This window comes from Streptomyces durhamensis (genome assembly GCF_000725475.1).
Lineage (GTDB): Bacteria > Actinomycetota > Actinomycetes > Streptomycetales > Streptomycetaceae > Streptomyces > Streptomyces filipinensis.
This window is the reverse complement of sequence record NZ_JNXR01000036.1, coordinates 1-54,216: the sequence shown is the minus strand read 5'-3', so window position 1 is coordinate 54,216 and position 54,216 is coordinate 1. Positions and strand designations below refer to the sequence as shown.

Sequence of the window (54,216 nt, the reverse complement as noted above, 5' to 3'; positions counted from 1 at the left end):
CCTGACCGAAGGCGTCCTCCAGGGAGCGCGCGGCGCGGATCACGGCCGCGTACAGCGACTGCGCGTGCTCGAAGGCGACGTAGTGGCGCAGGTCCTTGTGCAGTCCGGCGACCGCGGCGGGCCGCACCCGGCGTACGGCGCCCTCCCAGGCCCCGGTGACCTCGGGCCACTGGTGGTCGGGGTAGCGCGTCCGCACGAGGTGGACGGCGAGGTCGTGCAAGGGGTCGCCGTAGCCGGCCAGTTCCCAGCCCAGGCAGTGCAGCGGTCGGGCACCGGCGGCCGGCACCACCACACTGCCGCGGTGCAGATCGCCGTGGAGCAGGCCGTACGGCCGCCGGGTCATCGACGGCACCCGCTCGGCGAACCGGGGCAGGGCGTCCTCGGGCACGCCGAGGGCCGTGAACAGGCCGCCGTACCGCCGCCAGTTGGGCCGGCGGACCTGCCGCTCGGCCTGGTGGGCGAGGGTGCGCAGAAAGCCCTGGGAATCGGTGTGGTTGCCCGGCCAGGACGGCGGCAGCGGCGGCAGGGCCGCGACGCGCACCTGCACGATGGCGGCCAGCAGTTCCGCCAGCTCCGTCAGCAGCGGCCCGTCGACCGGTTCGCCGGGGCCGCTCAGCTCGGCCAGCGGGGTGCCCTCGACATGGCTGTGGAGGGCGAAGCCGTCCCCCTCCAGCAGGCACTCCGGCACGTTCGGCAGCACGGCCCGCACCGCCCGCAGGATCTCCGGCTCGCCGGCCCAGGTCCGGATCACCACCGGCGGTACGTCGGGCCTCGGCACCCGCACGGTCACCGGGGTGCCCGGCTCCCGGCCGAGCAACCGGGCCAGCGGCTCGGTCAGCGGCAGCACGTGGTCGTCGTGGTGGAAGCCGGTGCCCCTCGGCCGGGTGGCGAGCGCGCGGGCCACGAAGGCCCGGACGACGTCCGTCCGAACTCTGCCGGCGTGTCCCTGGGCCGCGGCACGGGGAACAGGCGGTGCGCCCACTGGCCGCTCCGGGGTCGATCGCGCGGAGAGGAGGGCTGGCCGTTCCTCCCGCGCGGTTACGCACGCGCCCGAGCGGTGACTCGGACGTGTCGGCATGCTAGCCGACCGGGCGGCTGCTCCGGAGCAATCGCAGCAGAGGCTGGAGCGACCGTACGACCCGCTGGGCGCCCGCGGCGCGCAGCACCGCCTCCTTCGCCTCGTTACGCGCGTAGCCGAGGAACGGAACGCCCGCGGCGCGGGCCGCGGCGAGGTCCGAGGGGGCGTCACCGATCATCAGGGCGGCCGAGGGCGCGGCGCCCATCGCGTTCAGGGCCCGGTTGAGGCACTGCGGGTGCGGTTTGAGGTGGTGCAGCTGATCGGTGCGGCCGTACAGATGCGGGCTGAAGCAGCCGGTGAGGCCGCGGGTCTCCAGGTAGGTGCGGGCCGCGCGGGGCGAGTTGTTGGTGGTGACGGCCAGCCGGGCGCCGACGGCCGTCCAGGTGCGGATCAGCGGGTCGGCGTAGGCGGTGGGCAGCGCGGAGGCGGCGGCCCGCAGCTCCTCCTGGGTGAGCCGCTCCTCCAGCCCGGCGACCAGGTCGCTGCCCGGGCGTCTGCGGCCCACCGCGCGCAGTACGACCTGCGGGTCCAGGGTGTCCCGTTCGGTGTCGGTGAGCAGACCGTGGAGGCCCTGCCGGGCCAGCCACTCCACCAGGTCCGCGGCCACCCGTTCCGCCTTGTGCCCGGCGAAGAGACGGCAGATCGGCCCGTCGAAGTCCCACAGCACGAACCGGGCCGGTGTGATCAGTTCCCGAAGCTTCTCGATCTCATTGGCACCAGAGGTCGCACCAGACGTCGCATCAGAAGTCGCATCAGAAGTCACTAGGAGAGTGTCAGGTCCGTCGTGATGGTTTCCCAGAGGGCGTCGAACCACTTCTGTGATTGCTCCACGAACGCCGCGTCCCGCTGACCGGCCCGCTGTTCGAAGGAGAACAGCAGCGACTCGGAGCCGACGGCGTCGTACATCTTGAGCGTCCCGCTGTCCGTCGGCTCCTCGCGGCGCTCGATCTTGTAGTACGCGAACAGCGCCTCCGCCCCGTTGAGCAGGTACAGCTTGACCGGAGGGGTGAACGGCAGGGCCCGGAAGGTGACGTGGACGTCGATGTCGTGGGTTCCGCGCAGCGCCTGGAGGTTGTACTGGAGCACCTGGCCCTGGGCGTTGCGCATCGCCAGCCAGCGCTGGTGGACGGCCTCGTCCTCCTCGCTCCCGGCGTCGACCGAGACCGGGAAGGCGAGGTTGATGTCGCGGGACGGCAGCAGGACGCGGGCGTCGATCCGCTCGGGGCGCAGCCGGCCCTCGTGGACCAGGCGCAGCGGCTCACCGAGCGCCGGGATCAGGCTCTGCGCGGTCAGGCAGACGGCGTCGATGCGCACGTGCGGTGCGGAGAACGCCTCGGTCAGCCGGGGCGCGAGCGCCACCATCGTCGGCTGGGGCTCCTCCCGTCCGGGCTGCGGCTCGGCGACCCGGGGCGGGCTGCCCTTGGTGACGCCGCTGAGCAGCCCGTCCTCGTGCAGCAGCCGCAGCGCCTGGCGTACGGCACCCCGCTCGACCCCGAACTCCCCGGCCAGCTCGGCCTGGGTCGGCAGCCGCTGGCCAGGGCGCAGCACGCCGGTGCGGATGCGCTCGCGCAGGGTGCCGGCGATCTCCTGAGGCGTGCGTCTTCCGCTGCCGTTCACTGCCACATGCTCCTGGGTCACGACCAAACGCTACAACTCTGATCCATCTACGGGGAGTTGGCTGCCAACGATTGCGAGTTGGCGAAGCCGTGCGGCATACGGGAATCCGGCGCCAGGCCCTAGGGACTGAGCAGCAGGTCCGAACTGATCGTCTCCCACAGCGCCTCGAACCACAGCCGCGACTCCTCCACGAACGCGGCGTCCCGCCGCCCGGCCCGCTGCTCGAACGCGAACAGCATCGAGCGCGTGCCGTCGGCGTCGTACAGCTCCAGGTGCGCCTGCTCGATCTCCCGCTCGCGGCGCTTGAGCGTGTAGTACGCGAACAGCGCCTCCGAGCCGTTGAGCAGGTACAGCTTGACCGGCGGGGTGAACGGCAGGGCCCGGAAGGAGACCCGCACGTCGACGCCGTGCGTGGCGTACAGGGCCAGCAGGTTCTGCCGCAGCACCTGGCCCTGGGCGTTGCGCTGGGCCAGCCAGCGGCGGTGCAGCAGCCCTCCGTCGTCGGCGGACACCGGCGCCGGGAAGGCGAGGTCGATGTCCCGGCTGGGCAGCAGCACCCGGACGTCGATCTTGGCCGGTTTCCGCCGCCCCGCGTGGATCTGCCGGAGCGGCTCGCCGATGGCCAGCGTGAGCGAGACCGCGGTCAGGCACAGCGCGTCGATGCGCACGTGCGGGGCGGCGAAGGCGTCCGCGATGCGGGGGGCGAGGCCGGCCATGGTGGGCTGCGGCGGCGCCGGGCCGACCGGCGAGGACACCGGCCCCGGCACCGCCGCCACCGTGGCCGGGCTGCCCTTGGAAACGTTGGTCAGCAGCCGCTCCGACTGCAGGATGCGCAACGCCTGCCGCACCGCACCCCGTTCGACCCCGAACTCGTCGGCCAGCTCGGCCTGTGTGGGCATGCGCTGCCCCGCCCGCAGCACACCGGACCTGATCCGGGTGCGCAGTTCGTCGGCGATGTCGCGGGACGCGTGAGGCCGGTGTGACCTCGTCCGTCCACTGACGGAGGCGTGCTCCGGGTCCACGGAAAAACACTACAACTTCCCGCCAAGTTACGGCAGTTCAGCGACAGCTGGTTATGAGCCGCCACCCGACGGAGATAAGTACTGTGAGTTGGCTGCCAACTCGCACGACATGGTCAAGCTTCCCAGTGGTTGGCCGACCGGGCTCCCTTCCGGAGGGGAGCCGGGAGCCCGGACAGGGGACGGCCACCGAAGCGCACAGTCACAACTGAACACGACATCGCACAGCCACAACCGAACACCGCGGCACAGCCACAACTGAACAGCTCGCTACGGATGCACAGTCAGCGTCACCGGGTGAGAGGAGCGGTCAGAACATGTCCGGGCACCACGGCCGCCCGGGCGAGCGGAACAGGGCGTCGGCCTTCCGGGCGGCGCCCTCTCGTTCTTCCTGGACCCGGCCGAGCGCGGCGAGCCGCAGCACCGACTCGCCACCGAGCCAGACCGAGGCCAGATCCGCCACGTCCAGCGTGAGATCGGCGCCCTGGGTGCGCGTCGGCACACAGGACACCCCCTCGGGCGAGGCCTCCAGCCGGAAGCGGCCCCCCGCCGTCCCGGCGGCGTCAACGGCCTCCAGCACCACCGTGCCCGCCGCCTCGTACGTCCGCGCCTCCAGGGCCCGTACGACGTCCAGGATCCGCAGCCAGAGCCAGTCCGCGTGCCCGGTGATCCGGGCGGCGCGCGGGTCGGGCAGATGCAGGGGGAGCAGGTCGTCGGGGCCGCGGTAACCGCTCTTGACCTTGGTGATCCAGTCGATCGAGCACAGGAAGTGCCACAGGGCGCGCTCCGCCCGCGAGGTCGTGGCGATGAGCCCCAGCACGCTGGCGGTCTGATCCGGCTGCTTGCCGTGCCAGACCTCATCCGACGTGTACGCCACCAGGCCCTCGACCTCGCCGTGGGCCGCCCGGTAGACGGCGTAGAAGGGCTCGGTCCAGTCGCCGTGGTAGCGCAGCACCCCGGTGTTCATCTGCCACCACAGCGCGTCGCGGCTGACCGCGCCGGGCTGCAGACGGCGGAACCGCTCGAACAGCTCGGGGCCGAGCTTGCGTACGTCCTCGCCGTCCACCAGGTCGATCCGGCCGCCGTCGGCGGGCCCGGACCAGCGCGGGTCGAGGCCGGCCCGGGGCACCTCGACGGTCCACTGGGTCGACCAGGTGACCGGGCCGAAGCCGTAGCGGCCGTAGATCGGGTACTCGGCGGCGATCAGGGTGGCGACGACGTCACCGCGCTCCTTCGCCGCCGCGAGGTCCCGCTCCACCATGCGGCTCAGCAGGCCGCGGCGGCGGTGGGTGGGGCTGACGCTGACGTTGGTGATCGCGTTCGCGGCCACCGGCGCGCCGCCGACCGCGGTCAGTTCCTGGGCGAAGGAGCGGTAGGTGGCCACACAGCGGCCGTCGTCGAAGGCGCCGAGCAGCCGGCCGGGCTCGAACAGCGCCCGCCGGGCCTCGATCTGCTCGGGTGTCAGGACGGGCGGCCGCACGAACCCGACGGCGTGCGCGCGCAGCCAGTCCCTGTGCTCGGCCTCGGTGACGATGCGGACGTCGCTCATGGCCCCACCGTAGGCGGCGGCCCGGAAGCTGTCGCCCACATTTCGCCACCCGCACCGCCCCGCCGCCGGCTCAGAGCAGCAGGTCGTCCACCTGGGCCTCGCCCACCCGGTAGCGGCGGGCGATCTCCGCGCTGCAGTCGTCGGCCGTGTGCTGCAGGTGCTGGCGGCGGCGGGAGACCTCCTGCTCGTAGCGGACCAGGCGGCCCATGGCGGCGGTCAGTTCGAGATCGGTGCGCGCCTGGAGGTCCGACAGCTCGACCTCGGCGAGCATCTCGGCGGCCAGCTGCCGGTACTCCTCGTTGTGCGGAGTGCCGAGCGTGACATGGCGGGCCGAGGAGCGGTGCCGGGCCGGGGCGTCCTTGAGGATCTCCGGGAGCCGGTCGACCATGGAGCCGTCCGCCGGCGCGGGCACCGCCGCCCGGCCGCGCCGGCACTGTTCGGCGCGCAGGATGTCGATCCGGCCCTGCAGCAGCCGCCGCACATAGCTGAGGTCCGCCTCGTCGCGCTGGGCGTCACGGCGCAGGGCGCGCAGCTCGGGCAGGCTCAGCCGGCCCAGATCTGGCTCGGGAGGCTCCGCGGGCAGGGCCGGGCCGGCCGGAGCGTCGGCGCGCTGGGCGGGCGGCCGGCACGTCCCCTGCGTCCCCTGTGTCTCCAGCCGCCCGCTGGTACTCGGTGTGCTCATGTGCTTCTGACCGTCCCCTCGACCGGCGTGTGGAAGCATCGTGCCACCCCAACTGGCCACTATGTGACCGAGTGCCCCCGAAGGGCCCCAGATGGGGGGTAAGGGATCTATATTGGACCCCCTGTGGCCGCGTCCGGGGCACCCGGCATCATGGTCCGCATGCGTGCGGTGGTGCAGAGAGTGGACGGCGCGAGCGTCGTCGTGGACGGCGAGACGGTCGGCGCGATCGAGGGCGAGGGGCTGTGCGTCCTCGTCGGGGTCACCCATGAGGACACCAAGGAGAAGGCGGCGCAGCTGGCCCGCAAGCTCTGGTCGATCCGCATGCTCGGGGACGAGAAGTCGTGCAGCGACATCGCCGCGCCGCTCCTGGTGATCAGCCAGTTCACCCTGTACGGCGACGCCCGCAAGGGCCGCCGGCCCACCTGGAGCGCGGCGGCCCCGGGGGACGTCGCCGAGCCGCTGGTGGACGAGGTGGTGACCCAGCTGCGGGGGCTCGGGGCGACCGTGGCCACCGGCCGGTTCGGCGCGCAGATGCGGGTGTCCCTGACGAACGACGGGCCCTTCACGGTGCTGCTGGAGATCTGAACGCGGTCGGCTGCGGCCGAGCGGCCGAAGGGGCGCGGGGAACCGCGCGGCCGGCCACAGCGTGCCCGCAGCCGCCCGTGGTCCGCGCCCGGACGGCGCTACGGCTCGACGATCACTTCCTGAGCCGCCGCCGTGTCTCCGGCCAGGAGCCGCGCATCGACGGGCACGTTCCGCTTGACCAGCGCCAGCGCCACCGGGCCCAGCTCGTGGTGGCGCACCGACGTCGTCACGAAACCGATCTTCCGGCCGTCGGGGCCCTCGTCCGCGACACGGATCTCCGTGCCCGGCACCGGCAGATGGACGTCGCTGCCGTCCAGGTGCAGGAAGACCAGCCGGCGCGGCGGCTTGCCCAGGTTCTGGACCCGGGCGACCGTCTCCTGGCCGCGGTAGCAGCCCTTCTGCAGGTGCACCGCCGAACCGATCCAGCCCAGCTCGTGCGGGATCGTCCGGTGGTCGGTCTCGAAGCCGAGCCGCGGCCGGTGGTGCTCGACGCGCAGCGCCTCATGGGCGAGCAGGCCGACGGCCGGGCCGTGCGTGGCCGCGAAGGACTCCAGGTCGGCGCGGGGCAGGAACAGATCACGGCCGTACGGCGTCTCCCGTACGACGACGCCCTGCGGGACCTCGCCGATGGAACCGGCGGGCAGGTGCACCACGGCGATGTCACCGGTGCGGTCGGCGACCTCCACCCGGTAGAAGAACTTCATCGACTCCAGATAGGCGATCAGCGCGTCCTGCGTTCCGGGCTCCACGTGCGCCCAGACGGTGCTGCCGTCGTCCACCAGGTACAGCGCGTGCTCGATGTGCCCGTGCGCGGACAGGATCAGCGCCTCGGTCGCCTCGCCCGCGGGCAGGTCACTGACGTGCTGGGTGAGCAGCAGATGCAGCCAGCTCAGCCGGTCCGCACCGGAGACGGTGACGACGCCCCGGTGCGAGAGGTCGACGAATCCGGTGCCGTCGGCGAGGGCACGCTGCTCGCGGAACAGGTCGCCGTAGTGGGCGGCGACACCTTCGTCCACACCCTCGGCGGGGACGGCGCCGGGCAGCGACAGCAGGGGGCTCTTCATATGGCCAGCCTACGCCGTGGTAGTTGAACTCTTCAGCGAACAGTCCTTGCACCGGCCGAAGATCGCGAAGTGCTTCATGTCGGTGTCGAAGCCGAACTGCGCGCGCAGCTTCGCCGTGAACTCCGAGGCGACGTCCACGTCGGCCTCGATCACGTTCTCGCAGTCCCGGCACACCAGGTGCAGATGGTGGTGGCGGTCGGCGAGGTGGTAGGTCGGCGCACCGTGTCCGAGGTGGGCGTGGCTGACCAGGCCCAGCTCCTCCAGCAGCTCCAGGGTCCGGTAGACCGTGGAAATGTTGACCCCCGACGCCGTCTTCCTCACTTCCACGAGGATGTCGTCGGGGGTCGCGTGCTCAAGGGTGTCCACGGCTTCGAGGACAAGCTGCCGCTGCGGCGTCAGCCGGTAGCCGCGCTGCCTGAGATCGCTCTTCCAGTCGGTGCTCACCACACCGCCGAGTCTATGACTACTTGAAGAACGCGATCCCGTCGTCCGGCATGTCGTCGGGCAGGGCCTTGGCCCAGCGCTCGACGTCCTCCGGGGTGACGACCTTCTTCAGGTGGGCCGACATGTAGGGGCGCAGCTCGACCTCGGGGGTCTGCTTCTCGCCGACCCACATCAGGTCGCTCTTGACGTAGCCGTAGAGCCGCTTGCCACCGCTGTACGGCTGCGAGGCGGCCGTCCGGGCGACGGCGTCCGTGACCAGGTCGATCTGCGGCTTCTTGTCGGCCATCTCGCCGTACCAGATCTCGATGACGCCGTCGTCGCGGACCATCGTGATCTCGACCTTGCGGTCGGCGTCGATCCGCCAGAAGCCGGACTCCGACTCCAGCGGGCGGACCTTGTTGCCGTCGTTGTCCAGCACCCAGGTGTGGGAGTGGTACTCCAGGAAGTCCCGGCCGTCGTGGGTGAAGCTGACCTCCTGGCCGAAGTTGCACTTCTCCGAGCCGGGAAAGTCGTGCACGCCCGCACCGGCCCAGTTGCCGAGCAGGAAGGCGAGCGGGACGAGGTCCTTGTGCAGGTCGGACGGGATCTCGATCATGAGGTGCGGTTCCTAGGTGGGGGTCAGCGCTGGCCCTGGTACAGCTTCTTCACGGTCAGACCGGCGAAGGCGAGCACGCCGACGCAGACCAGGACCAGCAGGGTTTCGAAGAATGCTTCCACGGGTGCTCCTTGGGCGAGGGCAGGCATACGACAGAGCCGGAGCCCAGCTTACGCGGCCGGGGTCGGGCTCTCTTTATCAGGTGGGCCGACCAGGTCCCCGGCCCCGTTCAGCCCGCCCGGCTCGCCCCCGGACCGGTCGGCACCGAACCTTGATCCAAAGGTCAAGCGATCGGAGAGAAGAGCATGCTCACTGTGCTGCGAAGAGTGGCGACGGGTACGGCTGCCGGACTGCTGCTGGCGGTCATGCCGGCCACCGCCCAGGCCCAGGACACCGACTCCACGGAACACACCCCCGCTTCCGGCACCGATGACTCCGCGGCCCTGTCGGACGTCACAGGCCTGGTCGGCGCCCCGCTGAACGCGGGAATCTTCGGCTGAGCGTCAGCTCCGCTTGACCCCCTCGACAAAGGCGGACCAGGCGCCCGCGCCGATCAGCAGGGGGGTGCGGGTGGTGTCCTTGCTGTCACGGACGGGGACGAGGGGGAGGGGGAGGTTTTCAGCGACCTCTACGCACTGGCCGCCGTCCGAGTTGCTGTGGCTGCTCTTGCGCCACGTCACGCCGTTCAGGTCGATGGCTCGCACGGCACTTCCTCCAACATCCGCAGGATGAACTTCCGCGACTCGACCGGGGACAGGGCCATGTCGCGCACCGCATCATAAGTGCGCTGAAATCGCTCAACCCTGCTTGGTTCCTCGATCAGTTCACCGTGTACGTCGTTCTCGGCGTAAGCCACGGTACGGCTGTCCAGCAGTCGCAGGAACATCAGGTCCGTACTTGCCAGGCCGTGCGAACCTGCGCTGAACGGCAGCACCTGGAGCGTGACGTTCGGGCGCTCCGACGCCTCCGCCAGGTACTCCAGCTGCTCCCGCCACTCCTGCGCGTTGCGCAACGACGTCCGCAGCACCGCCTCGGAGAGGATGCTTCGGAACGTCGGCGCCTCGCGGCCCTTGAGCAACTCCCGTCGACCGACGCGCGCCTCCACCTGCTGGTCCAGCTCTCGCCCCTCAAGGCCACCCGCCGCAAGTGCTTCGCGCGCGTACCCGTCGGCCTGAAGAAGCCCCGGAGGCCTGCTCACGGCGTAGTGCCAGAGATTCACCGCCTCAGCCTCCAGCACCATGTACCGGCGGTACTGCTCCTTGAACTGCGTAGGGTCCGCCACCGCCAGCTCCCACAGCGTCACCAGCAGCCCAGGCGTCCCGTAGTACTGGTCCAGCGCCTGGACGACCTCCGGGCCGCCCAGCGTCCGCCCACCCTCCATCTTGCTGAACAGGGACGCGTCCCAGCCCACCTCCTTCGCGAGGTCCCGCAGGCTCAGGCCCCGCTCGCTCCTCAGGCGCCGTAACTCCTCGGCGAACCGCCCCCTCGGTTCCTGACTCCGCCCCGTGATCACCAGCCGCTGCGGCATCGCGCTCCTGTTGAATTTGTTGAATTTGGCTGCCCCAGCGTTGAATTTGGGCCGCTCAACAGCCCAAACGCCGTTTCCATGCGCCATGCTCATAAGCAATCCCGAACACGCAGCGTAGCCCTGGCGGTGCGCTGCGCACAGGCGTTCACGGAAAGGTGCGAAGCCCGATGACAACGAAGTCGGAGCCGCTCGAACCCGGATCCCTCCTCTACGACCCCGCCACCCGCCGCGTCGGCGAGTACCAGGACCGCTCGGGGCCGTACGCGATGCTGCGCCCCGTCGGCGGTGGCCGGGAATGGCAGGCCGACCCCGCCGCACTGCGCCCCGCCACGGACCGCGAACGCCTCAGCGCGAGCGTCCACGCGGTGAACGTGCGGACCCGGGCCGTGCCGCCCGACCCCGACGAGCTCAGCCGGCCGCCCCGGCCGGTGCCTGGCTGCACGGCGTGCGGAAAGCTGGCCGGGCTGCGGGACGCGGCGCGGACGGCGCACGACCGGAGCGCGGAGACCGACGCCAACGTGCTGCTCCGCAAGCACCAGCGACAGGAGCACCGGGCATGAGCGGCGTCCAGGGCGGTCTGCCCTACGAGGAGTGCCGGCGGTACCGGGCGGAGCACGGCACACCGTATGAGGGGACCCCGCTCTCGCCGGGCTACGCGATCCCGCCCTTCCACCCCGGCCACGCCGACCGGCACCGGCACCGCCACCGGCGGCGCCCCCGGCTCGACGGCGCCACCGTGAGCGGCGTACTCACCGTCCTCTGTGTCGCCACACTGCTCGTGACGATCGTCGCCGCGACTACGCTTCCCGCATGACCAAGAAGCTCGTGATCAAGGTGACGGCAGGGGCGGACGCCCCCGAGCGCTGCTCGCAGGCGTTCACCGTGGCGGCGGTGGCCGTGGCCAGCGGCGTCGAGGTGTCGCTGTGGCTGACCGGGGAGTCGTCCTGGTTCGCGCTGCCGGGGCGGGCCGCCGAGTTCGAGCTGCCGCACGCGGCACCGCTGCCGGACCTGATCGACTCGATCCTCGCCGCCGGGCGCATCACGCTGTGCACGCAGTGCGCGGCCCGGCGGGAGATCACCGAGAAGGACGTCATCGAAGGCGTGCGCATCGCGGGCGCGCAGGTCTTCGTGCAGGAGGCCCTCGGCGACGACACCCAGGCGCTCGTCTACTGACCCGGCCGGCCTAGGAGCGCGGGCGCTTCTTGCCGTCCAGCTCGTCCCACCACTCGTCGGACTTGGGGTCGCCGGAGGGGTCGTCCCACCAGCGGTCCTCCGGACCCCGCCGGTTGGCGACCATCGCGGCGACCGGCGGGATGACCATGGCCACGATGCACATGCCGACCGCCGCCGGCACCGACCACAGGCGCACGACCCCCCACGCCAGGACGAAAAGGCCGATGCACGTCCCCATCATGGCGAAGTAGAGGTGGCGCCGCCGCGCGTACATGAGTCCAGGGTAGAACCGGCAAGACCTGTCACAAGTGATCGACAATCGCTGCCCGGCCCGGCCCCACGCGGTTACCGTGGCGTAGCCACACATCGTCACCCCGGGGGGAAACATCACATGCGCGCCCTGCGAATCATCCTCATCCTCGTCGTGATCCTGGGCGGGCTGTTCGTGATCGCGGACCGGGTGGCCGTGCACTTCGCCGAGGGGGAGGCCGCCGACAAGCTGAAGGCGACCGAGAACCTGGCCTCGACGCCGGACGTGGACATCAAGGGGTTCCCGTTCCTCACCCAGGTGGCGGGCGGTTCGCTGGACGACGTCGAGGTCGGCATCAAGGACTACGAGGCCGCCACCGGCAAGCCCGGGCAGACCGTCCGGGTCGACGACCTGAAGGCCGACATGAAGGGCGTCTCGTTCTCCGGGGACTACAGCTCCGCCACCGCCTCCAGCGCCACCGGCACCGCGACGATCTCCTACTCCGAGCTGCTGAAGACCGCCGACTCCCGGCCGGCCGAGGTCGCCCCCGGGATCACGGCCCGGATCGTCGGCCTCTCCGACGGCGGCAACGGCAAGATCAAGGTCATGGTGGAGGGCACCGTCTCGGCCCTCGGGATCAAGCAGACCGTGCCCGTGCTCAGCACGGTGACCGTCGAGAACGACAAGGTGCAGGTGCACGCCGACTCGCTGCCCAAGCTCGGCGCCGCCGCGATCGCCGAGAACCGCATCCGCGAGATCACCGACTTCCAGCAGGCCATCGACCGGCTGCCCGGCGGCATCAAGCTGGACAAGGTGCAGGCCGCGAAGGACGGCGTGGAGATCACGGTGAAGGGTTCCGACGTCAAGCTGGCGGGGTAGGAACACGGCCGGCGGAGCCGATCGTCCGACTGGCGAGACGACGTCGTCCGTAACGTAGATACACCGCTCCACACGAGCGCCCGGCAGGCCCCGGACGGCCACCGGGCGCTTTTCTCATCCCGCTATACGGACGATCGCGTCTCGCGATATGACACACCGGTGACATGCCCGCCCGGACATCCCTACGATCGGGCCCATGAAGCGACAGGCGGATCTCACGAAGCGGCGGGCAGTGGACCTGTGCCGCGTTGCCGCCATGCTCTGTCGCCCCTTCTGAGCGAAAGTCCCCGACTTCCGCATCTCTCAGCCGCCCTGCTGGAAGGGCACCCGTGCGTCGCCCGCCCTTGAGCGCGCGCACCCCTCTACTCGCACGCCCCGCCGCAACTGCCCCGGAGGAGAAAGAGCATGAGCCGCACCGACGTCCTGGTCGACGCCGACTGGCTGCAGGAGCACCTGGACGACCCGGCCATCGCCATCGTCGAGGTGGACGAGGACACGTCCGCCTACGAGAAGAACCACATCAAGAACGCCATCCGCATCGACTGGACCAAGGACCTCCAGGACCCGGTGCGCCGTGACTTCATCGACCAGGAGGGCTTCGAGAAGCTCCTGTCGAAGAAGGGCATCGCCAACGACACGCTGGTGATCCTCTACGGCGGCAACAACAACTGGTTCGCGTCCTACGCCTACTGGTACTTCAAGCTCTACGGCCACGAGAACGTGAAGCTCCTCGACGGCGGCCGCAAGAAGTGGGAGCTGGACGCCCGCGAGCTGGTCGCCGGCGACGAGGTCCCCGAGCGCCCGGCCACCGACTACAAGGCCAAGGCGCAGGACACCTCCATCCGCGCCTTCCGTGACGACGTCGTCGCCGCGATCGGCTCGCAGAACCTCGTCGACGTCCGCTCGCCCGACGAGTTCTCCGGCAAGCTGCTCGCCCCGGCGCACCTGCCGCAGGAGCAGTCGCAGCGTCCGGGCCACGTCCCGAGCGCCCGCAACATCCCGTGGTCGAAGAACGCCAACGACGACGGCACCTTCAAGTCGGACGAGGACCTCAAGGCCCTCTACGCCGAGGAGAACGTGGACCTCGCCAAGGACACGATCGCCTACTGCCGCATCGGTGAGCGCTCGGCCCTGACCTGGTTCGTGCTGCACGAGCTGCTCGGCGTCGAGAACGTCAAGAACTACGACGGTTCCTGGACCGAGTACGGCTCCCTCGTCGGCGTGCCGATCGAGCTCGGCGCCGGCAAGTAAGACCCACCCCTTCATCAGGAGAAACAGCATGTGCGGAGCGAAGGCCGGCGGTCCCGACGCCTCTACGATCAAGCCCGGTGAGACCACGATCCAGGGTCAGGTGACCCGCGACGGCGAGCCGGTGACGGGCTACGTCCGTCTGCTCGACTCGACCGGCGAGTTCACCGCGGAGGTGCCCACCTCCGCGACCGGTCAGTTCCGGTTCTACGCGGCCGAGGGCACGTGGACCCTCCGGGCGCTGGTTCCGGGCGGCTCCGCCGACCGCACCGTCGTCGCCCAGCAGGGCGGCCTTGCGGAGGTCGCCATCGCGATCTGAGCGGGTCCCGTGACGGGCCGAAGGGCCGTACCCCTGGGTTGGACGCCGGTGGGGTACGGCCCTTCGGTTTCCCGCGGTGGGGGTGTGGGTCGTCTGCCGGGTGCGGGTCTGCCGTGGCTGATCGCGCCGTTCCCGGCGCCCCTCAGGTAGGTCGCCCGCAGCTCGGTCAGGGGCGCGGGGAACTGCGCGAAAGGGCTCCACGCGCCCGCACCCGGCGACGCGCCCGCAGCCCTGCGACGGCTAGCCCAGGGCGCGCCCCAGCACCCACACCACCGGCGCCGCCGCCGACAGGGGCAGCGCCACGCCCGCGGTGAAGTGCACGAAGCGGGAGGGGTAGTCGTAGCTGGCGACCCGGTGTCCGATCAGCGCGCAGACGCCGGCCGCCGCTCCCAGGGCGGCGCCCTTCGCACCCATCCCGGTCATCCCGCCCACCGCGATCCCCGCGCCGGCGGCGGCCATCAGGGACACCACGACGGAGACGGGGGCCGGCAGGGGCAGGGCCCGGGCCAGGACCGCCACCGCGACCGCCGCCGCGCCCACGGACACCGCGTGCGGATCGGCACCCAGATACCCGGTGGCCAGGATCGACAGCGCCGCCGAGACGACCGTGGCCATCAGGCCGTACATCCGCTCGTCCGGCGAGGCGTGCGAGCGCAGCTGCAGGACCAGGCTCAGCAGGACCCAGACGCCGAGCGGGCCGAGGATCGCGGCGGGCACGTGGTCGCGGCCCGCGGCCAGGACGGCCACGTCCGCGGCGAGCCCGCCCGCGAAGGCGAGCGCGATGCCCTGCCGGGCCGGCCACATGCCGTTCAGCCGGAACCAGCCCGCCGCGGTCACCGCCTGGAGCAGCACCAGCGGGACGACCAGCGCGAACGAGGCGACCGGCGCCGTCGCGGCCAGCAGCAGGCCCAGCACCGCGGTCAGCAGCGCCGGCTGCATCCCGGGCTCGATGATCGGCGAACGGCCCTCCAGGCGCGCCCGCTGGGCATCCGTGATCCGGGCGTTGCCGCCGAGCGTGGCGGGCCCGTAGGCCGGCTCGTCCTCCGGCCCGGCTTCCGGTGCCGCGGCTGCCGGCGCCGGCTCGGACTGCGGCTGCTGCTGCGTGTGCGGCTGCTGCGTATGCGGCTGCTGCTGGGGAGCGGCCGGGTAGGCCGCCGCATACTGCTGCTGCTGGTACTGCCCCTCGAACGGCTGCGGCTGCGGATACCCCGCCTCGGCCTGCGCGGGCATCTGCATCGACGCGTGCGTCTGCGTCTCCCAGGTCTGCCCCTGCCAGTGCTGGGTGAGCTGGGGGTCGTAGCCCGCCTGCTGCCCGTACTGCTGCTGGTCGTACCCGGACCACTGCTGCTGCTGGTACGGGTCGTAGCCCTCGTACGGGCCGCCCTGGTACGGCTGGTCGCTCATCGCCTCATCCTCCTGCGAACGGCGGGAGCACCTCGACCGTGCCGCCCTCGGCCAGCCGTACCGTCTCATGCGCGCGGGTCCCGACGGGGTCACCGTCGACGAGGAAGGAGCATCGCTGCAGCACGCGCGTGAGTTCACCGGGGTGTCGCGCGCGCACGGCGGCCAGCGCGTCGGCGAGCGTGTCCGCGTCGTACGGCTCCTCGGCGACCTGGGCCGCGGCCTTGGCGGCGGCCCAGTAGCGCACCGTGACCTTGGGCATCTCGTTCCTCAATCGGCGGCAGGAAGGGACAAGGACAGAAGACAGATGGTGTCAGGCTAGCCCGCCCGGCCCACAGCCCAGTGCGCGATCCGGGCGAGGAGCGCGTCGTCGGCCGCGTGCTCGGCATGGCCCATGCCCGGCTCCACCCAGAGTTCCCCGTGGTCACCGGCCGCCTCGGCGAGCATCCGGGGGTGGTCGAGGGGGAAGTAGCCGTCCCGGTCGCCGTGCACGATCAGCAGGGGCGTGGGGGCGATCCCGGGGACGGACTCCACCGGGGACAGCGGCACCGGGTCCCAGTCGCGGTGGTGGATGCGGGTGCGCAGGCCGTAGCGGCCGACCAGGCGGCCCGCGGGGCGGGTGACCAGCCAGTGCAGGCGGCGCATGGGGGCCGTGCCCCGGTAGTACCAGCGGGCCGGGGCGCTGACCGAGACCACGGCGTCGGCCGCGCCGGGGTGCAGGGCCGCGTGCCGCAGGACCACCGAGCCGCCCATGGAGAAGCCGAGGGTGACCACGCGCGCGTGCCCGAGACCGCGGGCGTGGTCCACGGCCGCGGCGAGGTCCAGGACCTCCCTGTCGCCGACCGTGGAACGGCCGCCGGAGCGTCCGTGGCCGCGGAAGGAGAAGGTGAGGACCGCGCCGTAACCGCGCAGGACGCCCGCCACCCGTCGCACGTGCGGACGGTCCACGTCCCCGGTGAACCCGTGGGCGACGACGAACACCAGGTCGCGTGCGGGTGTACGGGAGGCATCCGGAGGCGTTTCGTATACGACCGCGCCCGGGTCGTATACGGAATCGACCGGAACGCCATCGGCCGTGCGCAGAAACGTCCGGATAGGCGCCCGTCTGCCTGTCTCGCGATACGGACGAACGGTGGAACGCGCCACATGACCTGCCGGACCGTTGCTCATGTGGGCTATTCTGCTGGGCAGAGGACTCGGGCAGCGCAGCCCCCGGGTCCTTTTGTGCTTTCGGACGCGTTGTATACGAAGCGGGAAACCGCAGGTGTACGGGGCCTTCGGGATCGCAGAGCAGTGCCCGTCCGCACAGTCCTCGCAGGGACCGAGGAGGAACCAGACGTATGAGTTCTCTGCTACTGCTGACCAACGCCCTCCAGCCGTCGACGGAGGTGCTCCCCGCCCTCGGCCTGCTACTGCACAACGTGCGGGTGGCCCCGGCGGAAGGCCCCGCCCTGGTCGACACCCCCGGCGCCGACGTCATCCTCGTCGACGGCCGCCGCGACCTGCCCCAGGTGCGCAGCCTGTGCCAGCTGCTGCGCTCCACCGGCCCCGGCTGTCCGCTCGTCCTCGTCGTCACCGAGGGCGGCCTGGCCGCCGTCACCGCCGACTGGGGCATCGACGACGTACTCCTCGACACCGCCGGCCCCGCGGAGGTGGAGGCCCGGCTGCGGCTGGCCATGGGCCGGCAGCAGATCGTCAGCGACGACTCCCCGATGGAGATCCGCAACGGCGACCTGTCGGTGGACGAGGCGACGTACAGCGCGAAACTCAAGGGCCGGGTCCTCGACCTCACCTTCAAGGAGTTCGAGCTGCTCAAGTACCTCGCCCAGCACCCGGGCCGCGTCTTCACCCGCGCCCAGCTGCTGCAGGAGGTGTGGGGCTACGACTACTTCGGCGGCACCCGCACGGTCGACGTCCACGTACGGCGGCTGCGCGCCAAGCTCGGCCCCGAGCACGAGTCGCTGATCGGCACCGTCCGGAACGTCGGTTATCGATTCGTTACCCCCGAGAAGAACGACCGGTCCGGCGAGGAGGCCAGGGCCAAGGCGGACCGGGCAAAGGCGGAGGATGCGGATGCATCGGCCGCCCGGGACGGCGCCGAGATCCCCGCGGACGCCTAGACGACGGAAAGTTACCGGCGGGTTCCCGCCGGGCCGTTGTCAGGGCCGCCCGTACGGGCATCGCCGACGCACATCCAAGGACTGGTACGCCCTGCCCAGAGCAGGTCAATCCGCGTAGACTCCGCGCGTGGCCAAGGTGACTCGGGATGATGTGGCACGGCTGGCTGGAACCTCCACCGCCGTCGTCAGTTATGTCATCAACAACGGACCCCGGCCGGTCGCCCCGGCCACGCGCGAGCGTGTCCTCGCGGCGATCAAGGAACTGGGGTACCGCCCCGACCGGGTCGCCCAGGCGATGGCGTCCCGGCGCACCGACCTCATAGGCCTGATCATCCCGGACGCCCGCCAGCCCTTCTTCGGGGAGATGGCGCACGCCGTCGAGCAGGCCGCCTCCGAGCGCGGAAAGATGGTCCTGGTCGGCAACACCGACTACATCGGCGAGCGCGAGGTCCACTATCTGCGCGCCTTCCTCGGCATGCGCGTCTCGGGCCTGATCCTCGTCTCCCACGCGCTGAACGACCTCGCCGCCGCCGAGATCGACGCCTGGGACGCCCGGGTGGTGCTGCTGCACGAGCGCCCCGAGGCCATCGACGACGTGGCCGTGGTGACGGACGACCTCGGCGGCGCCCAGCTCGCCGTCCGCCACCTGCTGGAGCACGGCTACGAGTACGTCGCCTGTATGGGCGGTACGGCCGAGACCCCGGCCGTCGGTGACCCGGTCTCCGACCACGTCGAGGGCTGGAAGCGGGCCATGGACGAGGCGGGCCTGCCCACCGAGGGCCGCCTGTTCGAGGCCCCCTACAACCGCTACGACGCCTACCGCGTCGCCCTGGACATCCTCTCCGGTCCCGACCGGCCGCCGGCGATCTTCTGCTCCACCGACGACCAGGCGATCGGCCTGCTGCGGGCCGCGCGCGAGCTGCGCATCGACGTGCCCGGCAAGCTGGCGGTGGCCGGGTTCGACGACATCAAGGAGGCCGCGCTGGCCGACCCGCCGCTGACCACGGTCGCCTCGGACCGCTCGGCGATGGCCCGGGCGGCGGTCGACCTGGTGCTGGACGACGGGCTGCGCGTGGCGGGGTCCCGGCGGGAGCGGCTGAAGACGTTCCCGTCCCGGCTGGTGCTCCGCACGAGCTGCGGCTGCGTGTAACCCCGCTGGTCGGGGTGTTTTCATGAAGCCCGCCTGAGAAGCTTCCCCGGACCACGAGAAGCGGTTTTATATCGGGCAAACAAGGTTCTGCCGGGCTTCTCAGCGGGCACTCAGGAAGCTCTCATGGTCACGGGGGACTCTTCTGGACATGACCGAGAGCCAGGGTGCACACCCCCAGCAGCCGCACAGCTACTCCGCTCCCGTGAACCCCGAGTGGCCGCCCCCGCCGCCGTACGGGCCCCCGACGGCGACGGACGCCCTGCCCGCACCCGAGCCGCGGCGCAGGCGCAACCGCGGCCCCGTCGCCCTCCTCGCGGCCGTCGCGATCGTGGCGGCGGCGGTCGGCGGCGCCACCGCCTACGGCTTCCAGGAGCTGGCCGGCGAGGACACGGTCGCCTCCACCGGTACGGCCACGAACGTGGTGCCCGCCGGCAAGAAGGGCGACGTCGCCACGATCGCCGCCGCGGTCAGCCCGAGCGTCGTCGAGATCAACGCCACCCTCGGCAACGGCTCGTCCACCGGCTCCGGCGTGGTCATCACGTCGAACGGCGAGATCGTCACCAACAACCACGTCATCTCCGGCGCGCAGACCATCAAGGTGCGCACCAGCGACGGCAGGAGCTACACCGCCGACGTCGTCGGCACCGACAGCTCCAAGGACCTCGCACTGATCAAGCTCCGGGGCGCCACCGGGCTGAAGCCGGCCTCGCTCGGCAACTCCTCCGGCGTCCAGGTCGGTGACTCGGTCGTCGCGATCGGCTCCCCCGAGGGTCTGACCGGCACCGTCACCAGCGGCATCGTCTCCGCTCTCGACCGGGACGTGACCGTCTCCACCGACGAGAACCAGGGTCAGGGCCAGGGCGGCGACGGCCAGTGGCCGTTCCAGTTCGGCGGCCGTGAGTTCAACGGCGACACGGGCTCGTCCACGACGACCTACAAGGCGATCCAGACCGACGCCTCGCTGAACCCCGGCAACTCCGGCGGCGCGCTGATCGACGCGAGCGGCAACGTCATCGGCATCAACTCCGCGATGTACTCGTCGAGCCGGCAGTCCTCCTCGTCCTCGGACGCGGGCAGCATCGGCCTCGGCTTCGCGATCCCCGTCAACACCGTTAAGTCCGACCTGGCCAAGCTGCGGGCGGGCAACGGCAACTAGCCCGCACACAGGCAGCACCGCCGGCCCAGGCAGCAAAAGGCAGCACTGTCAGCAGGGAGTACGTCATGATCCAGCATTTCTCGCACAAGATCGCCGGCCTCCGTCCCGCCGACGTCACCCTCGCCCTGTCGATCGTCCGCGATCTGCACGCGCCCGTCCCGACGCCCCGCGTCCCGGGAGTGGCCGCGCCGCCCGTGCCCACCGAGCTGATGGGCCTGCGCACCTCCCCCGCCCGTCTGCACCGCCGCAAGGTGCCGCTGCGCCGCCTCACCGCGGTCCAGGCCTGAACCCGGCGGTGTGCCGCCCGGACCGCCGTCCGTGGCAGGCTGAGAGACGTCCGTTTCATCCCTCAGCCCCGTTCACCCCGTCCACCGCACCCCGAGGAATCGCGAGCGATGAGCCCCGCCGAAGGCGACCGTGAACCCCAGCGCATCCTGATCGTCGACGACGAGCCGGCCGTGCGCGAGGCGCTGCAGCGCAGCCTCGCGTTCGACGGGTACGACACGGAGGTGGCCGTCGACGGCGCGGACGCGCTGGAGAAGGCGACCGCCTACCGGCCCGACCTGGTCGTCCTCGACATCCAGATGCCCCGCATGGACGGCCTCACGGCGGCCCGCCGCATCCGCGGGGCCGGCGACACCACCCCGATCCTGATGCTCACGGCCCGCGACACGGTGGGCGACCGGGTGACCGGGCTGGACGCGGGCGCCGACGACTACCTGGTCAAGCCCTTCGAACTGGACGAGCTGTTCGCCCGTATCCGCGCGCTGCTGCGGCGCAGCTCCTACGCGGCCGCCGTGTCGGCCCGGGCCCAGGAGGACGAGGCCCTCACCTTCGCCGACCTGCGGATGGACCTGGCGACCCGCGAGGTGACCCGGGGCGGGCGCCGGGTCGAGCTGACCCGCACGGAATTCACGCTCCTGGAGATGTTCATGGCCCACCCGCGCCAGGTCCTCACCCGCGAGCAGATCCTGAAGGCCGTCTGGGGCTTCGACTTCGAGCCCTCCTCCAACTCGCTCGACGTCTACGTCATGTACCTGCGGCGCAAGACCGAGGCCGGCGGCGAGCCGCGCCTCGTGCACACGGTGCGGGGCGTCGGATACGTGCTGCGCCAGGGCGGCGCGGAGTGAACAAGCTGGTACGGCGCTGTCGGGCGCTGCCCATCCGGGCCAGGCTGGCGATGCTGGTCGCGGCCGCGGTGGCGTTCGCGGTGGCGGCGGTGTCGATGACCGCGTGGTTCATCGTGCAGCGGAAGATGTACGACCTGGTCGACAGGGACCTGGAGAACACCTCGCAGCACGCCGTGCCGTCCGGGAGGGTGCTCGACCTGCTGACGGCGTGCCCGCAGAAGCCGACGGAGACGGTGTACAACGGCCCGCGCGCCTACTCCCAGCTGGTCAAGACGGACGGCACCGCGTGCGTCTGGCCCGAATCCGCGGGCGTGGTGAGGACCACCCCGGCCGACCGGGTGATCGTCGGACGCGACACCAGCCAGGGGGGCATCCTCCGCAACGGCACGGACACCGAGGGCCACCCCCTGCGGGTGCTCACCATGCCGCTCGTGGTCATGACCGACAACGGGCCCGCGTCCTATCCCGGTGCCGCCTGGATGACCGCCGTCCCGCTGGAGAACACCGAGAAGACCCTCAACGACCTCGCGCTCATCCTCCTTCTGGTCTCCGGCGTGGGGGTCGTCGGGGCCGGCGCCGCGGGTCTCGCCGTCGCCCGTGCGGGCCTGCGCCCCGTGGACAAGCTGACCGAGGCCGTGGAGCACGTGGCCCGGACCGAGGACCTGACCGTGCGCATCCCGGTGGAGGACGACAGCGAGGACGAGGTCGCCCGGCTCTCCCGGTCCTTCAACTCCATGACCGCCTCGCTGGCCAGCTCCCGCGACCTCCAGCAGCAGCTGATCGCCGACGCCGGCCATGAACTGCGTACGCCCCTCACGTCGTTGCGCACGAACATCGAACTCCTCACCCGCAGCGAGGAGACGGGCCGTCCGCTTCCGCCCGAGGACCGCAGGGCCCTGCTCGCCTCGGTGAAGGCGCAGATGACCGAACTGGCCGCGCTCATCGGTGACCTGCAGGAACTGTCCCGCTCGGAGGGGCAGCGCGGCGAGCGCGTGCAGGTGGTGCCGTTCCGGGACGCGGTCGAGGCGGCCCTGCGCCGGGCCCGCCTGCGCGGGCCGGAGCTGACGATCACGGCGGACCTGGAGCCCTGGTACGTCCGGGCGGAGCCCTCCGCCCTGGAGCGGGCGGTTGTCAACGTCCTCGACAACGCGGTGAAGTTCAGTCCGGTGGGCGGCACGATCGAGGTGCGGCTGGCCGGGGGCGTCCTCACGGTCCGCGACCACGGTCCCGGCATCGCCGAGGACGAACTCCCGCACGTCTTCGACCGGTTCTGGCGCTCCCCCAGCGCCCGCGCCCTGCCCGGTTCGGGCCTCGGCCTGTCCATCGTGGCCCGCACGGTCGAGCGGGCGGGCGGCCAGGTCGCCCTGGCCCCGGCCGAGGGCGGCGGCACCACGGCGGTCCTCATGCTCCCGGGCGCCCCGGCACCCCCTCCGGACGCCCCCGACACCCCGGACACCCCGGACACTCTGGTCGGCCTGGACACACCCGGCGCACCGGCCGACGCGGCGGACCTGCCGGGCTGACCGGACCCGGCCGACCGGGTCCGGCAGCGGCTCAGTCCTTCTTCGGCAGGGCGCGCAGGCGTTGGATCTGGGTGCGGCTGAGGTCGTTCGCGCGGCGCATGTGGCGGGTGATCGCCCTGAGCTCGTCCTCGCTGTGGTCGTCGAACAGGGTCTGCCAGGTCCGCCCCAGCTCGTCCCAGACGGCGGTGACCCGGGCGATGCGCTCCGGCACCGGGGTGACCAGGACCCGGCGCCGGTCCTGCCGGTCGGGGGTGCGGGCCACGTAGCCGCCGCGTTCGAGCCGGTCCACCAGCCGGGTGGCCGAGCCGGTGGTGAGGCCGGTCATGTCGGCGATCTGCCGGACCGTGAGCGGCTCGGGCTCGGCCGACAGCAGGCTCAGGGCCTGCACATCGGTCGGGTGCAGGCCGAGATGGTCGGCGACGGCCTGGTTGAACAGGACATACGCCGCCAGGTAGCGGCGCGACTCGGTCGCCAACTCCTCGTACAGCCGGTCCCGGTTCGGGTCCGTCACGGTGGCTCGCCTCCCAATTCACTGCGCGACGCAGCGAAACTACGCTACTATCTCCTGTGTGACGCAGCTAATGCGTCACGCAGACAACTGCCATCCTATCCACCGGGGGACACCCATGCTCACCGTCGCCGTCACCGGCGCCACCGGCGCCCAGGGCGGGGCCACCGCCCGCGCCCTGCTGGCCGCCGGCCACCGCGTCCGCGCCCTGACCCGCCACCCGCACGCCCCCGCCGCCCAGGACCTGCGCACCCTCGGCGCCGACGTCCGCCGCGCCGCCTTCGACGACCGCGCCTCGCTCGACGCGGCGCTCGCCGGCGCGGACGCGCTCTTCGCCGTCACCACCCCCTTCGGCACCGACACCGCCACCGAGGTCCGGCAGGGCAGGACCCTCGTCGACGCCGCGGCGGCCGCCCGCCTCGGGCACGTCGTCCTCACCTCCGCCGCGCACGCCGACCGCGCCACCGGCGTCCCGCACTACGACAGCAAGCACCAGGTCGAGCAGTACCTGCGCGCCTGCGGCGTGCCCTGGACGGTGATCGCCCCGGCCGCGTTCATGGACAACTACACCGGCGGCTGGACCCTGTCCGGACTGCGCGACGGCGTCTTCGGCTGGCCCATGCCCGCCGGCCGGCCCTTCGCCCTCATCCCCGCCGCCGACATCGGCGCGTTCGCCGCGCTGGCCCTCGCGCGCCGGGCCGAGTTCACCGGCCGCCGGATCGACATCGCCTCCGACACCCTCACCCCGGAGCAGATCGCGGCCGCCCTGACCGCGGCCACCGGCCGCCCGGTCCGGCACCACGAGGTCGCCCTCGACCACGTCCGCACCCGATCCGCGGACCTCGCGGCCATGTTCGCGTACTTCTCCACCACCGGTCTCTACGTCGACACCGCCGCCCTGCGCCGCGCCCACCCCGAGATCGCCTGGCACTCCTTCACCGACTGGGCCGCCGCCCAGGACTGGCCCGCCCTGCTGGACACACCGCACACCGAGGGGACCCCCGCATGAAACCCATCGGCCACTGGCTCAACCGCACCGACAAGGCCCTCACCCACGCGATGAACGGCGTCCTGTCCGAGTTCGGCCTCACCCGCCTCGACTGGCAGGTCCTCAACGTCCTCGGCGACACCGCGCCCGAGGCCACCGACGCCGACGTCCTGTCGGCGCTCGCCGCCCACGCGGACGTCCGCACCCTGGGCGCCTCGGTCGACGCCGTGCTCGCCGGCGGCTGGGCGGCCCGCCCCACACCGCACCGGCTGGCCCTCACCCCCGACGGCCGCCGCCGCCTGGCCGCCGTCACCGAGCGCGTGGCGGCGTTCCGCGAGCGGTCCATGGCCGGCATCCGGCCGGACGAGTACCGCACCGCCGTCCGGGTCCTGGAGCGCATGGCCCGCAACGCGGAGGACGACGACGCGCACCACGACCCGTCGACCGCATCCTGAAACAAAGCCGCCAGAATTCCGACACGGAAAGCATTACGGCATTCCGAAGCCAGGAAATGACAATTCCCGCGGGCCCTGAATTACCGGGTGCCTGCCGTACCCTCTACGCATGAGCAGCGACGACACCGCACGCCCCGCAACCGCCCGCTCCATCGACACCCTTTCCGTGCTCACCCCGGAACAGGCCGAGGCCGTGCTGGCCCTGCTCACCGAGGCCGCCCGGATCGACGGGCAGCAGCCGGTGTCCGAGCAGGGCCGGCTGCAGTTGCGCGGAGGTGCCCGCGAGGGCGTCTCGCATCTGCTGCTGCACCTCGACGGCGAACTCGTCGGCTACGCCCAGCTGGAGGACACCGACCCGGTGGAGGCGCCGGCCGCGGAACTCGTCGTCCACCCCGCCCACCGCGGACACGGGCACGGCCGGGCCCTCGGCTCGGCGCTGCTCGCCGCCTCCGGCAAGCGTCTGCGGGTGTGGGCGCACGGCGGACACTCCGCCGCCCGGCATCTCGCCCAGGTGCTCGGCCTGACCCTGTTCCGCGAACTGCGCCAGATGCGGCGGCCGTTGACCGACCTGGCGCTGCCCGACCCGGTGCTGCCGGAGGGCGTGAGCGTGCGTGCCTTCGTGCCCGGCAAGGACGACGCGCCCTGGCTGGAGGTCAATGCGGCCGCCTTCGCCCACCACCCCGAGCAGGGCTCGCTGACCCAGCGCGACCTCGACGACCGCAAGGCCGAACCGTGGTTCGACCCGGCCGGGTTCTTCCTCGCCGAGCGGCGCGGGGAGTTGATCGGCTTTCACTGGACGAAGGTGCACGCCGAGGAGGGCCTCGGCGAGGTGTACGTCCTCGGGGTCCGCCCCGGCGAACAGGGCGGCGGGCTCGGCAAGGCGCTCACCACGATCGGCCTGCGCCACCTGGCCGCCCAGCAGCTGCCGACGGCGATGCTCTACGTCGACGCCGACAACCAGGCGGCGGTCTCGGTGTACGAGCGGCTGGGCTTCAGCACGTACGAGACGGACCTGATGTACCGCACCGAGACGTGAGCACGTACCGCACCGGGACCTGAAGCACCGGCCGCCCGGGCCGGCGGAGCGGCGGGGCGCCTCCCGCGAAGGGCGTAATCCGCGGGGGCGAACCGTCACGATCATGACCAGGATCCCCCGGGAGCCGCCCCCCGCTATCCCGCACGTCATGTCTCCGTAACCATTGATTCAGCCAAGCTTGCGACGCTCGGCGAATGAAGCCCGCCGTGCCAGAGCCTTCGCCGCCCCCCGAGGGGCCCGCGGGGAACGGGGCCGTGACGCTCCCACCCGCACGTTCCGACGCGCCCGTCTCGCCCATGGCGCGGAAGAATGGGTTCATGAGTCAGCAAGACACCCAGGCAGCAGAGGTCCAGCACGTCCAGCCCTCCGTGGGCTCCATCGCCGCGCACCGCCCGCACACGGTGTCCGCGACCGTCTCCGACCTGGAACCCGACATCGATGCCGACCTCGACGCTTACGAAGAGTCGCAGGTCGGCGGCACGCCGTTGCCGCAGGGCCGGTTCCTCGACCGTGAACGCAGCTGGCTCGCCTTCAACGAGCGCGTCCTGGAGCTCGCCGAGGACCCGAACACCCCGCTGCTGGAGCGGGCGAACTTCCTCGCGATCTTCGCCAGCAATCTGGACGAGTTCTTCATGGTCCGGGTGGCCGGCCTGAAGCGCCGCATCGCCACCGGCGTGGCCACGCGCTCCGCCTCCGGGCTGCAGCCGCGCGAGGTGCTGGAGATGATCTGGGCCCGCTCCCGCGAGCTCATGGCCCGGCACGCCGCCTGCTACCACGAGGACGTCGCCCCCGCGCTCGCGGAGGAGGGCATCCACCTGGTGCGCTGGAGCGAGCTGACCGACAAGGAGCAGGCCCGCCTGTTCACGCTCTTCCGGCACCAGATCTTCCCGGTCCTGACCCCGCTGGCCGTCGACCCCGCCCACCCCTTCCCGTACATCTCCGGCCTCTCCCTGAACCTGGCCGTCGTCGTACGCAACCCGGTCAGCGGCCACCGGCACTTCGCGCGCGTCAAGGTGCCGCCGCTGCTGTCCCGCTTCCTGGAGAGCAGCCCCGGCCGGTACGTCCCCATCGAGGACGTCATCGCCGCGCACCTGGAGGAGCTGTTCCCGGGCATGGAGGTGCTGGAGCACCACACCTTCCGCCTGACCCGCAACGAGGACCTGGAAGTGGAGGAGGACGACGCCGAGAACCTGCTCCAGGCCCTGGAGAAGGAGCTCATGCGGCGCCGCTTCGGCCCGCCGGTCCGCCTGGAGGTCGAGGAGTCCGTCGACCGCGAGGTGCTGGACCTGCTGGTCCGCGAGCTGAAGATCAGCGAGGCGGAGGTGTACCCGCTGCCGGGTCCGCTGGACCTCACCGGCCTCTTCCGCATCCACAGCCTCGACCGGCCGGAGCTGAAGTACCCGAAGTTCGTCGCCGGCACCCACCGCGACCTCGCCGAGGTCGAGTCCGCGTCCGCACCGGACATCTTCGCCGCCCTGCGCACCCGCGACGTGCTCCTGCACCACCCGTACGACAGCTTCTCCACCTCCGTGCAGGCCTTCCTGGAGCAGGCCGCGGCCGACCCGGACGTCCTCGCGATCAAGCAGACCCTGTACCGCACCTCCGGCGACTCCCCGATAGTCGACGCGCTCATCGACGCCGCCGAGTCCGGCAAGCAGGTCCTCGTCCTGGTCGAGATCAAGGCCCGCTTCGACGAGCACGCCAACATCAAGTGGGCGCGCAAGCTGGAGGAGGCCGGCTGCCACGTCGTCTACGGCCTCGTCGGCCTGAAGACGCACTGCAAGCTGTCCCTGGTGGTCCGCCAGGAGGGCGATACCCTGCGCCGCTACAGCCACGTCGGCACCGGCAACTACCACCCGAAGACGGCGCGCCTGTACGAGGACCTGGGCCTGCTCACCGCCGACCCGCAGGTCGGCGCGGACCTCTCCGACCTGTTCAACCGCCTGTCCGGCTACTCCCGCCGGGAGACCTACCGCCGCCTGCTGGTGGCCCCCAAGTCCCTGCGCGACGGCCTGGTCTCGCGGGTGGACAAGGAGGTCCAGCACCACCGCGCGGGCCGTCCGGCCTTCGTCCGCATCAAGGTGAACTCGATGGTCGACGAGGCCGTCATCGACGCCCTCTACCGCGCCTCCCAGGCCGGCGTGCCGGTCGACATATGGGTGCGCGGCATCTGCGCGATCCGCCCCGGCGTCGCCGGCCTGTCCGACAACATCCGGGTCCGTTCCATCCTCGGCCGCTTCCTCGAGCACTCCCGTGTGTTCTCGTTCGGCAACGGCGGCGAGCCCGAGGTGTGGTTCGGCAGCGCCGACATGATGCACCGCAACCTCGACCGCCGGATAGAGGCCCTGGTGCGGGTCGTCGACCCCGCTCACCGCGCGGCCCTGAACCGGCTGCTCGACACCGGCATGTCCGACACGACCGCCTCCTGGCACCTCGGCCCCGACGGCGAGTGGACACGGCACGCGGTCGACGCGGACGGCCAACCCCTGCGCAACGTCCAGGAGATGCTCATAGACGCCCGGAGGCGCCGGCGTGGCACAGCAACACCTTGACCCGACGGACCCCACGGCCGACGTGGTGACCGGGGACGCCCTCGCGGCGTACCTGCGCGCCCAGGCCACGGAGTTCCTCCGCGCCCTGCGCCTGCACCGCGAGACGGGAGGCAACGCGGCCGTCGGTGCGGAGGAGTCCGTCGACGCGGCACGCCTGCTGCGCCGCTCGGCCCGCCGCATCAGCGGCAGCCTGCACACCTTCCGCCCGCTCCTGGATGCGGACTGGTCCGAGGAGATGCGTCCCGAACTGGCGTGGCTGTCAGGCACGTTGGGCCTGGAGCACGCCTACGGGGCGCGCCTGGAGCGGCTGTTGCTGGCGCTGCACCGCCTGTCGGGCGCGCCGGTGTTCCCGGGCCAGCCGGTGGCGGCGCCCGCGGCCGTCACCGCGGCCGCGGGCAGTCGTGCCGCCGGGGCGGCCGGGGCGGGCGCGGCGGCACCCGTGCACGCCGGCGGCCCGGCCGGCCCGGCGCCCGCGGCGGAACGCGGCAACCTGACGGTCGGCGCGGCGAAGGCAGGCGCCCTGCTGGAACGCCAGCTCACCCTCGCCCGGACGAGGGCCCACTCCACCGCCCTGCAGGCACTGGGGTCGAGCCGGTTCCACGCCGTCGCCGACAAGGTCGCCGTACTCGCCAGCGAGGTCCCCCTCACCCCCACCGCCCCCGCCACCGGCCTGCACCCGCAGGCAGCCGCCGCGGAGGAACGGCTGACAGCCGCCGTCGCCGCGCTGCCCCTGCTCACCGCGGGCCACCCGTACAACGCGGAGGCCCTCGTCCACGGCCTGTCCCCGGACCCGTCCCCGCACCCCCAGGACGGCCCCTGGCACCAGGTCCGCCTGCTGCTGCGCCTGCACCGGTACGCCCGGGAGGTGCTGCACGCGGGCAACGCGCCGGTGGACGTACGGCTGTTGGCGGCCGGGCAGGCCCTGAACCGGCACCGGGACGCCTCGGAGGCGGCAGCGGCGGCGGCCCAGGCCGCCCGTACGCCCCGGATCGCCCCGGCGACGGCGTACGCGCTCGGTGTGCTGCACGCCGACCAGCGGCACGAGGTGGAGGCCGCCAGGTTCGCCTTCCAGCAGGCCTGGCAGAAGGAGACCGTGGAGGCGGTGTGAACGACAACCTGGTCCAGGCGGCCGGCTGCGTCCTGTGGCGCCGTTCCCCGGTGGACGCCTGTCTGGAGATCTGCCTGGTCCACCGGCCGAAGTACGACGACTGGTCGCACCCGAAGGGCAAGCTCAAGCGGGGCGAGGACGCGCTCGCGGGCGCCCTTCGGGAGGTCGCCGAGGAGACCGGGTACACGGCCGAGCCCGGCGACGAGCTGGCGACCGTGCGCTATCTCGCCAACGGCCGCCCCAAGCAGGTGCGTTACTGGGCGGCCAAGGCGGTTTCCGGCCATTTCACCCCGAACGACGAGGTGGACCGGATCCTGTGGCTCTCCCCGGCCGCGGCCCGCGGCCGCCTCACCCAGCCCCGCGACCGGGACCTGGTGGACGCGCTTCACAGCTCCGCCGCGTGACCTTCCGCGTCCGTGCGGGCCTGGCTGCGGGCTCTGCGGGCGGGCCCCCGCCAGCCGCAGCTGCAGCGGGCCACGCAGAAGCGGCCCTGTTCGGTCGTCGTGGTGAGGTGTTCCCGCCCGGACCGGGCGGGCTCCGGCTCGTCCTGCTGTGCCGCTTGGAATGCCACACCGACAACGTTACCCACCGCCCGGTGAAGCGCCCGCACACCCGTCCCCGCTCCCCGGCCCGCGCGTGACGGCGCCACCTACCGGTCGTTAACCGGACGACAGGGGGCCCGTGACGGACGTACCGGCTGGGGGTAGGCAGGCGATGGATCGGCGGCAGCACAGGATCGCGGGCAGGACGGTCGTCGCGGTCGGCATCATGCTCGGTCTGGGGGCGGGTGCCACGGGCTGTTCCCGCGGGGCCGCCGCCGAGGACGTCAAGGGCGGGGGCGATCCGGTCGCCGTCCTGCACCGGGCCGCCGACACGCTGCGCGGGGCGGGCAGCTCCAAGGCCACCACCTCTATGGAGATGGCCACGGGCGGCACCCGCGTCACCATCCGCGGCAAGGGCGTCTACGACTTCCACAGCCGCCTCGGCCGGCTCACCGTCGTCCTGCCCGAGGACCCGGCGGGCACCGCCGAGCACCAGCCGATCACGGAACTCCTCGCCCCCGGCGCGCTGTTCATGAAGAACCGGGGCGCGGGCGTGCCCGCCGACAAGTGGGTGCGGGTGGACACGGCCACCCTGTCCGACGGCAATCTGGTCACCGGCGGCGTGACCGACCCGTACGCGGCGGCCGAGCTGCTGCGCGGGACGCGTACGGCGTCCTACGTCGGCAGGACCGAGGTCGGCGGCACGGCCGTACGCCACTACCGGGGCACGGCGGACCTGCGCAGCGCGGCCCGACTGGCCTCCGCCGAGAACCGGGAGCCACTGGCCGCGGCGGCGAAAGGGTTCGCCACGACCCGGGTCCCGTTCGACGCCTACCTGGACGACCAGGGCCGCATCCGCAAGCTCAGACAGCGCTTCAGCTTCGTCAACAGCCGGCAGAAGGTCCCGGTGGCGGTCGCCTCGACGACACTGCTGTACGACTACGGCATCCCCGCGGACGTACGGCTGCCGCGCTCGGCGGACATCTACGCGGGCCGGATCGCCGAGGGCGACAACTAGTCCCTCCCACCACCCCGTAAGTAGCCCGTCCGTGCCATGCGCGGTGTGTAGAGCGCTGCCTACCCTAGGAAGTCGGTGACGGCAGAGATGAGGTGAGGCAGGTGGCTCCGCTCGGCGGCACGGCGGTGCAGGACCACGTGGCCCTCGCCGAGATCGAGCTGTGCGGGGAACTGATCATCGCGGCATCCGCGGCCGAGGACCGGCTCAGCCTGGAGAGCATCGACGAGGTGCTGCGGGTCGCCGAGGAGAAGGACGTCTGAGGACCCCGGGTGCGGATCAGGTGCGCAGCAGACGGCCGATCGCCTTCGTCGCCTCGTCCACCTTCGCCTCGATCTCGTCGCCCCCCTTGAGGGCCGCGTCCGCGACGCAGTGCCGCAGGTGCTCCTCCAGCAGCTGCAGCGCGAAGGACTGCAGCGCCTTGGTGGAGGCCGAGACCTGCGTGAGTATGTCGATGCAGTACGTGTCCTCGTCGACCATGCGCTGCAGGCCGCGGATCTGCCCCTCGATCCGGCGCAGCCGCTTGAGGTGCTCGTCCTTCTGCTTGTGGTAGCCGTGCGTGGCGCCGGCCTCGGTCGTCGTCATCGCGGGCCTCCATCTCGGGACGGGCGGCGGATACATACCCCTACTGGGTATATGGTAACGAATTTTCCGGGGTAGGGAGCCCTTGGTACGCCCCCGTGCTGATCACTGTGCCCGATGGGCGACACTGGGATGCGGCCCGATAGCCGTGGCCGGATGATGCGCCTAGCATCAGCCTGACCGAAACCGAAGCACCCCGAGGACCCCACGTGCGCTTTCGTCTGACCCCCAGGGAGACGAGCTTCTACGACATGTTCGCCGCATCCGCGGACAACATCGTCACGGGCTCGAAGCTCCTGATGGAACTGCTCGGGGCGGACGCACCTGCCCGAGCCGAGATCGCAGAGCGTATGCGGGCCGCGGAACACGCGGGTGACGACGCCACGCACGCGATCTTCCACCAGCTGAACTCCTCGTTCATCACGCCGTTCGACCGCGAGGACATCTACGCCCTCGCCGGGTCCCTCGACGACATCATGGACTTCATGGAGGAGGCCGTCGACCTGGTCGTCCTCTACAACGTCGAGGAACTGCCGAAGGGCGTCGAGCAGCAGATCGAGGTGCTGGCGCGGGCCGCCGAGCTCACCGCGGAGGCGATGCCGAACCTGCGCACGATGGACAACCTCACCGAGTACTGGATCGAGGTGAACCGCCTGGAGAACCAGGCGGACCAGATCCACCGCAAGCTCCTCGCGCACCTCTTCAACGGCAAGTACGACGCCATCGAGGTGCTCAAGCTCAAGCAGATCGTGGACGTCCTGGAAGAGGCCGCGGACGCGTTCGAGCACGTGGCGAACACGGTGGAGACCATCGCCGTCAAGGAGTCCTGAGGCGTCGATGGACACCTTCGCCCTGATCGTGACCATCGCGGTCGCGCTCTTCTTCACGTACACGAACGGCTTCCACGACTCCGCGAACGCGATCGCGACGTCGGTGTCGACGCGGGCGCTGACCCCGCGGGCGGCCCTCGCCATGGCGGCGGTCATGAACCTGGCCGGTGCCTTCCTGGGCTCGGGCGTCGCCAAGACCGTCAGCGAGGGGCTGATCGCCACGCCCGAGGGCTCGACGGGGATGGGCATCCTCTTCGCGGCGCTCGTCGGCGCGATCACCTGGAACCTGATCACCTGGTACTTCGGCCTGCCGTCCTCGTCCTCCCACGCGCTGTTCGGCGGCCTGGTGGGCGCGGCCCTGGCGGGCGGTACGGCGGTCCACTGGAACGGCGTCGTGGACAAGATCATCATCCCGATGTTCCTGTCCCCCGTGGTCGGCCTGGTCGGCGGCTACCTGGTGATGACGGCCATCCTGTGGATGTTCCGCCGCTCCAACCCCCACAAGGCCAAGCGGGGCTTCCGTATCGCCCAGACCGTCTCGGCGGCCGGCATGGCCCTGGGCCACGGCCTCCAGGACGCCCAGAAGACCATGGGTGTCGTCGTCATGGCCCTGGTGATCTCCGGCCACGAGACGTTCGGCGACCCGATCCCGGTCTGGGTGAAGCTCGTCTCGGCGGTCATGCTCTCCCTGGGCACCTACGCCGGCGGCTGGCGCATCATGCGCACACTGGGCCGCAAGATCATCGAGCTGGACCCGCCGCAGGGTTTCGCGGCGGAGGCGACCGGGGCGACGATCATGTTCGGCACGGCGTTCCTCTTCAAGGCGCCGATCTCCACGACCCACGTCATCACCTCGGCGATCATGGGCGTGGGCGCGACCAAGCGCGTCAACGCCGTCCGCTGGGGCGTGGCCAAGAACATCGTCCTGGGCTGGTTCATCACCATGCCGGCCGCCGGGCTCGTCGCCGCGCTGGCTTTCGGGGTCGTCGACCTCGTGGTGCTGTAGCGCTCCGGCCGGCCGCCCCGCACACCCGCCCGCCCGTCCCGATCGGCTGAGAAGCCGGCCGAGGGGCGGGCGGTGGTGTATCCGGGGCCTTGCGGCAGGTGCGCTGCGGGGCCTTACGACAGGTGCGCTGCCGAGGCCTGCGGCAGATGCGCTGCCGGCATACGCAGGAGCCCGCCCCCGGGAGCCAGGGGCGGGCTCTTTTGCGTCCTCGCGGTGGCACCGCCATGCAGCACCGCGAGGGGTCTTTGCGGGTCGCCCGGCCTAGCCGAAGCGGCCCGAGATGTAGTCCTCGGTCGCCTGGACCGACGGGTTGGAGAAGATGCGCTCGGTGTCGTCGATCTCGATCAGCCGGCCGGGCTGGCCGACGGCGGCCAGGTTGAAGAACGCCGTACGGTCCGAGACACGCGCGGCCTGCTGCATGTTGTGCGTCACGATGACGATCGTGAAGCGCTCCTTCAGCTCACCGATCAGGTCCTCGATCGCGAGGGTCGAGATCGGGTCCAGGGCGGAGCAGGGCTCGTCCATGAGGAGCACCTTCGGCTCGACCGCGATCGCGCGGGCGATGCACAGACGCTGCTGCTGGCCACCGGACAGACCGGAGCCCGGCTTGTTCAGGCGGTCCTTGACCTCGTTCCAGAGGTTCGCGCCCTTGAGCGACTTCTCGACGACCTCGTTCAGCTCGCTCTTGCGGTACTTGCCGTTCAGCCGCAGGCCCGCCGCCACGTTGTCGAAGATCGACATCGTCGGGAAGGGGTTCGGCCGCTGGAACACCATGCCGACCTCGCGGCGGACCGACACCGGGTCGATGCCGGCGCCGTACAGGTCCTCGTCGTCCAGCAGCACCTTGCCCTCGACGCGGCCACCGGGGGTGACCTCGTGCATCCGGTTCAGCGTGCGCAGGAACGTCGACTTGCCGCAGCCGGAGGGGCCGATGAACGCCGTCACCGAACGCGGCTCGACGGTCATCGATATGTCTTCGATCGCCTTGTGGGAGCCGTAGTAGGCGGTAAGTCCGCTTACGTCGATTCGCTTGGCCATGTCGTCTACTTCACTTCCAGAAATTCAAGCTCGGTCGCTGTGTGGCCCCGCCCGGCGGAGCCGGAGATAGTCGCCTCAGCGACCGGTCTTCGGGGCCTTCCAGCGGGCGATGCCGCGGGCCACCAGGTTCAGGATCATCACGAAGGCGATCAGCGTGAGGGACGCCGCCCACGCGCGGTCGTACGCCGCGTTGGCGCCCGCGCTCTGCGCGTACTGCTGGTAGATGTACAGCGGCAGCGACGCCTGCGCACCCTCGAACGGGTCGTTGTTGATGAACGGGTTGCCGAACACCAGCAGCAGCACCGGCGCGGTCTCGCCCGCGATACGGGCGATGGCCAGCATGACGCCGGTGGTGATACCGCCGATGGAGGTCGGCAGGACCACCTTCAGGATGGTCCGCCACTTCGGCACACCGAGCGCCAGCGAGGCCTCGCGCAGTTCGTTCGGGACGAGCTTGAGCATCTCCTCGGTGGAGCGCACGACCACCGGCATCATCAGGATGGCCAGGGCCAGCGAGCCGGCGAAGCCGAACGGCTGCATCTTGAAGATGAGCATCAGCGACAGGATGAACAGACCCGCGACGATCGACGGGATACCGGTCATCACGTCCACGAAGAACGTGACGGACTTGGCGAGCCTGCCCCGCCCGTACTCCACCAGGTAGATCGCGGTGAGGATGCCGACCGGCGCACCGATCACCGTGGCGAGACCGACCTGCTCCAGGCTGCCGATGATGGCGTGGTAGATGCCGCCGCCGGGCTCGGAGTCGGCGACGACCCCCATGGAGTGGGTGAGGAAGTAGACGTCGAGGACCTTCACACCGCGCGCGACGGTCACCCAGATCAGGGACACCAGCGGGACGAGAGCGACCAGGAAGGCGACCCAGACGAAAGAGGTGGCGACCCGGTCCTTGGCCTGACGGCGGCCCTCCACGCGGGCGGCGATGCCGTAGGTGCCGAGGACGAACAGGATCGCGGCGATCAGACCCCACTGGATCTTGCTGCTCAGTCCGCCGATCAGGCCGATGGCCACGGCCACGACGACCGAGCCGGCGGCGATGGCCCACGGGGACCACTTCGGGAGGCTGGCGCCGCGCAGCGAGCTGGGGCGCTTTTCGGTGACGGCTGCGGTGGTCATGCGTTGGCCCCCGAGTACTCCTTGCGGCGGGCGATGATCGCGCGGGCCGCGCCGTTGACCAGCAGGGTGATGACGAACAGGACGAGACCGGAGGCGATCAGCGCGTCACGGCCCTGCTCGGTGGCCTCACCGAACTTGCTGGCGATGTTCTGCGCGAAGGTGCCACCGCCCGGGTTCAGCAGGCTGAGGTGGATGACGTAGTCCGGGGAGAGCACGGTGGCGACGGCCATCGTCTCGCCGAGGGCGCGGCCGAGGCCGAGCATGGACGCGGAGATCACACCGGAGCGGCCGAAGGGCAGGACGGCCATGCGGACGACCTCCCAGCGGGTGGCGCCGAGGGCCAGCGCGGCCTCCTCGTGCATCCGCGGGACCTGCCGGAACACCTCACGGCTGACGTTGGTGATGATCGGCAGGATCATGATCGCCAGCAGGATGCCGACGGTGAGCATGGCGCGGGGTGCGCCCTCGTCCCAGGAGAACAGGCCGGTCCAGCCGAGGTAGTCGTTCAGCCAGGCGTACAGGCCCGTCATGTGCGGGACGAGGATCAGGGCGCCCCAGAGGCCGTAGACGATGGACGGCACGGCGGCGAGCAGGTCGATCACATAGGCGATGGGACCGCTCAGCCGGCGCGGGGCGTAGTGGGTGAGGAACAGCGCGATCGCGACGGCGACGGGAACCGCGATGACCATGGCGATGATCGAGGAGATGACCGTGCCGTAGGCCAGTACCGCGATGCCGAAGGTCGGCGGGGTGAGGTTGGTGTTCCACTCGAAGGTGGTCAGGAAGTTGCCGTGGTCCTTGCTGATCGCGAGGGAGGCGCGGTAGGTGAGGAAGACCGCGATCGCGGCCATGATCACCAGCAGCAGGATGCCGGAGCCCCGGGACAGGCCGAGGAAGATGCGGTCGCCGGGGCGGGACGCGCCGCGGGCGTTGCGCTTCTGCTCGGTCACCCTGGGCTGGGGCGTGGGGGGAGATGCGTCAGTTGTCTTGGTCGATATGTCCATCGGGTTCTCCGGTCTGCGGAGCCGGGCGCCCTCACGGGCGGCGGCTCATGGCGGCGGTGCACCGGACGGTGCGGCCCGGGCCCTGTCGGGCACGGGCCGCACTCTCGGATCAGGTCAGCTCAGGCCCTCGATGGTGGTGCGGACCTTGGCGATGATCTCGTCGGGGATCGGGGCGTAGTCGTTGCTCGACAGCACCTTCTGGCCGTCCTCGCTGGCGATGTAGCGGAGGAACGCCTTGGTGGCGGGCAGGGTGTCGGCCTTGTTGCCCTTGTCGCAGACGATCTCGTACGTCACCAGGGTGATCGGGTAGGCGTTCTCGGCCTTGGTGGCGTAGTCCAGCTTCAGCGACAGGTCCTTGCCGGTGCCGACGACCTTGGCGGCCGCGATGTCGGCGGTCGCGCTCTCCACGGACGGCTTGACCGGGGCCTTGGCGCCGGTGGCGATGGAGACGGTGTTGATGTCCTTGGCGTAGGACAGCTCGAAGTAGCCGATCGCGCCGGAGTTCTGCTTGACGCCCTGGGCCACACCGGCGGAGCCGGAGGCCGCCTGGCCGCCCTGCGCCTGCCAGGCCTTGCCGCCCGAGTACTTCCAGTTGGCCGGGGTGGTGGCGATCAGGTACTTGGTGAAGTTGTCCGTCGTACCGGAGTCCTCGGAACGGTGGAAGGCCTGGATCTTCAGGTCGGGCAGCTTCGCCGACGGGTTCAGCTTCTTGATCGCCGGGTCGTTCCAGTTCTTGATCTTGCTGTCGAAGATCTTGGCGATCGTCGGGGCGTCCAGGACCAGGTTGTCGACACCCGGGACGTTGTAACCGAGGGCGATCGGGCCGCCGACCATCGGCAGGTCGATGCCCTGGCCGCCGGAGCAGACCTTCTTGGAGGCGGTGACCTCTTCGGGCTTCAGCGCGGAGTCGGAACCGGCGAACGCGAGCTGGCCCTGGTTGAAGGAGGTGACACCGGCGCCGGAGCCGCCGCCCTTGTAGTTGATCTGCACGCCACAGGCCTGCGAGAACGCCTTGACCCACGCGTCGATCGCGTTCTTCTGCGCGGAGGAGCCGTCGGCCAGCAGCTGGCCCTTGGCGCCGTCGCACTTGGCCGAGGAGGCGTTGGCGGAGCCGGACGCGTTGCCCGACGCCTTGCCGCCGTTGTCGTCGGAGCCGCACGCCGTCAGGGCCAGGGCGCCGGTCACGGCGATCGCACCGAGCGAAAGGGCGCGCAGCCGGTTCTTGCGCTGAAGCTTCACTTTCGGGAGTTCCTTCCAGGAGCCGCCGCGGTCGGCGGCGTGCGAGGGAGTGAGATGCCCGAGCGCACAAACGACCGCGCTCCAGCACCGTGCACGGCCGAAATTAGGCAGAACAGGTGAAGCCGCCGATGGCCGGAAGTGAACGGGGGGTGAACCCCTGCCGTCGGCCCGGTGAGGTCACGGAATGCTTACGGGGAGAACACATGGAGGTTCCGACGATCGGGTTACGCGCACACGTATTCGATGCTCGGTTCCCTGTGCGCGAACTGTTACGAACCAATGTGCCCACAGGGTCGTCTCACCCCAGGGAAGGGCCAAGGAGGCCCGCGGAAAGGCGAGAGACGACGATGCACATGGAACGCCGTACGTTCATCGCGGGCGGCACGGCCGCGCTGGCCGCGACCGCACTGACCGGGTGCAGCTCGGGCTCGGGCAGGTCCACCACGTCGGCGAACACGGGCTCATCGTCCCTCACGTCCCTCAAGACCACCAGCGAGAACGCCGCCGCGAACTGGGCGGGCCTCGCGCGCGACCTGGACGGCCCCCTGATCCGGCCCGGCGACGCCACCTGGAAGACGGCCCACCAGCTGTACAACACCCGCTTCGACGGTCTGAAACCGGCCGCGGTGGCCTACGTGGCGCACACCGACGACATCCGTACGACCCTGGCCTACGCCCACGCGCACAACATACGGGTCTCCATACGCAACGGCGGCCACTCCTACGCGGGCTACTCCTCCGGCGACAACCGCCTCGTCCTCGACGTCTCCCGGCTGAACCGCATACGGGTCAGCGGCGGACAGGCGGTGGTCGGCGCCGGCTCCAAGCTGATCGACGTCTACCGGGCGCTCGCCGCGAAGGGCGTGACCATACCCGCGGGCTCCTGCCCCACCGTCGGCGTCTCCGGCCTGGTCCTCGGCGGCGGCCACGGCGTCGCCTCCCGCGCCTACGGCCTCACCTGCGACAGCCTCACCCAGGCGACGGTCATCACGGCCGACGGCACCCAGGTGACGGCGAACGCCTCCTCCCACTCCGACCTCTTCTGGGCGCTGCGCGGCGCGGGCAACGGCAACTTCGGCGTCGTCACCGAGCTGCAGTTCAAGACCCACGCGGCCCCGCAGGCGGTCACCGCGTACATGACCTGGCCCTGGGCCAAGGCCGCCGCCGTGCTGAAGGCCTGGCAGGAGTGGGGCCCGAGCCAGCCCGACGAGATCTGGTCCTCCCTGCACCTGGCGGCCACGCCGGGCGGGACCCCGACCATCTCCGTGGCCTGCTTCTCCCTCGGCACCTACGGCGAACTCCAGAACGCCGTGGACCGCCTGGCCCACGCGGCCGGCGCGAACGCCACGTCCGTCAGCCTGCGCCGCCGGGGCTACGAGGAGGCGATGGAGATCTACGCCGGCTGCTCCTCCTTCTCCACCGACGCCCAGTGCCATCTGCCCGGCTCGACCCCGGGCCGCTCGCCGCAGGGCAGGCTCGGCCGCGAGACGTACGCGGCCCGCTCGGACTTCTTCGACCGCTCGCTGTCCGCGGCGGGCATCCAGACGGTCCTCAGGCAGATCTCGTCCGTCCGGGGCGGCGCGGGCAGCATCGCGTTCACGGCCCTCGGCGGCGCGGTCAACCGTGTCTCGCCCACGGCGACGGCCTTCGTCCACCGCCGCTCCCGGATGCTGGCGCAGTACATCGCCTCCTGGGGAGCGGGGGCCTCGGGCGGTACGGCCCAATCGTGGCTGGCCTCGGCCCACCAGGCGATGGCGCCCTACGCCTCCGGGGCGGCGTACCAGAACTACACGGACCCGACGCTGGCGAACTGGAAGAAGGCGTACTACGGGGACGCGGTGACGCGGCTGGGGAAGGTGAAGAAGCAGTACGACCCCGCCCGGTTCTTCTCTTACGGGCAGGGCCTGTAGGACGGGGTCCGTGGGGGGCTCGGCGGGGCATCCGTGCGGTCCGTCGTGGCTGGTCGCGCAGGTCCCCGCGCCCCTTGCGGGGCGCCCGGCGGCGGCACCGGCTAGGCCGCCAGGTCCCGTTCCTCGGACTCGACCTCACGGCGGGCGCTGGGCACGACGGGGACCCCCCGCGCCGATCGCCCGCGCACGATCCACCCCACCCGCGGCGACCGCTCCACCGCCCGCATCAGCGGCGTGAGCAGCGCCATGGCCGGCGGCGACAGCAGCAGCGCGACCGCCGTACCGAGCGCGAAGCCGCCGACGACGTCCGTCGGGTAGTGCACGCCCATGTACACCCGGCAGAAGCCCTCCAGCAGCGCCAGCCCGATGCCGGCGAGGCCGAACCGCCGGTTGGCGACGAACAGCCCGACGCCCAGCGCCATGGTGATCGTCGCGTGGTCGCTGACGAAGGAGAAGTCGGTCTTGCCGGAGACGAGGACGTCCAGTCCCTGGTGTTGCACGAAGGGCCGGGGCCGCTCCACGAACCCGCGTATGGGCACGTTCACCATCACCGCGACACCGGCCGCGAGCGGCGCCCACACCAGCGCGGCGACGGAGGACGCGGCGTCCTCGCCACCCCGGCGCCGCACGGACCACCAGCACCACAACACCAGCAGCACCATGGCCACCAGCAGCCCGTACTCGCCCACGAACTCCATGACCCGGTCGAACCAGTGCGGCGCGTCCTTGGCCAGGCCATTGATGTCGTAGAGCAGGTCGACGTCGGGGTTCGATCCGGATTCGGCGAGTACAGCCATGGTGCTGCGGCCCCTTCGTCGTCTACCGGACGCACCTCGTGTGCGCCGCTCCTACCCCCGTGGTCCCGTAGATCCGCTTCCGCTGCACTGCCGCACTGACGTCCGCTCGGCTACGTCAACAGGAACGCACGACTCCCATCAATACGTTCCACTCTCCACTGAATGATCACGCAGACGTTATCGAAGAGAGACTCATCACCCCAGCTCAGGGGGCGGGTTCACGCTGGGTCACACCTTGGTGGGCAGTGCTTTCGCGCCATCTGCGGTGACCCGGGTGGCGCCGAAGTAGTCCCCGGTGTCGATGGGATCGAACCGGATGACGGCCCCGGTGCGCGGTGCGTCGATCATATAGCCGCCGCCGACGTAGATCCCCACGTGGTGAATGGCCCGCGAGTCGCCGAGGTCGGTGGAGAAGAACACCAGATCACCCGGCAGGAGCTGGTCCCTTGAGGGGTGCGGCCCGGCGTTGTACTGGTCGTTGGCCACGCGCGGCAGGCTGATCCCGACCCTCGCGTACGCCGCCTGGGTCAGCCCCGAGCAGTCGAAGCGGCCGCCCTGCTCGGCCCTGCCCTCGCCGCCCCACAGGTAGGGCGTGCCGAGCTTGCTCTGCGCGAAGGCGATGGCACCGGCGGCCTGCCGGGTGGGGTCGATCCGGGTCACGGGCGCGGCGAAGCTCTGCTCCAGGCTGCGGATCCGCTTGACGTAGTTCTGCGTCTCGCTGATGGCCGGGACCCCGCCGGCCCTTATGACCCGGTAGGCACCGGCGTTGTAGGCGGCGAGCATGTTGTCGGAGACGTCGCCCGGCACGCCCTTCACGTCCTTGGCGAGCTCGCAGTCGTACGAAGCGGCCGACGGGATCGCGTCGTCGGGGTCCCAGATGTCCCGCCTGCCGTCGCCGTTGCCGTCGATCCCGTGCGTGGCCCAGGTGCTCGGGATGAACTGGGCGATGCCGCGCGCGTCGGCGGGGCTGACGACGGTCGGATTCCAGCCACTCTCCTGGTACAGCTGGGCGGCGAGCAGCGCCGGGCTGAGCGCCGGGCACAGATTGCCCCACTGCTGCACGAGCGTCTTGTAGGCGGCCGGTACGGCGCCCTTGGCGAGCCCCCGGCTTCCCGAGGTGGCGCTGTTGAGGAGGTTCCCGGCGACGACGTAGACCCCGACGACGAGCAGCATGACGAAGCTCAGCCCGGCCCCCACGAGGGCACCACCGACGACCCACGCCTTACGCACCGTCAACCGCCCCTCGCCACCGGCAAGTCCACCGGCAGCAGTCTAAGAGCGGACCCGCCCCCGCACGAGAACCCCGGAGCGGCACACCACACCCGCGGCGGCCGCGCGCCGCTGACGGGGCATCACACTGTGAGCGGACGGCGGTGGCTCAGGAGCCGCCGACCGCGTCCCGGTACAGCTCGGCCGCCTCGCCGCCCAGCACCACGCTGTACGACACGTCGTCGGTCGAGCCGCCGTGTTCATGGCCGCCGAGCACCCCGACCACCTGTCCGTCGCCGTTGATCCAGGGGCTTCCGCTGGTGCCGTCGGCGAAGCCGGGGCAGTCGATGCGCTGCTGGGTGCGGCTGTGCGGGCGCGGCCTGTTGGTGCATCTGATGGGCGCCTCACGGGAGTTCGGGTAGCCGGCGAGGGTCACGGCGGTGGCGCCGGTGGCCGTCCCCGGCACGAACCGGTTCGCCCCGACGACGTCTTCGACCGCTCGGCCGTCCCGGTCGTCCACGGCGACGAACGCGAGGTCGCTGTCCTCGTCCTGGTCCTTGGCCCACCCGTCCGGAAGGAACCGCCTGCCCACCTTCCACACCCCGTACGGTGCCTGCCCGTCCCGGTAGCCCGGCACGAACACCAGGCCGTCGGTGCCGTCGACGCAGTGCGCGGCGGTGACGATGAGGTCGCGCCGCGGGCTGTGCACGACCGAGGCCGTGCAGAAGTGCCCGCCGGACAGGTGATCGGCCCGGTCCGCGCCGAACAGCGCGCCGACCCGCGCGGTGTGCCGGTTCGCCACGGCATCGCCGGTGACCCCGAAGGGCCCTGGTTCCTCGGCGGCCGCCACGGACGCGGAGGTCAGGGCGAGCATCACCACAGCTCCGAGCAACGCGGGACGCGAGGTGACCGTGATGCGTGAGATGCGCTTCATCAGTCCTCACTGTGTCCCACGAAGGTGAGATTCCGGCTCCGACTTCACTGAGATTTTCCTGTGAAACCTCGCCGAAGCGCCACCGCAGCGCGGCCGAATTCGTCGTCTCGGGGCAATGCGGCCAAAGACGTCAGCCCGTCTTCACCCCGAGACCCCACTCCACCCCGGTCAGCTCCTGCGACAGCGTCCACAGCCGTCGGGCCGCCTCCGGATCGCTGGCCGCCGTGCTGCGGCCGACCAGGGTGGGGGCGCCGCGCATCTCGCCGAGGCCGGCGGGGCCGACGTAGGCCGCCCCGGGCAGGTCCTGGCTCGCGGCGTAGAGGGTGGGCAGGGCACCGGCCTTGTCGGTCTGCGCGAACACCCTGTTGCCGACGGCCATGACGGCCCTGGCCAGCGGATTCGCGCTGTGGCTCTGGAGGTTGGTGGCCGCGTAGCCCGGATGGGCGGCGAGGGCGCGGACAGCGGACCCGGCCTCGGTCAGGCGGCGCTGGAGCTCCAGGGTGAACAGGAGGTTGGCCAGCTTGGACTGGGCGTAGGCGCGGACCGGGGTGTAGCGGCCGCGCAGATTGACGTCGGCGAAGTGGATCACACCGTCGCCGAAGCGGTGGGCGCCGGAGGAGACCGTCACCACCCGGTCGGTCAGGTACGGCAGCAGCAGGTTGGTCAGCGCGAAGTGCCCGAGGTGGTTCGTGCCGAACTGCATCTCGAAGCCCTGCCTGGTGCGCTGCTCCGGCAGCATCATCACGCCCGCGTTGTTGATCAGGAGGTCCAGCGGGCGGTCCCAGGCGTCCGCGAACTCCCGCACCGAGTCCAGGTCGGCCAGGTCCAGGCGGCGCACCTCGGTGCTGCCGCTCACCTTCGCCGCGGCGGCGCCGCCCCGCGCGAGGTCCCGTACGGCGAACACCACATGCGCTCCGGCCCCGGCCAGCGCCTCGGCGGTCGCGAGGCCGAGGCCGCTGTTGGCGCCGGTGATCACGGCCGTACGGCCGGTCTGGTCGGGCAGGCGGGTCACGTTCCATTTATCGGTCATGCCCCCCAAAGTAGGCACCGACAACAATGATGTCAACGACAACATCGAGTTACGATGGTCCGCATGCCGCGCATGTCCCCGTCACCGACGAACCGCCCCTATCACCACGGAGACCTGCGCGCCGCCCTGCTCAAGAGCGCCGAGCGCACCCTGCGCGAGAAGGGATCCGGCGCTCTCTCCCTGCGCGAGCTGGCCCGGGACGTCGGGGTGAGCCATGCGGCCCCCGGCCGGCACTTCAAGGACAAGCAGGCCCTCGTGGACGCCCTCGCGCTGGACGGATACGAGCGGCTGAACCGCGCCCTGGGCACTGCCGCCGGACAACCCGGGCTCAGCTTCGAGGGGCGGATGGCGGCCCTCGCGCGGGCGTACCTCGGCTTCGCCGTCGAGAACCCCGAACTGCTGGAGCTGATGTTCGCGCGCAAGCACGACCCCGACAGCTCCGCCCAGCTCGCCGCGGCCGTCGACGAGTCCCTCGGCTCCTTCACCCGGATGATCGCGGACGCCCAGGAGCGGGGCGAGATCGTCGCCGGCGACCCCGAGCGGATCACCATGATCGCCGCCGCGAGCCTGCACGGCCTCGCCGCCCTCATCGCCGCCTGCGCGCTCGACGCCGAGGACGCCATGAACGGCCTGGACGAACACGTCCACCTGCTGCTCCACGGCCTCACGCCCCGCTGACCCCGCCGCGCCGCGGCCGGCTCCACCGGCGAACCTGTGCACCGGGTCAAGTGGCGCCCAGCACAGCGCCAGCACACCGTCATTGATCAGTAAGCCCCCCACCGCCTCGGGTAACGCGGAAGTCAGAATTCCGAAAGCCTCTTGTTGTCGCGTACTCAACAAGCGATGGTCGACGCGGGCCGCCGCCCCCACCGGTCACCCACCCGGTGGAACCCCCACACCCGCAGGCCTCTGTCCACCACTTCCAGGAGGCTGTACCTTGCGTACCCCCACCCCCGACTCCCCCCGCATACGCGGCAGATGGACCCGGATGGGCTCGGCAGCCGCGGCCACCGCCGCGCTCGCCGTCGCCGGCCTCGGCACCGCGGCCACCGCCCACGCGGACACCGCCGCCGCAGACCCCGAGGTGAGCACCAAGGCGATCGCCGCCCAGGTCGCCAAGGCCCATGTGCGCTACGAGAAGGCGTGCGGCGCCACCCCGAAGAAGGGCTACGCCGCCTGCGACGCCCTGCGCGTCACCGGCGGCACCACCGCCTTCATGGAGAAGCAGGCGGCCCTGAAGGGCATCGCGCCGAAGACCGTCTCCCCGAAGGCCTCCTCCGACTCCCCGACGGGCTACGGCCCCTCGGACCTCCAGTCGGCCTACGGCCTCACCGACGCCGCCTCCTCGGCCGGCACGGGCGAGACCGTCGCCATCGTCGACGCCTACGACGACCCCAACGCCGAGTCCGACCTCGCGGCCTACCGCTCCCACTACGGCCTGCCGGACTGCACCACCGACAACGGCTGCTTCACGAAGGTCGGCCAGACCGGCTCCACCACCTCGCTCCCCTCCGCCGACAGCGGCTGGGCCGGTGAGGAGTCCCTCGACCTCGACATGGTCAGCGCGACCTGCCCGAAGTGCAACATCCTGCTGGTCGAGGCGAAGTCCGCGTCCGACGCCAACCTGGGCACCGCGGTGAACGAGGCCGTCAAGCTGGGCGCCAAGTTCGTCTCCAACAGCTACGGCGGCTCGGAGTCCTCCTCCGACACCTCCTACGACTCCAAGTACTACAACCACCCGGGCGTGGCCATCACCGCCAGCGCGGGCGACGAGGCCTACGGCGCCGAGTACCCGGCGGCCTCGAAGTACGTGACCGCCGTCGGCGGCACCGCCCTCAAGACCTCCTCCGACAGCCGCGGCTGGACCGAGAGCGTCTGGAAGACCAGCAGCACCGAGGGCACCGGCTCCGGCTGCTCCGCCTACGACGCCAAGCCCAGCTGGCAGACCGACACCGGCTGCGCCAAGCGCATGATCGCCGACGTGTCCGCAGTGGCCGACCCCGCCACCGGCGTCTCCGTCTACGACACCTACGGCTCCGACGGCACCGGCTGGAACACCTACGGCGGCACCAGCGCCTCCTCGCCGATCATCGCCTCGGTCTACGCCCTCGCCGGCACCCCGGGCAGCAGCGACTACCCGGCCCGGTACCCGTACAACGCGGCCGGCACCTCCGCCCTCAACGACGTCACCAGCGGCAGCAACGGCACGTGCTCGACGTCGTACTTCTGCACCGCCCGGTCCGGCTACGACGGCCCGACCGGCTGGGGCACCCCCGAGGGCACCGACGCCTTCGGCGCGAGCTGAGCACCGCCTGAACCACCCCGTCGGGTCACGGGGAGCCGCCAGGTGAGGGGGACGTGGGGTCCCCTCGGCGGCGCGGACAGGAGGACGGGTCACGGCAGCCGGCCGCGGCCCGTTTTCCCTGTCCGAGACCCGCGAACCACCCCGACCGCACGTCACAGGCCCCGGCGACCACCACCGCCGGGGCCTTGCCGGCTTCCGCTCCCCCGCCCGTGAGAACATCATCCCGGCGCCTCACCCGACCAGCCGTCAGAAACCGGCCCAGGTCGTAAAGGAGGACAACGACGGAACCACACGACAGGTTCCGGGGGCACCTCGTTGCCCGGCGTGACCTGCCGTGATACACAGAGTCACCATACGGGCTACACGTACGAAACCCACCAGCCAATGACGTCAAGTCGACATACGTTGGCGACGTTGTCGGCGACAATGAGGCCTGACCTCTGCACCCCGCAGGGGGCCAAGCGGAACTACCCACCAGGGGCGGTGACTTACATGCTCTTTGCGGCCGACAAGGGAGACATCAACACCATCATCGGCGGGATCGCTCCGGACTGGGGCCCCTTCGGCAGCCTGGGCAACGAGGCCAAGGTGATGATCGAGGTGGTGATGGCCGTCGCCATCCTCCTGTGCCTCGGCATCGCGGTCTGGGGCGCGGCGAAGCAACGTATCGGCGCCACGGCCCTGCGCGACACCTTCAGCGCCGAACAGGGCAAAGGCCTCATCATCGCCGGCCTGACCGGGGTCTTCATCATCGGCTCCCTCGGCACCCTGTTCACGATCGTGTACGGCATGGCGGTCTGACCCCGCCTTCCTCCTCCGGCTGAGGTTGCGTCTCCCTGATGTCCCTGACGACGAGTCACCACACCGCGCCCGCGCGGGAACCAGCACGGCTACCGTCATATCTCTACGAGGCGGAGAGGGCGTACGCGGCATGAACCCCGGAGACGAACAGACCTACGCCGACACCGGCCACACCAGAACCCGCCTCCCCGACAGCGACCCCTACGGCGGCGCCCCCCGCCGCACCCCCCCCCGCTCCTCCCCCCGAAGCCTGGTCACGGTGGTCGGCGTAGCAGTACTCCTCATCGCAGCCATCGCCTTCGCCAACAGAGGCGACGGTTCATCCTCCGACCGCTCGTCCGCGAAGAACGACAAGCCGACGACCGCTCCCACGGCGGCCAGCGGAACACGTCCCGTGGACACCAAGTCGTCCGGGGTTCCGACGGGATTCACCCAAACCCAGCAGGGAGCACAGTCGGCGGCCTCGAACTACGCCGTGGCACTTGGCTCAACTGACATGTTCAACAAGGACAGCCGCAACGCGCTCCTGCACCTCCTCTACACCCCCGAGGCGGCGACCCGACTCGGGGGCCCCATGAACCAGGCCTATTCCGCCGACTTCCTCGCCAAGATGGGCCTCGACACAGCGGGCAACCCACCCAAGGGCAGTACGTTCGTCTCCCGCGTGGTCCCGGTCGGCACGACGGTGCTGCAATACACGGACAACGACGCCAAGGTCGCAGTCTGGTACCTGGGGCTCATCGGCATGGCCGGCACCGCCTCGACCGACCCGGTCACCTCGTCCTGGAAGACGTGGACGTTCGACCTGCGGTGGTCCGACGGCGACTGGAAGATCGTCTCCGACACCCAGAGGGACGGCCCCGCACCGGTACCCGGCGACGACAAGGCCGCAACCTCCGACGAGATCAGCAAGGCCATCGAAGAGTACGGAGGGTTCACGTATGCCCGGTAACCCGCAACGTGCACTCAAGCTCGTCGGAGCCGTGACAGCCGTACAGACCACCGCCGTACTGCTGGCCACGCGCGCCTTCGCCGCGCCCTCGCCCACCCCTTCCGGCAGTCCGACCCCCTCACCGACAAAGAGCAGGTACAACTGCAACGTCATCTCCGGCGAAGCCAAGAAGTACTGCGAACGCGGCAACACCACCAGCGGATCCGGCGGTGCCAACGTCCCGGACACCTCAACCCTCGATCCCTTGTCCTCGCTGGCCAAGGGCTGCGCCGAGGCTGCCGCCTGGACGGTGGGCAAGCTCAGCAAGGCCGTGAAGGAGACCGCCAACGTCGACTTCACCAATCCCAAGTTCCTGCAGCAGTACGCCATCGTGTTCGCCGCCTCCACGATCCTCACCCTCGTGCTGTGGCTGCTCGCCGTAGCCAAGCGAGCCGTGCGCGGCGTCCCGCTCACCACCGCCATCTCCGAAGCCATCGGCTTCCTCTGGCTCACCGTCCTCGCCTCCGCCTTCACCCCCCTCATCCTGTACACCGTCGTCTCGGCGACAGACGGCGTCACCGACGTCCTCGCCAAGACCACCGGCGACCAGGCCGACACCTTCTTCGGCACCTTCTCCGGCGCCCTCAACAAGGGCACCGACATCGGCGGCGGCCCCATCATGCTGATCGTCGTCTCCCTGGTCAGCATCCTCGCCGCCGGCGTCCTCTGGCTGGAACTCGTCATCAGGGCCGCACTCCTCTACGTCGGCGCCCTCCTCGGCACCGTCGTCTACGCAGGCCTCGTCGACAAGAACCTCTGGGGCCACGTACGCCGCTGGGCGGGCATCATGATCGCGGTCATCCTGGTCAAACCCGTCATCGTCATCGTGCTCGGCCTCGCCGGCGCCCTCTCCTCCGGCAACGGCCCCGACGCCTTCTCCGCCGTGGTCTCCGGCCTCGCCATCATCCTGCTCGCCATCTTCGCCAGCGCGATGATCTACCGCTTCGTCCCCGGCTTCGGCGACGACATCGCGAACGGCCGCAACAACCGCATCATGCAGGGCGCCGAAAGCAAGGCCGCCGCCGTCATCAGCTCCCCCGCCTCCCTCGTCGCCCAGGGCATCAAGACCCACAGCACCCGCGCGGACAACAACGGAGCGGCCGCCGGCGCCTCCAGCAGCCCCCGCCCCGCCAACCCCGTCACCGGCGGCGTCGCCGCCCACAGCGGCCGTACCCCCACCGGGGGCGGCGGAGCAGTCCCCTCCGCCACGCCCGCGCCCCGCGCGCCCAGCCCGGTCAACACCCCGCACGCAGGCAACACCCGCAACAACCGCTCGGGAGGTGAAGGGCGTTGACGACCGAGTCCCACCTGTCCCATCCGATCACGCCCCGCCGTACGTATCTCATCGGCCGCGCCCGGCCGAACGCGATCATCGGCCGGAACCGCGAGTCCGGCGAGATCGTGCTGATCATCGCGGGCGCGTTCCTCGGCATGATGTGCGGCCTCGTCGTCCCGGTCCTGTCCCTGCGGATCGTGCTGCTCATGGGCTTCCCGCTGCTCGCGCTCGCCGCGGTCTACGTGCCCTACAAGCGCCGCACCTTCTACAAGTGGGTCGAGATCAACCGCAGCTACAAGCGAACCGTCAAGTCCGGCAACGCCGTGTACCGGTCCACCGCCATGGAGGCCGGCACCGCCCTCGACGGCCGCGAGGTCGAAGTCGGCCCACCGCCCGGCATCGGCCGCATCACCTGGCTCGCCGCCCCCTTCGGACCCGACGAGATCGCCGTACTCCTGCACGCCGACCGCAAGACCGTCACCGCCGCCATCGAGATCGAGGGCCCGGGCGTCGGCCTGCGCGACTCCGAGGACCAGGAAGCCCTCGTCGACCGCTTCGGCACACTCCTCAAGCACGTCGCCAACGGCGACGGATTCGTGACCCGGCTGCAGATGCTCGCCCGCACCCTGCCCGCCGACCCCGACGCCCACGCCAAGGACGTCAGCCTGCGCGGCGACGAGAAGGCCCCCGACTGGCTGGCCCGCTCGTACGACCAACTCCAGTCCATGGTCTCCACGAGCAGCGAACAGCACCGCGCCTACCTCGTCGCCTGCATGCACTACAACCGCGAACTGGCCGCCGAGGCCCAGGCCATGGCCCGCGCCGTCCGCACCCACGGCGGCAAGGTCGACCGCGACGCCGGCCTCGCCGTCGTCATGGCCCGCGAGCTGACCGACATCTGCTCACGCCTGCAGGAGGCCGACATCCGGGTACGACAGCCCCTCGGCCAGGGCCGGCTCGCCTCCCTCATCCACTCCATGTACGACCCGGACCACCCCATCGACCACATCCAGGCCATGACCCAGCGCAACGCCTGGCCAGCCGAACTGGACGCCATGGAGCCCACCTACCTCCAGGCCAAGACCCGCGAGTCCAACACCCGCGCCCCCTGGTGCCACGCCACCGCCTGGGTGAAGGAATGGCCGATGACCCCGGTCGGGGTCAACTTCCTCGCCCCCCTCCTCGTCCACACACCGGACGTCATCCGAACGGTCGCCGTCACGATGGATCTCGAACCCACCGAGGTAGCCATCGAACGCATGCTGACCGAGAAGACCAACGACGAGGCCGAGGCCTCCCGCGCCGCCAAGATGAACCGCACGGTGGACCCGCGGGACATCGCCGCCCACAACCGGCTCGACCAGAGAGGCGAAGACCTCGCTAGCGGTGCCGCCGGCGTCAACCTCGTCGGCTACATCACCGTCTCCGCCCGCTCCCCGGAATCCCTCAACCGCGACAAGCGGACCATAAGGGCATCCGCCGGAAAGTCGTACCTCAAGCTGGAGTGGTGCGACCGCGAGCACCACCGCGCCTTCGTGAACACACTTCCCTTCGCCACCGGCATCCGCAGGTAGGGGCTGATTCGCCGATGCGGGATCCGCTGTCCGTCCTCACCGACGCCTTCACCTCCTTCCTCTTCGGGAAGGTCGAGACGACCCGGCTGCCAGTGCGCACCTCCACAGGCCAGGCCCAGGCCGTCTACCTGCCCACGGCCGCACCCGGCCTCGGCGACTCCGGCGTCATCATCGGCCGCGAGGTGTACTCCGGAAAGGGCTACATCTACGACCCCTTCCAGCTGTACGGCCAACAGCTCCCGGCCCCGCACTGGCTCGTCCTCGGCGAGTCCGGCAACGGCAAGTCGGCCCTGGAGAAGACCTACGTCCTTCGCCAGCTGCGCTTCAAGGACCGCCAGGTCGTCGTCCTGGACGCCCAGGGCGAGGACGGCGTCGGCGAATGGAACCTCATCGCGCAGGAGCTGGGGATAACTCCCATCCGACTCGACCCCACGGCCGCACTGGACCACGGGATCCGCCTCAACCCCCTCGACCCCGCGATCACCACCACCGGACAGCTCGCGCTGCTCCGGACGATCATCGAGGTCGCGATGGGCCACGGCCTCGACGAACGCTCCGGCTTCGCCCTCAAGGTCGCCCACTCCTACGTCAACGAGACGATCGTCCACCGCCAGCCGGTCCTCACCGACATCGTCGAGCAGCTACGACACCCCGAGCCCGAGTCGGCCGAGGCGATGAACGTCGCCATAGACGACGTACGCGCCTGGGGACTCGACGTCGCCCTGGTCCTCGACCGCCTGGTCGACGGTGACCTGCGCGGCATGTTCGACGGCCCGACCACCGTCGGCATCGACCTGGACGCCCCGCTGATCGTCTTCGACCTCTCCCACATCGACCGCAACTCCATCGCCATGCCGATCCTCATGGCGATCGTCGGCGTATGGCTGGAGCACACCTGGATCCGCCCCGACCGGAAGAAGCGCATCTTCCTGGTCGAGGAGGCCTGGCACATCATCAACAGCCCCTTCGTGGCCCAGCTGTTCCAGCGCCTGCTGAAGTTCGGCCGCCGGCTCGGCCTGTCCTTCGTCGCCGTCGTCCACCACCTGTCCGACGTGGTCGACGGGGCCGCCGCCAAGGAAGCGGCGGCGATCCTGAAGATGGCGTCGACCAGGACGATCTACGCCCAGAAGGCGGACGAGGCACGGGCCACCGGCCGCGTGCTGGGTTTGCCGAGGTGGGCGGTGGAAATCATCCCCACACTGACGCCCGGCATCGCCGTATGGGACGTCAACGGCAATGTCCAGGTGGTCAAACACCTGGTCACAGAGACGGAACGCCCGCTGGTCTTCACCGACCGCGCGATGACCGAGTCCTCCAGCGACCTCCTGGCCGACGAAGCCCTGCGCGCCGCCGAGCTGGAGGCCGAACAGCGGGCGGCGGCCTTCGTGGAACAGCACCTCGGCGACTCCGAATCCACGGTGGCGTAGGAACAGAGGGAGGAACGGTGAGACCGGACGCGCGCGATCGCCGCGACGACCGCAGGGAAGGCCAGGGCGGCATCCCGGACGGCCTCCTGATCGGCATACTCGCGTTCCTCCTCGGCATGACCGTGCTGGTGTGGACGGCCACGGGCCTCGCCGCCCTCTTCGCCCACGGCGCCTGGCCGGACGGCGTCTCCTTCGCCCGCACCCCCCTGGCCATGCGTCACCTCATCGCCCAGCCCCACGACATCACCGGCGCCTGGCCGGACACCCCCACGTCCCAGCTGTCCGGCTGGGGACTGTTCTGGGGCCTGTTCATCGGCCAGCTGATGGTCCTCTTCGTCCTCACCCTGTTCGCGATAGGAGCGGTGGCACGATGGCGCGCCGGAAGGGCCCGGCGCACCGCGACCGCCAAGACCAACACCACGACCACGACCACGACCACGACGACCCAACCGGCGCCGCCCACCCAGACACTTCCCACCGAGGCCCCGCCCGCAGAGACCCTGCCCGTCGCAACCGCGCCCATCGAGGCCGCGCCCGTCGAGCAGCGGTACGAGGTACCACCACCGCGCACCGAGCCGACACCCACGCCGACGGTGCCCCGCCAGCAGACGCCGCCTCCCGGCACCCTCCCCGGTGAGGGAGAACGGGCGGGCGGATGGGAACGAGTGGTCGTGGCACCCCTGGAAAGCCGGCAACCGGTCGCGGCCCAGGCCGTACGCGACGCCGAGGGCCCCGCCCTCGTCGTCACCTCGAACCCCGCCCTCTGGTCGGACACGAAGGACGCCCGAGCCAAACTGGGCCCCACCCTCCTCTACGACCCCAGCCACCTCTGTGACAGCCCGGCCCGACTCCACTGGTCCCCCACGGCGGGCTGCGAGGACAAGCAGACGGCGCTGCAGCGAGCGACCGCACTGCTCGCTCCCGTCCAGCCCATGGCGAAGATCGACCAGACCATGGCGGACACGGCGACCACCCTCCTGCGCAGCTACCTCCACGCCGCCGCCCTGGAGAACCGCACCATCCGCCACGTGCACCGCTGGTCCCAGGGCACACAGATCCAGGACGCCGTGCGCACCCTGCGCACCCACCCCAAGGCCGCCCCCGGCGCCGCCGGCGAACTGGAGTCCGCGCTCACCGCGCACCCCGAACGCCGGGACATCGCCCAGGAACTGACCAGCCGTGCCCTGTCCGCACTGTTCACCGTGAACATCCGCGAGGCCTGCACCCCAAACCGAACTGATGCCCTCACCTTGGATTCCTTCGTCCACGAAGGGGGCACGCTTTATGTGGTGGGGGAATCCATCGAGGACCCCAGGACAAATCCCGGCGCCATGCCCCTCCTGACGGCCCTCGTCTCGAGCGTGGTCGAGCGCGGCCGGCGCATGGCCGAACGGTCATCCTCCGGTCGGCTCGACCCACCACTCACCCTGGTCCTGGACGACGTCGCGGCGGTGGCCCCGCTCCCCCAGCTTCCGGACCTGCTCGCCACCGGCCACGACCAGGGGCTGCCGACCCTCGCCCTGCTCCGCTCCCGCGAACAGGCCCGCTCCCGCTGGCCGCACCAGGAACTACCGGTCTAGGGACGCCACTCCAGCACGAACTCCAGCTCGTTCTGCGCGCCGTCCTTCACGAACGGCACGATCACCCCGCTCGGCACGAACCCCGCCTTGCGGTAGGCGCCCTGGGCCCGGGCGTTGTCCTCGTGCACCAGAAGTCGTACGCGCTCGGCGCCGCGCTCCCGCGCCCATCCCACTCCCGCGTCGAACAGGGCCTTGATCAGCCCGTTCCCACGGTGCTCGGGCCGGACGTACACGCCGACGACATGCCCCTGCCGGCGCTCGACGGCCAACCCCGCCCAGTCCTTCGTCCCGGCCTCCTCGATGAGCACGGTCAGCGAGCCCGCCCAGGCCCCGTCGGACGCCTCGGCGATGAACTGCCGGGCCGCCGTGGAACCCGCGCCGGATCCGACCGCCCGGTCCTGCCAGAAGGTGTCCGCCCGGGCCGCGGCCTCCTCGTACGTCTCCAGAAAGGCAAGGTGAGCGTCCGGGTCCCGCAGCGCGTCCAACCGCAGCTGCTTCACCTCGGCCCACTCGTCGGGGTCTATGGACCGGATGTCGTAGTCATAGCGCATGCGGCCGAGCATAACCCACAGGGTCCCCCCTGCAGTACCATCGGCGCTGTGAGGCTTAGCTTCCGGGTTCGGAATGTAACCGGGCGTTTCCCTCACGCTATGACCACCGAAACACTATGAAACTGTCGAACCTTGCCGCACCACGCTCTGTGAAACGTGGGGCCGTTCGTGGTTTCAGAACCAACACAGTGGACGCGAGCAACTGAGGACAAGCCCTCGGCCTATTAGTACCGGTCACCTCCACCAGTTACCTGGCTTCCAGATCCGGCCTATCAACCCAG

The 54,216-nt window shown here is 70.9% G+C and carries 61 protein-coding genes and 1 rRNA gene (1 of these 62 only partly in view); 34 read left to right on the top strand and 28 right to left on the bottom strand.

Translation table 11 applies throughout. From position 1 onward, the window contains the following. From IO33_RS0136930 to IO33_RS0136905, 6 genes are all read right to left on the bottom strand, one after another. On the bottom strand, positions 1–982 hold the beginning of the coding sequence (locus tag IO33_RS0136930; protein ID WP_031173337.1) for a phosphotransferase. The gene continues 1,265 nt to the left of window position 1, outside the view; 982 of the gene's 2,247 nt are visible here — the first part of the coding sequence; it begins with the start codon at positions 980–982; the stop codon falls past the left edge of the window. A 97-nt stretch (positions 983–1,079) separates the two neighbouring features. Continuing rightward, positions 1,080–1,841 (bottom strand): HAD family hydrolase, encoded by a 762-nt coding sequence (locus IO33_RS0136925; RefSeq protein ID WP_245235968.1) that lies wholly within the window; start codon positions 1,839–1,841, stop codon positions 1,080–1,082. After that, complete coding sequence (locus IO33_RS0136920) at positions 1,841–2,722, bottom strand: winged helix-turn-helix domain-containing protein (protein ID WP_209438986.1); 882 nt, start codon at positions 2,720–2,722, stop codon at positions 1,841–1,843. The genes IO33_RS0136925 and IO33_RS0136920 overlap by 1 nt, the downstream gene beginning before the upstream one ends. A 92-nt stretch (positions 2,723–2,814) precedes the next feature. Then, a complete protein-coding gene (locus IO33_RS0136915) occupies positions 2,815–3,717 on the bottom strand; it encodes a winged helix-turn-helix domain-containing protein (RefSeq protein WP_031173331.1) in 903 nt (300 codons plus the stop codon). Between the two features lie 307 nt (positions 3,718–4,024). Further along, positions 4,025–5,263 (bottom strand): GNAT family N-acetyltransferase, encoded by a 1,239-nt coding sequence (locus IO33_RS0136910; protein ID WP_031173329.1) that lies wholly within the window; start codon positions 5,261–5,263, stop codon positions 4,025–4,027. Between the two features lie 70 nt (positions 5,264–5,333). Beyond that, positions 5,334–5,945: an RsiG family protein gene (locus tag IO33_RS0136905; RefSeq protein WP_031173327.1), complete on the bottom strand. Its 612-nt coding sequence runs from the start codon at positions 5,943–5,945 to the stop codon at positions 5,334–5,336. Between the two features lie 159 nt (positions 5,946–6,104). On the opposite strand from IO33_RS0136905, the gene dtd reads away from it, so the two are divergent. Continuing rightward, on the top strand, positions 6,105–6,530 hold the full coding sequence (gene dtd, locus IO33_RS0136900) for a D-aminoacyl-tRNA deacylase (RefSeq protein ID WP_031173325.1): 426 nt from the start codon (positions 6,105–6,107) through the stop codon (positions 6,528–6,530). Between the two features lie 98 nt (positions 6,531–6,628). On the opposite strand, the gene ygfZ is transcribed toward dtd, so the two are convergent. From ygfZ to IO33_RS0136885, 3 genes are read right to left on the bottom strand one after another with little or no spacing between them, the layout of a single operon-like run. Beyond that, positions 6,629–7,594 (bottom strand): CAF17-like 4Fe-4S cluster assembly/insertion protein YgfZ, encoded by a 966-nt coding sequence (ygfZ, locus tag IO33_RS0136895; RefSeq protein WP_031173323.1) that lies wholly within the window; start codon positions 7,592–7,594, stop codon positions 6,629–6,631. Positions 7,595–7,603: 9 nt separating this feature from the next. Then, positions 7,604–8,041: a Fur family transcriptional regulator gene (locus IO33_RS0136890; RefSeq protein WP_031173320.1), complete on the bottom strand. Its 438-nt coding sequence runs from the start codon at positions 8,039–8,041 to the stop codon at positions 7,604–7,606. Positions 8,042–8,057: 16 nt separating this feature from the next. Then, entirely contained in the window at positions 8,058–8,633 is a 576-nt protein-coding gene (locus IO33_RS0136885) for a heme-binding beta-barrel domain-containing protein (protein WP_031173319.1), read from the bottom strand. A 305-nt stretch (positions 8,634–8,938) separates the two neighbouring features. On the opposite strand from IO33_RS0136885, the gene IO33_RS50705 reads away from it, so the two are divergent. After that, complete coding sequence (locus tag IO33_RS50705) at positions 8,939–9,133, top strand: hypothetical protein (protein ID WP_157857966.1); 195 nt, start codon at positions 8,939–8,941, stop codon at positions 9,131–9,133. 3 nt (positions 9,134–9,136) lie between these two features. Here the strand turns inward: IO33_RS50705 and IO33_RS0136870 are convergent, their stop codons facing one another. Further along, positions 9,137–9,337, bottom strand: coding sequence for a DUF397 domain-containing protein (locus IO33_RS0136870; RefSeq protein ID WP_031173315.1), 201 nt, complete (start codon positions 9,335–9,337; stop codon positions 9,137–9,139). Then, entirely contained in the window at positions 9,319–10,161 is an 843-nt protein-coding gene (locus IO33_RS0136865) for a helix-turn-helix domain-containing protein (RefSeq protein ID WP_031173314.1), read from the bottom strand. Before IO33_RS0136865 ends, IO33_RS0136870 begins: the two co-directional genes overlap by 19 nt. A 167-nt stretch (positions 10,162–10,328) precedes the next feature. Here IO33_RS0136865 and IO33_RS0136860 point away from each other — a divergent pair, with 167 nt between their 5' ends. From IO33_RS0136860 to IO33_RS0136850, 3 genes are read left to right on the top strand one after another with little or no spacing between them, the layout of a single operon-like run. Further along, positions 10,329–10,721, top strand: a complete 393-nt coding sequence (locus IO33_RS0136860; protein ID WP_031173312.1) for a hypothetical protein — start codon at positions 10,329–10,331, stop codon at positions 10,719–10,721. Further along, positions 10,718–10,975, top strand: coding sequence for a hypothetical protein (locus IO33_RS0136855; protein WP_031173311.1), 258 nt, complete (start codon positions 10,718–10,720; stop codon positions 10,973–10,975). Before IO33_RS0136860 ends, IO33_RS0136855 begins: the two co-directional genes overlap by 4 nt. Beyond that, on the top strand, positions 10,972–11,334 hold the full coding sequence (locus tag IO33_RS0136850; RefSeq protein ID WP_031173310.1) for a DsrE family protein: 363 nt from the start codon (positions 10,972–10,974) through the stop codon (positions 11,332–11,334). Before IO33_RS0136855 ends, IO33_RS0136850 begins: the two co-directional genes overlap by 4 nt. Before the next feature lie 10 nt (positions 11,335–11,344). Here the strand turns inward: IO33_RS0136850 and IO33_RS0136845 are convergent, their stop codons facing one another. After that, positions 11,345–11,608: a DUF3099 domain-containing protein gene (locus tag IO33_RS0136845; RefSeq protein ID WP_031173308.1), complete on the bottom strand. Its 264-nt coding sequence runs from the start codon at positions 11,606–11,608 to the stop codon at positions 11,345–11,347. 117 nt (positions 11,609–11,725) lie between these two features. Between IO33_RS0136845 and IO33_RS0136840 the strand changes: the two genes are divergently transcribed. The 4 genes from IO33_RS0136840 (at position 11,726) to IO33_RS0136830 (ending at position 14,030) form a co-directional block, all read left to right on the top strand. Next, a complete protein-coding gene (locus IO33_RS0136840; RefSeq protein WP_031173306.1) occupies positions 11,726–12,463 on the top strand; it encodes an LmeA family phospholipid-binding protein in 738 nt (245 codons plus the stop codon). 196 nt (positions 12,464–12,659) lie between these two features. Further along, on the top strand, positions 12,660–12,740 hold the full coding sequence (locus IO33_RS54235; RefSeq protein ID WP_350751515.1) for an Ms5788A family Cys-rich leader peptide: 81 nt from the start codon (positions 12,660–12,662) through the stop codon (positions 12,738–12,740). A 128-nt stretch (positions 12,741–12,868) separates the two neighbouring features. Further along, positions 12,869–13,714, top strand: a complete 846-nt coding sequence (locus IO33_RS0136835) for a sulfurtransferase (protein WP_031173304.1) — start codon at positions 12,869–12,871, stop codon at positions 13,712–13,714. A 28-nt stretch (positions 13,715–13,742) separates the two neighbouring features. Continuing rightward, positions 13,743–14,030, top strand: coding sequence for a DUF1416 domain-containing protein (locus IO33_RS0136830; RefSeq protein ID WP_031173301.1), 288 nt, complete (start codon positions 13,743–13,745; stop codon positions 14,028–14,030). Positions 14,031–14,270: 240 nt separating this feature from the next. On the opposite strand, the gene IO33_RS0136825 is transcribed toward IO33_RS0136830, so the two are convergent. The 3 genes from IO33_RS0136825 to IO33_RS0136815 are packed head-to-tail and all read right to left on the bottom strand — an operon-like array spanning position 14,271 to position 16,601. Further along, positions 14,271–15,434: a hypothetical protein gene (locus tag IO33_RS0136825; protein ID WP_031173299.1), complete on the bottom strand. Its 1,164-nt coding sequence runs from the start codon at positions 15,432–15,434 to the stop codon at positions 14,271–14,273. Between the two features lie 4 nt (positions 15,435–15,438). After that, positions 15,439–15,693, bottom strand: a complete 255-nt coding sequence (locus IO33_RS0136820) for a MoaD/ThiS family protein (RefSeq protein WP_031173297.1) — start codon at positions 15,691–15,693, stop codon at positions 15,439–15,441. A gap of 56 nt (positions 15,694–15,749) precedes the next feature. Continuing rightward, positions 15,750–16,601, bottom strand: a complete 852-nt coding sequence (locus IO33_RS0136815) for an alpha/beta hydrolase (protein ID WP_107069468.1) — start codon at positions 16,599–16,601, stop codon at positions 15,750–15,752. A gap of 170 nt (positions 16,602–16,771) precedes the next feature. On the opposite strand from IO33_RS0136815, the gene IO33_RS0136810 reads away from it, so the two are divergent. The 6 genes from IO33_RS0136810 (at position 16,772) to IO33_RS0136785 (ending at position 22,510) form a co-directional block, all read left to right on the top strand. After that, positions 16,772–17,551: a winged helix-turn-helix transcriptional regulator gene (locus IO33_RS0136810; protein WP_031173294.1), complete on the top strand. Its 780-nt coding sequence runs from the start codon at positions 16,772–16,774 to the stop codon at positions 17,549–17,551. Positions 17,552–17,678: 127 nt separating this feature from the next. Further along, entirely contained in the window at positions 17,679–18,701 is a 1,023-nt protein-coding gene (locus IO33_RS0136805) for a LacI family DNA-binding transcriptional regulator (RefSeq protein ID WP_078964041.1), read from the top strand. 148 nt (positions 18,702–18,849) lie between these two features. Continuing rightward, on the top strand, positions 18,850–19,857 hold the full coding sequence (locus IO33_RS0136800; protein ID WP_031173291.1) for a S1C family serine protease: 1,008 nt from the start codon (positions 18,850–18,852) through the stop codon (positions 19,855–19,857). A gap of 65 nt (positions 19,858–19,922) precedes the next feature. Further along, positions 19,923–20,144 carry a hypothetical protein gene (locus tag IO33_RS0136795; RefSeq protein ID WP_031173289.1) on the top strand — a complete coding sequence of 74 codons (222 nt, stop codon included), beginning with the start codon at positions 19,923–19,925 and terminating at the stop codon, positions 20,142–20,144. A gap of 108 nt (positions 20,145–20,252) precedes the next feature. Next, positions 20,253–20,987, top strand: a complete 735-nt coding sequence (locus IO33_RS0136790) for a response regulator transcription factor (protein WP_031173287.1) — start codon at positions 20,253–20,255, stop codon at positions 20,985–20,987. Continuing rightward, positions 20,984–22,510: a sensor histidine kinase gene (locus IO33_RS0136785; protein WP_078964040.1), complete on the top strand. Its 1,527-nt coding sequence runs from the start codon at positions 20,984–20,986 to the stop codon at positions 22,508–22,510. Before IO33_RS0136790 ends, IO33_RS0136785 begins: the two co-directional genes overlap by 4 nt. A gap of 31 nt (positions 22,511–22,541) precedes the next feature. On the opposite strand, the gene IO33_RS0136780 is transcribed toward IO33_RS0136785, so the two are convergent. Further along, a complete protein-coding gene (locus tag IO33_RS0136780) occupies positions 22,542–23,021 on the bottom strand; it encodes a MarR family winged helix-turn-helix transcriptional regulator (protein ID WP_031173284.1) in 480 nt (159 codons plus the stop codon). 115 nt (positions 23,022–23,136) lie between these two features. On the opposite strand from IO33_RS0136780, the gene IO33_RS0136775 reads away from it, so the two are divergent. The 6 genes from IO33_RS0136775 to IO33_RS0136750 all read left to right on the top strand — a co-directional run bounded on the left by IO33_RS0136775 (position 23,137) and on the right by IO33_RS0136750 (position 29,561). Continuing rightward, positions 23,137–24,027, top strand: a complete 891-nt coding sequence (locus tag IO33_RS0136775) for an NmrA/HSCARG family protein (protein ID WP_031173282.1) — start codon at positions 23,137–23,139, stop codon at positions 24,025–24,027. Continuing rightward, complete coding sequence (locus tag IO33_RS44790; RefSeq protein WP_051927172.1) at positions 24,024–24,461, top strand: MarR family winged helix-turn-helix transcriptional regulator; 438 nt, start codon at positions 24,024–24,026, stop codon at positions 24,459–24,461. The genes IO33_RS0136775 and IO33_RS44790 overlap by 4 nt, the downstream gene beginning before the upstream one ends. Positions 24,462–24,570: 109 nt before the next feature. After that, complete coding sequence (gene mshD / locus IO33_RS0136765) at positions 24,571–25,497, top strand: mycothiol synthase (RefSeq protein ID WP_031173278.1); 927 nt, start codon at positions 24,571–24,573, stop codon at positions 25,495–25,497. 194 nt (positions 25,498–25,691) lie between these two features. Continuing rightward, complete coding sequence (locus IO33_RS0136760) at positions 25,692–28,049, top strand: RNA degradosome polyphosphate kinase (protein WP_209438985.1); 2,358 nt, start codon at positions 25,692–25,694, stop codon at positions 28,047–28,049. Beyond that, positions 28,030–29,157, top strand: coding sequence for a CHAD domain-containing protein (locus IO33_RS0136755; protein WP_031173276.1), 1,128 nt, complete (start codon positions 28,030–28,032; stop codon positions 29,155–29,157). The genes IO33_RS0136760 and IO33_RS0136755 overlap by 20 nt, the downstream gene beginning before the upstream one ends. After that, positions 29,154–29,561 carry an NUDIX hydrolase gene (locus IO33_RS0136750; RefSeq protein ID WP_031173274.1) on the top strand — a complete coding sequence of 136 codons (408 nt, stop codon included), beginning with the start codon at positions 29,154–29,156 and terminating at the stop codon, positions 29,559–29,561. Before IO33_RS0136755 ends, IO33_RS0136750 begins: the two co-directional genes overlap by 4 nt. Here the strand turns inward: IO33_RS0136750 and IO33_RS0136745 are convergent. Further along, positions 29,543–29,728, bottom strand: a complete 186-nt coding sequence (locus IO33_RS0136745; RefSeq protein WP_078964043.1) for a hypothetical protein — start codon at positions 29,726–29,728, stop codon at positions 29,543–29,545. The genes IO33_RS0136750 and IO33_RS0136745 overlap by 19 nt on opposite strands. Before the next feature lie 143 nt (positions 29,729–29,871). On the opposite strand from IO33_RS0136745, the gene IO33_RS0136740 reads away from it, so the two are divergent. Next, positions 29,872–30,717: an SCO4651 family lipoprotein gene (locus IO33_RS0136740; RefSeq protein ID WP_031173269.1), complete on the top strand. Its 846-nt coding sequence runs from the start codon at positions 29,872–29,874 to the stop codon at positions 30,715–30,717. Between the two features lie 101 nt (positions 30,718–30,818). Next, a complete protein-coding gene (locus tag IO33_RS51435) occupies positions 30,819–30,977 on the top strand; it encodes a hypothetical protein (RefSeq protein WP_167349494.1) in 159 nt (52 codons plus the stop codon). Positions 30,978–30,993: 16 nt separating this feature from the next. On the opposite strand, the gene IO33_RS0136730 is transcribed toward IO33_RS51435, so the two are convergent. Next, positions 30,994–31,299 (bottom strand): metal-sensitive transcriptional regulator, encoded by a 306-nt coding sequence (locus IO33_RS0136730; protein ID WP_031173267.1) that lies wholly within the window; start codon positions 31,297–31,299, stop codon positions 30,994–30,996. A gap of 206 nt (positions 31,300–31,505) precedes the next feature. Here IO33_RS0136730 and IO33_RS0136725 point away from each other — a divergent pair, with 206 nt between their 5' ends. Together IO33_RS0136725 and IO33_RS0136720 are read left to right on the top strand one after the other, a co-directional pair. Then, positions 31,506–32,126, top strand: coding sequence for a DUF47 domain-containing protein (locus IO33_RS0136725; protein WP_031173265.1), 621 nt, complete (start codon positions 31,506–31,508; stop codon positions 32,124–32,126). Positions 32,127–32,133: 7 nt separating this feature from the next. After that, the gene (locus IO33_RS0136720) at positions 32,134–33,132 is read left to right on the top strand and encodes an inorganic phosphate transporter (protein WP_031173264.1); all 999 of its coding nucleotides are present in this window, start codon (positions 32,134–32,136) and stop codon (positions 33,130–33,132) included. Positions 33,133–33,393: 261 nt separating this feature from the next. Here the strand turns inward: IO33_RS0136720 and pstB are convergent, their stop codons facing one another. The 4 genes from pstB to pstS all read right to left on the bottom strand — a co-directional run bounded on the left by pstB (position 33,394) and on the right by pstS (position 37,550). Beyond that, the gene (gene pstB, locus IO33_RS0136715; RefSeq protein WP_031173263.1) at positions 33,394–34,170 is read right to left on the bottom strand and encodes a phosphate ABC transporter ATP-binding protein PstB; all 777 of its coding nucleotides are present in this window, start codon (positions 34,168–34,170) and stop codon (positions 33,394–33,396) included. A 75-nt stretch (positions 34,171–34,245) separates the two neighbouring features. Then, positions 34,246–35,307 carry a phosphate ABC transporter permease PstA gene (gene pstA / locus IO33_RS0136710; protein WP_031173262.1) on the bottom strand — a complete coding sequence of 354 codons (1,062 nt, stop codon included), beginning with the start codon at positions 35,305–35,307 and terminating at the stop codon, positions 34,246–34,248. Continuing rightward, on the bottom strand, positions 35,304–36,311 hold the full coding sequence (pstC, locus tag IO33_RS0136705; RefSeq protein WP_031173259.1) for a phosphate ABC transporter permease subunit PstC: 1,008 nt from the start codon (positions 36,309–36,311) through the stop codon (positions 35,304–35,306). Before pstC ends, pstA begins: the two co-directional genes overlap by 4 nt. Before the next feature lie 114 nt (positions 36,312–36,425). Further along, a complete protein-coding gene (gene pstS / locus IO33_RS0136700) occupies positions 36,426–37,550 on the bottom strand; it encodes a phosphate ABC transporter substrate-binding protein PstS (RefSeq protein ID WP_031173257.1) in 1,125 nt (374 codons plus the stop codon). Between the two features lie 353 nt (positions 37,551–37,903). Here pstS and IO33_RS0136695 point away from each other — a divergent pair, with 353 nt between their 5' ends. Next, on the top strand, positions 37,904–39,460 hold the full coding sequence (locus IO33_RS0136695) for an FAD-binding oxidoreductase (RefSeq protein WP_031173255.1): 1,557 nt from the start codon (positions 37,904–37,906) through the stop codon (positions 39,458–39,460). 101 nt (positions 39,461–39,561) lie between these two features. On the opposite strand, the gene IO33_RS0136690 is transcribed toward IO33_RS0136695, so the two are convergent. From IO33_RS0136690 to IO33_RS0136675, 4 genes are all read right to left on the bottom strand, one after another. Further along, positions 39,562–40,257: a phosphatase PAP2 family protein gene (locus IO33_RS0136690; protein ID WP_031173252.1), complete on the bottom strand. Its 696-nt coding sequence runs from the start codon at positions 40,255–40,257 to the stop codon at positions 39,562–39,564. Positions 40,258–40,485: 228 nt separating this feature from the next. Further along, positions 40,486–41,493 carry a C40 family peptidase gene (locus IO33_RS0136685; RefSeq protein ID WP_031173250.1) on the bottom strand — a complete coding sequence of 336 codons (1,008 nt, stop codon included), beginning with the start codon at positions 41,491–41,493 and terminating at the stop codon, positions 40,486–40,488. Positions 41,494–41,635: 142 nt separating this feature from the next. Further along, complete coding sequence (locus IO33_RS0136680; RefSeq protein ID WP_031173247.1) at positions 41,636–42,400, bottom strand: trypsin-like peptidase domain-containing protein; 765 nt, start codon at positions 42,398–42,400, stop codon at positions 41,636–41,638. Positions 42,401–42,530: 130 nt separating this feature from the next. Continuing rightward, positions 42,531–43,430: an oxidoreductase gene (locus IO33_RS0136675; RefSeq protein ID WP_031173244.1), complete on the bottom strand. Its 900-nt coding sequence runs from the start codon at positions 43,428–43,430 to the stop codon at positions 42,531–42,533. Positions 43,431–43,493: 63 nt separating this feature from the next. Between IO33_RS0136675 and IO33_RS0136670 the strand changes: the two genes are divergently transcribed. The 8 genes from IO33_RS0136670 to IO33_RS0136635 all read left to right on the top strand — a co-directional run bounded on the left by IO33_RS0136670 (position 43,494) and on the right by IO33_RS0136635 (position 53,384). Then, positions 43,494–44,108, top strand: coding sequence for a TetR/AcrR family transcriptional regulator (locus IO33_RS0136670; RefSeq protein ID WP_209438984.1), 615 nt, complete (start codon positions 43,494–43,496; stop codon positions 44,106–44,108). Positions 44,109–44,367: 259 nt separating this feature from the next. Further along, positions 44,368–45,735 carry a S53 family peptidase gene (locus IO33_RS0136665; protein WP_031173240.1) on the top strand — a complete coding sequence of 456 codons (1,368 nt, stop codon included), beginning with the start codon at positions 44,368–44,370 and terminating at the stop codon, positions 45,733–45,735. Between the two features lie 492 nt (positions 45,736–46,227). Further along, positions 46,228–46,536 (top strand): hypothetical protein, encoded by a 309-nt coding sequence (locus IO33_RS0136660; protein ID WP_014673544.1) that lies wholly within the window; start codon positions 46,228–46,230, stop codon positions 46,534–46,536. A gap of 130 nt (positions 46,537–46,666) precedes the next feature. Further along, positions 46,667–47,488, top strand: a complete 822-nt coding sequence (locus IO33_RS0136655) for a DUF8175 domain-containg protein (RefSeq protein WP_031173237.1) — start codon at positions 46,667–46,669, stop codon at positions 47,486–47,488. Then, the gene (locus tag IO33_RS0136650) at positions 47,478–48,821 is read left to right on the top strand and encodes a hypothetical protein (RefSeq protein ID WP_031173235.1); all 1,344 of its coding nucleotides are present in this window, start codon (positions 47,478–47,480) and stop codon (positions 48,819–48,821) included. The genes IO33_RS0136655 and IO33_RS0136650 overlap by 11 nt, the downstream gene beginning before the upstream one ends. After that, entirely contained in the window at positions 48,818–50,377 is a 1,560-nt protein-coding gene (locus IO33_RS0136645; RefSeq protein ID WP_031173234.1) for an SCO6880 family protein, read from the top strand. Before IO33_RS0136650 ends, IO33_RS0136645 begins: the two co-directional genes overlap by 4 nt. Positions 50,378–50,391: 14 nt before the next feature. Next, positions 50,392–51,804 (top strand): ATP-binding protein, encoded by a 1,413-nt coding sequence (locus tag IO33_RS0136640; protein ID WP_031173232.1) that lies wholly within the window; start codon positions 50,392–50,394, stop codon positions 51,802–51,804. Between the two features lie 17 nt (positions 51,805–51,821). After that, positions 51,822–53,384: a type IV secretory system conjugative DNA transfer family protein gene (locus tag IO33_RS0136635; protein ID WP_031173230.1), complete on the top strand. Its 1,563-nt coding sequence runs from the start codon at positions 51,822–51,824 to the stop codon at positions 53,382–53,384. Here IO33_RS0136635 and IO33_RS0136630 read toward each other — a convergent pair. Beyond that, positions 53,381–53,935, bottom strand: coding sequence for a GNAT family N-acetyltransferase (locus tag IO33_RS0136630; protein WP_209438983.1), 555 nt, complete (start codon positions 53,933–53,935; stop codon positions 53,381–53,383). The two genes, IO33_RS0136635 and IO33_RS0136630, sit on opposite strands and share 4 nt — an antisense overlap. After that, a 5S ribosomal RNA gene (gene rrf, locus IO33_RS0136625) occupies positions 53,934–54,046 on the bottom strand. The genes IO33_RS0136630 and rrf overlap by 2 nt, the downstream gene beginning before the upstream one ends. Between the last annotated feature and the right edge of the window lie 170 nt (positions 54,047–54,216).

What these genes read in the sequence shown, in the direction of transcription:
- IO33_RS0136910 (WP_031173329.1), bottom strand. Translation starts at nt 5,263, where the DNA reads ATGAGCGACGTCCGCATCGTCACCGAGGCCGAGCACAGGGACTGGCTG.
- IO33_RS0136905 (WP_031173327.1), bottom strand. Translation starts at nt 5,945, where the DNA reads ATGAGCACACCGAGTACCAGCGGGCGGCTGGAGACACAGGGGACGCAG.
- dtd (WP_031173325.1), top strand. Translation starts at nt 6,105, where the DNA reads ATGCGTGCGGTGGTGCAGAGAGTGGACGGCGCGAGCGTCGTCGTGGAC.
- ygfZ (WP_031173323.1), bottom strand. Translation starts at nt 7,594, where the DNA reads ATGAAGAGCCCCCTGCTGTCGCTGCCCGGCGCCGTCCCCGCCGAGGGT.
- IO33_RS0136885 (WP_031173319.1), bottom strand. Translation starts at nt 8,633, where the DNA reads ATGATCGAGATCCCGTCCGACCTGCACAAGGACCTCGTCCCGCTCGCC.
- IO33_RS50705 (WP_157857966.1), top strand. Translation starts at nt 8,939, where the DNA reads ATGCTCACTGTGCTGCGAAGAGTGGCGACGGGTACGGCTGCCGGACTG.
- IO33_RS0136865 (WP_031173314.1), bottom strand. Translation starts at nt 10,161, where the DNA reads ATGCCGCAGCGGCTGGTGATCACGGGGCGGAGTCAGGAACCGAGGGGG.
- IO33_RS0136860 (WP_031173312.1), top strand. Translation starts at nt 10,329, where the DNA reads ATGACAACGAAGTCGGAGCCGCTCGAACCCGGATCCCTCCTCTACGAC.
- IO33_RS0136855 (WP_031173311.1), top strand. Translation starts at nt 10,718, where the DNA reads ATGAGCGGCGTCCAGGGCGGTCTGCCCTACGAGGAGTGCCGGCGGTAC.
- IO33_RS0136850 (WP_031173310.1), top strand. Translation starts at nt 10,972, where the DNA reads ATGACCAAGAAGCTCGTGATCAAGGTGACGGCAGGGGCGGACGCCCCC.
- IO33_RS0136845 (WP_031173308.1), bottom strand. Translation starts at nt 11,608, where the DNA reads ATGTACGCGCGGCGGCGCCACCTCTACTTCGCCATGATGGGGACGTGC.
- IO33_RS0136840 (WP_031173306.1), top strand. Translation starts at nt 11,726, where the DNA reads ATGCGCGCCCTGCGAATCATCCTCATCCTCGTCGTGATCCTGGGCGGG.
- IO33_RS54235 (WP_350751515.1), top strand. Translation starts at nt 12,660, where the DNA reads ATGAAGCGACAGGCGGATCTCACGAAGCGGCGGGCAGTGGACCTGTGC.
- IO33_RS0136835 (WP_031173304.1), top strand. Translation starts at nt 12,869, where the DNA reads ATGAGCCGCACCGACGTCCTGGTCGACGCCGACTGGCTGCAGGAGCAC.
- IO33_RS0136830 (WP_031173301.1), top strand. Translation starts at nt 13,743, where the DNA reads ATGTGCGGAGCGAAGGCCGGCGGTCCCGACGCCTCTACGATCAAGCCC.
- IO33_RS0136825 (WP_031173299.1), bottom strand. Translation starts at nt 15,434, where the DNA reads ATGAGCGACCAGCCGTACCAGGGCGGCCCGTACGAGGGCTACGACCCG.
- IO33_RS0136820 (WP_031173297.1), bottom strand. Translation starts at nt 15,693, where the DNA reads ATGCCCAAGGTCACGGTGCGCTACTGGGCCGCCGCCAAGGCCGCGGCC.
- IO33_RS0136815 (WP_107069468.1), bottom strand. Translation starts at nt 16,601, where the DNA reads ATGAGCAACGGTCCGGCAGGTCATGTGGCGCGTTCCACCGTTCGTCCG.
- IO33_RS0136810 (WP_031173294.1), top strand. Translation starts at nt 16,772, where the DNA reads ATGAGTTCTCTGCTACTGCTGACCAACGCCCTCCAGCCGTCGACGGAG.
- IO33_RS0136800 (WP_031173291.1), top strand. Translation starts at nt 18,850, where the DNA reads ATGACCGAGAGCCAGGGTGCACACCCCCAGCAGCCGCACAGCTACTCC.
- IO33_RS0136795 (WP_031173289.1), top strand. Translation starts at nt 19,923, where the DNA reads ATGATCCAGCATTTCTCGCACAAGATCGCCGGCCTCCGTCCCGCCGAC.
- IO33_RS0136790 (WP_031173287.1), top strand. Translation starts at nt 20,253, where the DNA reads ATGAGCCCCGCCGAAGGCGACCGTGAACCCCAGCGCATCCTGATCGTC.
- IO33_RS0136775 (WP_031173282.1), top strand. Translation starts at nt 23,137, where the DNA reads ATGCTCACCGTCGCCGTCACCGGCGCCACCGGCGCCCAGGGCGGGGCC.
- IO33_RS44790 (WP_051927172.1), top strand. Translation starts at nt 24,024, where the DNA reads ATGAAACCCATCGGCCACTGGCTCAACCGCACCGACAAGGCCCTCACC.
- mshD (WP_031173278.1), top strand. Translation starts at nt 24,571, where the DNA reads ATGAGCAGCGACGACACCGCACGCCCCGCAACCGCCCGCTCCATCGAC.
- IO33_RS0136760 (WP_209438985.1), top strand. Translation starts at nt 25,692, where the DNA reads ATGAAGCCCGCCGTGCCAGAGCCTTCGCCGCCCCCCGAGGGGCCCGCG.
- IO33_RS0136740 (WP_031173269.1), top strand. Translation starts at nt 29,872, where the DNA reads ATGGATCGGCGGCAGCACAGGATCGCGGGCAGGACGGTCGTCGCGGTC.
- IO33_RS0136730 (WP_031173267.1), bottom strand. Translation starts at nt 31,299, where the DNA reads ATGACGACGACCGAGGCCGGCGCCACGCACGGCTACCACAAGCAGAAG.
- IO33_RS0136720 (WP_031173264.1), top strand. Translation starts at nt 32,134, where the DNA reads ATGGACACCTTCGCCCTGATCGTGACCATCGCGGTCGCGCTCTTCTTC.
- pstB (WP_031173263.1), bottom strand. Translation starts at nt 34,170, where the DNA reads ATGGCCAAGCGAATCGACGTAAGCGGACTTACCGCCTACTACGGCTCC.
- pstA (WP_031173262.1), bottom strand. Translation starts at nt 35,307, where the DNA reads ATGACCACCGCAGCCGTCACCGAAAAGCGCCCCAGCTCGCTGCGCGGC.
- pstC (WP_031173259.1), bottom strand. Translation starts at nt 36,311, where the DNA reads ATGGACATATCGACCAAGACAACTGACGCATCTCCCCCCACGCCCCAG.
- IO33_RS0136695 (WP_031173255.1), top strand. Translation starts at nt 37,904, where the DNA reads ATGGAACGCCGTACGTTCATCGCGGGCGGCACGGCCGCGCTGGCCGCG.
- IO33_RS0136690 (WP_031173252.1), bottom strand. Translation starts at nt 40,257, where the DNA reads ATGGCTGTACTCGCCGAATCCGGATCGAACCCCGACGTCGACCTGCTC.
- IO33_RS0136680 (WP_031173247.1), bottom strand. Translation starts at nt 42,400, where the DNA reads ATGAAGCGCATCTCACGCATCACGGTCACCTCGCGTCCCGCGTTGCTC.
- IO33_RS0136675 (WP_031173244.1), bottom strand. Translation starts at nt 43,430, where the DNA reads ATGACCGATAAATGGAACGTGACCCGCCTGCCCGACCAGACCGGCCGT.
- IO33_RS0136670 (WP_209438984.1), top strand. Translation starts at nt 43,494, where the DNA reads ATGCCGCGCATGTCCCCGTCACCGACGAACCGCCCCTATCACCACGGA.
- IO33_RS0136660 (WP_014673544.1), top strand. Translation starts at nt 46,228, where the DNA reads ATGCTCTTTGCGGCCGACAAGGGAGACATCAACACCATCATCGGCGGG.
- IO33_RS0136655 (WP_031173237.1), top strand. Translation starts at nt 46,667, where the DNA reads ATGAACCCCGGAGACGAACAGACCTACGCCGACACCGGCCACACCAGA.
- IO33_RS0136650 (WP_031173235.1), top strand. Translation starts at nt 47,478, where the DNA reads ATGCCCGGTAACCCGCAACGTGCACTCAAGCTCGTCGGAGCCGTGACA.
- IO33_RS0136640 (WP_031173232.1), top strand. Translation starts at nt 50,392, where the DNA reads ATGCGGGATCCGCTGTCCGTCCTCACCGACGCCTTCACCTCCTTCCTC.
- IO33_RS0136630 (WP_209438983.1), bottom strand. Translation starts at nt 53,935, where the DNA reads ATGCGCTATGACTACGACATCCGGTCCATAGACCCCGACGAGTGGGCC.